General features: G+C 54.5%; 41 protein-coding genes and 1 tRNA gene (2 of these 42 cut by a window edge). 25 read left to right on the top strand and 17 right to left on the bottom strand.

Annotation, left to right across the window (positions count from 1 at the left end; translation table 11 throughout):
• From VFA09_16885 to VFA09_16865, 5 genes are all read left to right on the top strand, one after another.
• A protein-coding gene (locus VFA09_16885) for a zinc ribbon domain-containing protein (protein ID HZU68953.1) crosses the window boundary here: on the top strand, nt 1-832 show its 3' portion. It extends 170 nt beyond the left edge of the window; the window shows 832 of its 1,002 coding nt (coding positions 171-1,002); its start codon lies off the left edge, out of view; its stop codon occupies nt 830-832.
• Nucleotides 833-1,089: 257 nt separating this feature from the next.
• Nucleotides 1,090-2,370, top strand: coding sequence for a pitrilysin family protein (locus VFA09_16880; GenBank protein HZU68952.1), 1,281 nt, complete (start codon nt 1,090-1,092; stop codon nt 2,368-2,370).
• Between the two features lie 15 nt (nt 2,371-2,385).
• Nucleotides 2,386-5,121: a DUF6584 family protein gene (locus VFA09_16875; protein ID HZU68951.1), complete on the top strand. Its 2,736-nt coding sequence runs from the start codon at nt 2,386-2,388 to the stop codon at nt 5,119-5,121.
• Between the two features lie 18 nt (nt 5,122-5,139).
• Nucleotides 5,140-5,487 carry a roadblock/LC7 domain-containing protein gene (locus VFA09_16870; GenBank protein ID HZU68950.1) on the top strand — a complete coding sequence of 116 codons (348 nt, stop codon included), beginning with the start codon at nt 5,140-5,142 and terminating at the stop codon, nt 5,485-5,487.
• An 84-nt stretch (nt 5,488-5,571) separates the two neighbouring features.
• Nucleotides 5,572-6,579: a hypothetical protein gene (locus VFA09_16865; protein HZU68949.1), complete on the top strand. Its 1,008-nt coding sequence runs from the start codon at nt 5,572-5,574 to the stop codon at nt 6,577-6,579.
• A 67-nt stretch (nt 6,580-6,646) separates the two neighbouring features.
• Here the strand turns inward: VFA09_16865 and VFA09_16860 are convergent, their stop codons facing one another.
• Nucleotides 6,647-6,928: a hypothetical protein gene (locus VFA09_16860; protein HZU68948.1), complete on the bottom strand. Its 282-nt coding sequence runs from the start codon at nt 6,926-6,928 to the stop codon at nt 6,647-6,649.
• A gap of 247 nt (nt 6,929-7,175) precedes the next feature.
• Here VFA09_16860 and VFA09_16855 point away from each other — a divergent pair, with 247 nt between their 5' ends.
• Nucleotides 7,176-8,027, top strand: coding sequence for a type II CAAX endopeptidase family protein (locus tag VFA09_16855; protein HZU68947.1), 852 nt, complete (start codon nt 7,176-7,178; stop codon nt 8,025-8,027).
• A gap of 3 nt (nt 8,028-8,030) precedes the next feature.
• On the opposite strand, the gene VFA09_16850 is transcribed toward VFA09_16855, so the two are convergent.
• Nucleotides 8,031-9,374: a phenylacetate--CoA ligase gene (locus VFA09_16850; protein ID HZU68946.1), complete on the bottom strand. Its 1,344-nt coding sequence runs from the start codon at nt 9,372-9,374 to the stop codon at nt 8,031-8,033.
• Between the two features lie 116 nt (nt 9,375-9,490).
• On the opposite strand from VFA09_16850, the gene VFA09_16845 reads away from it, so the two are divergent.
• The 7 genes from VFA09_16845 (at nt 9,491) to VFA09_16815 (ending at nt 22,016) form a co-directional block, all read left to right on the top strand.
• The gene (locus tag VFA09_16845) at nt 9,491-10,144 is read left to right on the top strand and encodes an HAD family phosphatase (GenBank protein ID HZU68945.1); all 654 of its coding nucleotides are present in this window, start codon (nt 9,491-9,493) and stop codon (nt 10,142-10,144) included.
• Between the two features lie 254 nt (nt 10,145-10,398).
• Nucleotides 10,399-10,494 (top strand) — tRNA-Sec (locus VFA09_16840).
• A gap of 397 nt (nt 10,495-10,891) precedes the next feature.
• Nucleotides 10,892-14,404 carry a DUF3883 domain-containing protein gene (locus tag VFA09_16835; GenBank protein ID HZU68944.1) on the top strand — a complete coding sequence of 1,171 codons (3,513 nt, stop codon included), beginning with the start codon at nt 10,892-10,894 and terminating at the stop codon, nt 14,402-14,404.
• Nucleotides 14,401-17,238, top strand: a complete 2,838-nt coding sequence (locus tag VFA09_16830; protein ID HZU68943.1) for a DUF1156 domain-containing protein — start codon at nt 14,401-14,403, stop codon at nt 17,236-17,238. Before VFA09_16835 ends, VFA09_16830 begins: the two co-directional genes overlap by 4 nt.
• A gap of 78 nt (nt 17,239-17,316) precedes the next feature.
• Entirely contained in the window at nt 17,317-18,333 is a 1,017-nt protein-coding gene (locus tag VFA09_16825; protein HZU68942.1) for a hypothetical protein, read from the top strand.
• Between the two features lie 135 nt (nt 18,334-18,468).
• Nucleotides 18,469-18,600: a hypothetical protein gene (locus tag VFA09_16820; protein HZU68941.1), complete on the top strand. Its 132-nt coding sequence runs from the start codon at nt 18,469-18,471 to the stop codon at nt 18,598-18,600.
• A 50-nt stretch (nt 18,601-18,650) separates the two neighbouring features.
• Nucleotides 18,651-22,016, top strand: coding sequence for a Swt1 family HEPN domain-containing protein (locus VFA09_16815; protein ID HZU68940.1), 3,366 nt, complete (start codon nt 18,651-18,653; stop codon nt 22,014-22,016).
• 45 nt (nt 22,017-22,061) lie between these two features.
• Here VFA09_16815 and VFA09_16810 read toward each other — a convergent pair whose 3' ends face one another.
• The 12 genes from VFA09_16810 to VFA09_16755 all read right to left on the bottom strand — a co-directional run bounded on the left by VFA09_16810 (nt 22,062) and on the right by VFA09_16755 (nt 34,830).
• Nucleotides 22,062-22,547: a cupin domain-containing protein gene (locus tag VFA09_16810; GenBank protein ID HZU68939.1), complete on the bottom strand. Its 486-nt coding sequence runs from the start codon at nt 22,545-22,547 to the stop codon at nt 22,062-22,064.
• Nucleotides 22,548-22,558: 11 nt separating this feature from the next.
• Nucleotides 22,559-23,038, bottom strand: a complete 480-nt coding sequence (locus VFA09_16805; GenBank protein HZU68938.1) for a hypothetical protein — start codon at nt 23,036-23,038, stop codon at nt 22,559-22,561.
• 355 nt (nt 23,039-23,393) lie between these two features.
• Nucleotides 23,394-24,134 (bottom strand): YjbE family putative metal transport protein, encoded by a 741-nt coding sequence (locus tag VFA09_16800; protein ID HZU68937.1) that lies wholly within the window; start codon nt 24,132-24,134, stop codon nt 23,394-23,396.
• Between the two features lie 158 nt (nt 24,135-24,292).
• On the bottom strand, nt 24,293-25,822 hold the full coding sequence (locus tag VFA09_16795; GenBank protein HZU68936.1) for a HAMP domain-containing sensor histidine kinase: 1,530 nt from the start codon (nt 25,820-25,822) through the stop codon (nt 24,293-24,295).
• Nucleotides 25,823-25,957: 135 nt separating this feature from the next.
• Nucleotides 25,958-26,632: a response regulator transcription factor gene (locus tag VFA09_16790; GenBank protein ID HZU68935.1), complete on the bottom strand. Its 675-nt coding sequence runs from the start codon at nt 26,630-26,632 to the stop codon at nt 25,958-25,960.
• A gap of 340 nt (nt 26,633-26,972) precedes the next feature.
• Nucleotides 26,973-28,430 (bottom strand): methylenetetrahydrofolate reductase C-terminal domain-containing protein, encoded by a 1,458-nt coding sequence (locus tag VFA09_16785; protein ID HZU68934.1) that lies wholly within the window; start codon nt 28,428-28,430, stop codon nt 26,973-26,975.
• Entirely contained in the window at nt 28,427-29,428 is a 1,002-nt protein-coding gene (locus VFA09_16780) for a hypothetical protein (protein HZU68933.1), read from the bottom strand. The genes VFA09_16785 and VFA09_16780 overlap by 4 nt, the downstream gene beginning before the upstream one ends.
• A gap of 103 nt (nt 29,429-29,531) precedes the next feature.
• Nucleotides 29,532-31,097: a class I SAM-dependent methyltransferase gene (locus tag VFA09_16775; protein ID HZU68932.1), complete on the bottom strand. Its 1,566-nt coding sequence runs from the start codon at nt 31,095-31,097 to the stop codon at nt 29,532-29,534.
• A gap of 32 nt (nt 31,098-31,129) precedes the next feature.
• Nucleotides 31,130-32,014, bottom strand: a complete 885-nt coding sequence (locus tag VFA09_16770; protein ID HZU68931.1) for a hypothetical protein — start codon at nt 32,012-32,014, stop codon at nt 31,130-31,132.
• A 207-nt stretch (nt 32,015-32,221) separates the two neighbouring features.
• Nucleotides 32,222-33,016, bottom strand: coding sequence for a response regulator (locus tag VFA09_16765; GenBank protein ID HZU68930.1), 795 nt, complete (start codon nt 33,014-33,016; stop codon nt 32,222-32,224).
• A 38-nt stretch (nt 33,017-33,054) separates the two neighbouring features.
• Nucleotides 33,055-33,453 (bottom strand): response regulator, encoded by a 399-nt coding sequence (locus tag VFA09_16760; protein ID HZU68929.1) that lies wholly within the window; start codon nt 33,451-33,453, stop codon nt 33,055-33,057.
• A gap of 33 nt (nt 33,454-33,486) precedes the next feature.
• Nucleotides 33,487-34,830 (bottom strand): histidine kinase, encoded by a 1,344-nt coding sequence (locus VFA09_16755; protein HZU68928.1) that lies wholly within the window; start codon nt 34,828-34,830, stop codon nt 33,487-33,489.
• A gap of 329 nt (nt 34,831-35,159) precedes the next feature.
• On the opposite strand from VFA09_16755, the gene VFA09_16750 reads away from it, so the two are divergent.
• Together VFA09_16750 and VFA09_16745 are read left to right on the top strand one after the other, a co-directional pair.
• The gene (locus tag VFA09_16750; protein ID HZU68927.1) at nt 35,160-36,137 is read left to right on the top strand and encodes an EamA family transporter; all 978 of its coding nucleotides are present in this window, start codon (nt 35,160-35,162) and stop codon (nt 36,135-36,137) included.
• Nucleotides 36,134-36,904 (top strand): acyl-ACP thioesterase domain-containing protein, encoded by a 771-nt coding sequence (locus VFA09_16745; protein HZU68926.1) that lies wholly within the window; start codon nt 36,134-36,136, stop codon nt 36,902-36,904. The genes VFA09_16750 and VFA09_16745 overlap by 4 nt, the downstream gene beginning before the upstream one ends.
• A 41-nt stretch (nt 36,905-36,945) precedes the next feature.
• Here the strand turns inward: VFA09_16745 and VFA09_16740 are convergent, their stop codons facing one another.
• A complete protein-coding gene (locus tag VFA09_16740) occupies nt 36,946-38,094 on the bottom strand; it encodes an acyl-CoA dehydrogenase family protein (protein HZU68925.1) in 1,149 nt (382 codons plus the stop codon).
• 243 nt (nt 38,095-38,337) lie between these two features.
• On the opposite strand from VFA09_16740, the gene VFA09_16735 reads away from it, so the two are divergent.
• Nucleotides 38,338-39,222 carry an SDR family oxidoreductase gene (locus VFA09_16735; GenBank protein ID HZU68924.1) on the top strand — a complete coding sequence of 295 codons (885 nt, stop codon included), beginning with the start codon at nt 38,338-38,340 and terminating at the stop codon, nt 39,220-39,222.
• A 21-nt stretch (nt 39,223-39,243) separates the two neighbouring features.
• On the opposite strand, the gene VFA09_16730 is transcribed toward VFA09_16735, so the two are convergent.
• Nucleotides 39,244-40,227, bottom strand: a complete 984-nt coding sequence (locus VFA09_16730) for a COX15/CtaA family protein (protein HZU68923.1) — start codon at nt 40,225-40,227, stop codon at nt 39,244-39,246.
• 321 nt (nt 40,228-40,548) lie between these two features.
• On the opposite strand from VFA09_16730, the gene ppsA reads away from it, so the two are divergent.
• Together ppsA and VFA09_16720 are read left to right on the top strand one after the other, a co-directional pair.
• Nucleotides 40,549-43,170, top strand: coding sequence for a phosphoenolpyruvate synthase (gene ppsA / locus VFA09_16725; protein ID HZU68922.1), 2,622 nt, complete (start codon nt 40,549-40,551; stop codon nt 43,168-43,170).
• 51 nt (nt 43,171-43,221) lie between these two features.
• Nucleotides 43,222-45,390: an AMP-binding protein gene (locus VFA09_16720; protein ID HZU68921.1), complete on the top strand. Its 2,169-nt coding sequence runs from the start codon at nt 43,222-43,224 to the stop codon at nt 45,388-45,390.
• A 77-nt stretch (nt 45,391-45,467) separates the two neighbouring features.
• On the opposite strand, the gene VFA09_16715 is transcribed toward VFA09_16720, so the two are convergent.
• Nucleotides 45,468-45,929, bottom strand: a complete 462-nt coding sequence (locus tag VFA09_16715) for a hypothetical protein (GenBank protein ID HZU68920.1) — start codon at nt 45,927-45,929, stop codon at nt 45,468-45,470.
• Between the two features lie 312 nt (nt 45,930-46,241).
• On the opposite strand from VFA09_16715, the gene VFA09_16710 reads away from it, so the two are divergent.
• The 7 genes from VFA09_16710 to VFA09_16680 all read left to right on the top strand — a co-directional run.
• A complete protein-coding gene (locus VFA09_16710; protein ID HZU68919.1) occupies nt 46,242-47,618 on the top strand; it encodes an NAD(P)/FAD-dependent oxidoreductase in 1,377 nt (458 codons plus the stop codon).
• Between the two features lie 32 nt (nt 47,619-47,650).
• Nucleotides 47,651-53,248: a type I polyketide synthase gene (locus VFA09_16705; GenBank protein HZU68918.1), complete on the top strand. Its 5,598-nt coding sequence runs from the start codon at nt 47,651-47,653 to the stop codon at nt 53,246-53,248.
• A 113-nt stretch (nt 53,249-53,361) separates the two neighbouring features.
• Nucleotides 53,362-54,126, top strand: a complete 765-nt coding sequence (locus tag VFA09_16700; GenBank protein HZU68917.1) for an alpha/beta fold hydrolase — start codon at nt 53,362-53,364, stop codon at nt 54,124-54,126.
• A 371-nt stretch (nt 54,127-54,497) separates the two neighbouring features.
• Nucleotides 54,498-55,502, top strand: coding sequence for an ATP-binding cassette domain-containing protein (locus VFA09_16695; protein HZU68916.1), 1,005 nt, complete (start codon nt 54,498-54,500; stop codon nt 55,500-55,502).
• A complete protein-coding gene (locus VFA09_16690) occupies nt 55,499-56,320 on the top strand; it encodes an ABC transporter permease (protein HZU68915.1) in 822 nt (273 codons plus the stop codon). The genes VFA09_16695 and VFA09_16690 overlap by 4 nt, the downstream gene beginning before the upstream one ends.
• A 111-nt stretch (nt 56,321-56,431) precedes the next feature.
• Nucleotides 56,432-56,755 (top strand): hypothetical protein, encoded by a 324-nt coding sequence (locus VFA09_16685; GenBank protein HZU68914.1) that lies wholly within the window; start codon nt 56,432-56,434, stop codon nt 56,753-56,755.
• A 107-nt stretch (nt 56,756-56,862) separates the two neighbouring features.
• Nucleotides 56,863-57,671 carry the 5' portion of a phenylacetate--CoA ligase gene (locus tag VFA09_16680; protein ID HZU68913.1) on the top strand. Its footprint extends 529 nt past the window's final position, so the window shows 809 of its 1,338 coding nt (coding positions 1-809); its start codon is at nt 56,863-56,865; its stop codon lies off the right edge, out of view.

Genomic DNA, 57,671 nt, shown 5'->3' with positions numbered 1-57,671 from the left:
GCATTGCGGCTCATCATTGAGTCCACAGGTCGCGACTGCCACCGCACAATCTCAATCCCAACCCCTCACGCAGACCTGCGTCGCATGCGGTACAGAAGTTCCAACCAGTAATGCTTTCTGTACGAATTGTGGGCAGAGTATGCATGCTCCGGCTACACAGGTTGCGACGGCAGCGCCGGCGCCCGCCTTTTGCACGAACTGCGGGCGACAAAATAATCCTGGCGTGAAGTTCTGCGCGGGATGTGGCAGCCCTATAGCCACGGGCACTCCTGCTCCCCAAACCGCCTATGGGCAAACCGGGCAATATCCGCAGTCACAGCCCTATTCCCAACCATATGGCCAGCCACAGTACCAACCGTACCAGCAGCAGCCTTATCAACAGCAACCCTACCAACAACAGCCGTACCAGCAACAATATGGACAACCGCAATATAACCCCCAGTACCAGCAACAGTATGGTCAGGCAGGCTACCAGCAACAGCCCATGGTTGGGCAGCAACCGATGGTGCTGCGCTGCCCAACATGCATGGCAATGGCTCCGGTTGGAACTCCCAACTGCCCCGGTTGCCACACCAGCCTGGCAGGAATTGTCCCAACGCCCTCATACACACCAATGCAAGGGCAACAGGGGGGATTCGGCGGTATGTTGCAGGGAGATGGCGGGAAATACGCCATGGGCGCCCTCGGCGGTGCTGCCGCTATCATTGGCGGCGAAATGCTGATGCATGGAATAGAACGCGACTTCGAGCGGGATAGATACGAACGCCGCGACGAGGGAGATGGACTGCTTGGTGGGCTTGGCGATCTGGCCAACGACATCGGCCTGTTCTAATAAGAGCCATCAAGGGACAAAAAAACAGAGCGACCGCCAGGAGCAATACATACCCTGGCGGTCGCCTCATGGTCACCCTCAAATAAGGGAACCCTCGTAGCAAACATCCAAAATGGCTACTTTTGTCCCCATCTCCCATTGCGATACATCATGAAATCGTCTATACTACTGCGAGACATTTTTGATCACGCAATACAAAGGTTCATACATTGCGTCTCGCTCATTCTGGTTATTGACCAAGGAAGTATCTTGTATTGATGAACTACCAGCGAACAACGCTACCCAATGGACTTCGCCTACTGACCGCTTCAATGCCGGGTATGCGCTCTGCCAGTATCGCTTTCTTTTTTACCGTAGGCTCTCGCTATGAGTCAGATGAACAAGCAGGAATCTCGCACTTTATCGAGCATATGCTCTTCAAAGGCACGCAGCATTATCCTACCGCCCGGCTCATTTCAGAAGCGATTGAAGGCGTAGGGGGCGTTTTCAATGGCAGTACAGGGAAAGAATTGACAAACTATATCGCACGCGTACCCGGCGAACATGTAGAGCCGGTCATGCGCGTCCTGGCGGATATGGTGCGCAGGCCGCTCTTCGACCCGCTTGAAATCGAGAAAGAGCGCGCAGTCATTCTCGAAGAACTCAGTTCCACGCGAGACGAACCGCAGGAATGGGTGAACTTGCTGATCGATGAAACGATGTGGCCGGGCCTGCCGCTGGGACGCGATGACGCTGGATTTGAGAAAACGGTCGAAAAGATCACACGCAAACAAATGCTTGCTTACCTCGACGAATACTATCGACCCAACTCTCTCATCATCAGCGTGGCCGGAAATATCGAACACACGCACATTATTCAGCTGGTGGAAGAGCTTTTTGGAGACTGGCAAGCCCGCGATCATAGGCACTGGGCGGAGAGCCTGCCACCAGGGGATGCAATACCTGTTGCTATGATACAAAAAGAAACAGAGCAAGTTAATCTCTGCCTTGGAACATTAGGAATAGCCTATTCTTCTCGCGACTATTATCCTTTTCTGTTAATTAATGCTATTCTAGGGGATGGAATGAGTTCGCGGCTCTTCCAGAATATTCGTGAAGAGAAAGGACTCGCCTACGATATCGGTAGCTATTTTAACAGCTACTATGAGACCGGCAACTTTGTAGTAAGCGCGGGGGTAGACCCATCGCAAGTTGAGCCGGCTATTCAGGCCATTGTAGACGCACTGACAGAACTGTGTGAGACTCCGGTTCCTGTTGATGAACTTGAACGGATCAAGGCGTATGTACGCGGGAACATGGTATTAGGATTAGAGGGCACGCAACAGGTAGCCTCCTGGCTGGGAAGTCAGGAATGCCTGCGCGGCCGTGTTATAGATATCGATGAAACAGTAGAGTACATCGACGCCGTAACGCCACAAGATATTCAACGCATAGCGCAAAGCTGTTTTGCTCCCGAATGGCGGCGCCTGGCTCTTATCGGGCCAGACGATTTACCACGAGCAGAACGTCTTACCCAACTGCTGAAAGGTGGGGACTGAGAGGAGATCGATTTTATGGCACAAACAATGCTTCGCGAATACTTGCAGAAGACCGAAGATGCCATTAGCGCCGGACATATTGATGAAGCCATGAGCAGGTGCCAGTACCTTCTCACCTATTTTCCCGACGCACTCGAAGTGCAACGCCTCCTTGGTGAGGTGTACATGGCGCAAGGACATCTTGAGGACGCGCAACAGATCTTCGATTGGATTCTCACCAACGATCCAGAGAATGTCATTGTGTACTGTGATCGCGCCTTAATGAGCGAGCGGATGTCTGATGTTGAAACTGCTCTCGATTGCTACCAGCAGGCATACGAACTGAGCCGCGCTAACCCGCAAATTCGCCAGGAATTTAACCAGTTGAGTACCAAAAGCGGCCAGCCCGGGTTTATGTTCTCACGCGCAGGGCTGGCGCGGCTCTATATGCGTGGCGATCTTCTCGTTCAGGCCATCCAGGAATGGGAGGCAGTGCTTGCCAATTCGCCCAATCGCCTCGACGCTCGCACCGGCCTGCTCGAAGCATATTGGCGCGAGGGACTCTATGACCAGGTAGAACAGCTGGCTACGCAAATTCTGGATGAAATACCCGGCTGTGTCAAAGCCCTGCTGCTGCTTGCTCATGTCACCGCACCACAAAACTTCGAGCGTTCTAAAACACTGGTACAGCAGGCCAGGCAGCTTGATCCTGAGATGAACATGGCCTCCAACCTTTTTAGCGAGCTGGCCGCTAATCACTCCCGCGATCCATTCCTGATGTTGCTCAAACAAGAACCCATCGTCTTGCCGGAAGCGAATGGAGTCTCTGCTCCTGTCGTCGCCTCATCCGTGGCCAATACTAGTGAGGCTAATGGCTCTATCAGTCCTGTTCCAGCTTCCGATTCCTCTCGCAACTGGCACAATATGGAAAGCTGGAGCGAACTCGATACGCTGTCAATGCCTCAACAAGAAATGCCGGCGATTCAAGGATCGTCTTCTTTCGCCACCTGGTCGGGAAACAACATTCAAAATGCCGACCAGTGGAACCCGATGAACGCGGCCCATATGAATACAGCACAGCCGAATCAAACTGGCGAGGAAAGCTGGCAAGAGCCACAGGCATTCGATGAGGACTTTGATCCAGCAATTCTCGAACAGCAGCCATGGTACCAGGCAGAGCAAATGCAATCCTCGACGCCCCCAGAAGCTGCCAGTACGTGGGATAATCTCAGCCCTATCAACCGTGCCGAACCGGCTGCTACAGATACCTGGCAGTCTAACATCCAGGGAACCGATTTGCCAACGCCTCCTGTCTGGCTTGACATGCTTACAAGGGGTGATCGTACCCACTCTAGTGAGCCGGCGCCGTCATCTCCGCTTCAGTCTGATAACATTCAGGAGCAGGAAGAGTACGCATCTACGACCCGGCAAGAATCAGAACCAGACCTTGCCGCTCAAGCCCCATGGGAACAATACTCCGAGGCTCCAACGAAGCAGAAAGAAGAGCCTATTTTCTTCTCATCTGACGACAAGGATGACGATACCAGCTGGCCCGAATGGCTGAAATCGCTGGGGGCCGCAACTCTGGACGAACCACCAGCAGAGGAACCCATTGCTACTGTACCTGAATCGCGCGATATATCCTTGCCAGAGCCATGGAGTGCTACACCGGCCTCAGAGGCACAGCCTGAACCTGAGGAACCGGCTGCACCAGTTAGCCAGGCTCTTTCTGAAGAGGAAAAGCAGTACCTCGCTACTATGGAAAACCTGGAGCGTGACCTGCACAACCAGGGCTTTGTTCCATTGGAACCCGGCATGCTTTCCGCTATCGCGCCGGAGCCTGGGCAGGAGGAGCCTTCGCTCTCATCGGCACTGGCGCAACTTGCCAATTTCGCGCCGTCCTATCAATCAGATCAAGCGAATGCACCAATCACAGCCGGCGAACGTGAGGAGGTGGCACAACCGTTTGAGATCACTGAACCAACTTCTGAACGGCCTGCAGCCGGTGACCAGCCACAGCCCGTTGAGCCGTTATGGGCGGCAGAAGCCCGCGAGACAGTCCATGAGCAACTGGCCGATGCAATGATTTCACCGCCACCTCTGCAACAGCAGCCGGCGCTCCAGCCAACTGCCCAGGCTGAAACACCGCAAGAATCTCATCCGGCTGCCGAAACGGAAACTCTTTCTCAACCCATTTCAGGCGCGGCCCAGGAGCAGAAGCTTCAAGCAACGCCGGCGCCGGATGTGGAAGCAGCGCCAGGACAGGCTTTCGCACCTGCTGCCAGCGCCAATACCGCCTCAGCAGAAGAAAACGTACTCAGACCTGCCTATCGTGCCGATTCGCTGCTCGAAGATGAACTGGAGACAACGATGAAGCGACCGGCGATCCGCCTGCAGCCGATGCAGAAGTCGGGAGCGCGCGCCGATATCTCTCCTGCCCTTAAGGGGCGTAGCGGAGAGCGCGGAACCGGCAGCAAGATGCCAGAGGGTGAGTTGAGCAATAAAGAGCGCCTGTTGAAAGGCTATCAATATCAACTGGCAGGTGCGTATGACGATGCTATGCATGAATATCGCATCATCATACGCAACGCCCCTGAACTCATTGGCGAGGTGGTCAGCAACCTGCGCGCATTGCTCAAACTGGCCCCCAAATACTCAGCCGGATATCGTGTACTGGGCGATGCTTATATGCGACAGGGAGAGTATTTACAGGCCATGGAGGCTTATAACAAAGCGCTCACGATGGCGAAAAAGGCAAGAGGGCAGAGCTAACACAAAAGGAGGGCCAAAGTGGAAACAATTCTTCAACGGCTGACCGAACTGGACGAGATCACGGGCGCCATACTGGTCGGCAAGGATGGTTTGATCGTCAGCGGGGCGCTGCACAGTGATGATGAGGAAATGTTGGGCGCAATGTCGGCAGCCATCTTTGGTTCCATCTCCGATTATACGACACAGATAAACAATGGCAACCTACGGCATGTCATTATCGAGACGAGTACCGGCACAGTACAATTCGCGGAGGTGGGCGAACTTATTCTTGTCGTCACCACCTCGCCCAGTAGTAACCTTGGCCGCGTGCGCCTCGAAATAACAAGGGCCTGCCGCCAACTCTCAAGGGCGGTCGCGGCATATTAAAGCTCACCATTTTTCATAAGGATATTTATCTCTGATCATGTCCTTTTTCAACCAATTTTCATAATATGTTTTAGGAGACAACCAGTGCATTCAACTTCGGACTTAGCTCAGAAAATCACCGAGACGGCGTTCCATTGCGAAACAGTAGAAGAGCTCCAGCCGGCAAGAATCGGTGAGGGCTCATGGCGCAATGAATTATTACTATTCACAAAGCCTGAGATATTCTTGGTACCGGATAGGCATCAATCGGAAAAGATTGTTGATCTCGTACTCGATAAAATCAAATCCTTCGATGCACATATCGAGGGCATTACCGTCGTGGGCGGGCGCGTGCTTGATGAGATGGAGATCATGAACAGGCATTATGGTTTCATCAATGTTCTATCTCGATCTGCTTCTAACGTTCTCAACGCCGGCGATAAAAAGAGGATTGCGGATGCCCTGGATATGTCCATCGATGGATATGATATCCTGGGCGGGCATGAGTACTTGAAAGAATACCCACAGGAGACCGGCTCTAGCCTTGATAGCCTGTGGTTTGCCGGGAAATCGGCCAAGATCAGAAGTGGTTTTTACGTCCGGCCTGTCGAAAAAGAGGGCAGAAAAATCATCCTCGTCAATGGATTTCATCCCGAGCAACTCTCGCACTTTACCAACCCATCTCATAAAATCGTCCTGATGTTGCTGCATTCCAATAGCGATTGGTCAGCGCTGAAAAACGAAATGGTAGGCGCAACCTTCCCTGAGAAAGCAGCGTCAGGATCAATTCGCGGCATTCTCTATGCTCACGCCCAGGAGTATGGTTACGAGGAAGTAACCATAGCCAACAATTCGGTTCATCTCTCTGCCGGGCCATTTGAGGGGATGTTTGAGATTGTGAACTTCTTTGGCAAGATCAAGGGCTTAGACCTGCATACGCAACCACCTTTAACATTGCGGCGCATGCTCGAAGCGGGTATCGATTATGAACACGCGGTAAGCGCTTTAGATAATCCACAGGTTACCCGCTCCGGCAAATCTGTTGATCTCTTTACAGCAACAGAGGATATGAATACAGGTGATGCGGTAGCACTATACAAAAGTAGTCTTTGATGCCTCAACCGGTAGATTTTGTGCGGAGAAGAACGCCAGCGGTTTCGGCTGCTGGCCCTTTTTTGCTCTAACGAGCGGCAGACGGGGTTTCTTCGCTTGGAGATTGCTCTTCTGACTTTGCCTGGCGTTTATTTGCCAGGCGCCAGCACGATGTCTTGCTACGTAAACAGCGCTCTTGTTCCTCAAACGTAACGGGTGGGGTATTCTTCATGCAGAAAACCTGGTACATTGGCTCCCCCGCGGCCACATCGTTGCCTGGAAACCATCGCTCGCGGTAAAATGGACAACCATTTTTATGCTTGCGCCAGTTGCAGTTTTCGGCTGGATTTGTTTCTATCGTACCTGCCAACAATTCGTCCTTCCTGGTAGATAATCATTCCCTTGCGATAAGTGAGTGATGTACGTAGTATACCATATTCTTGCGATAGCCACGTCCTCTGTGACTACCTTCATACCTTCTCGAAGACTCTGTAGTTTCAACAACAGGGCATAGCAAACTATTCCCTTCTTTGTTACAATAGCCTTGATATGAAAGATGGCATCATAGGGCATGATGAACAGCGCCAGATCGTCTGCCATAACAATTGGAGAATGACTTGATTGAACCAGAGCGCGATAAAGAAAACTTGAGCAAATTGCCGGCATACGCACCATACATGCCGCCGGGACAACCACAGCCGGCCGACCCTCTTGAAAAAGACCAGGCGCCGTGGACAATACGACAAACGTTTACGGGCATTTTACTTACACTGGTCCCGTGGATTCTATTAGCCTTCTTGCTCAATAGTATAGGCGGAGGCAAAACATCCAGTACGGGAACTCTCACGCCGCAACAGGACCTGGTCGCAGCAATTATCACCCTGATTTTCTCGACCATTATCGAAGCGGCATTCCTGATAGCGCCTTTTTATTATGCCAATGCTGTATTCCGCGGGATTGCTCGCCATGCCAGATTATCATTAAAGGCGCTCGGCTTCCGCAAATTTTCCGTTGGTGCCACATTTTTCTGGATAGTAGTACTCATTATCGCCATTTTAGCCGTGAACAACATCTATCAATACCTGATTACGGCATTTCACCTGAACCTGCAAACCAACGACCAGGTTTTGCTCGCGGAGAGCAAAAAAGCGCCCTTGACCACGTACGCCACGTTGTTAGTCGCCGTCTTCGTTGCGCCGTTTTGTGAAGAAATCTTCTTCCGCGGCTTCGTCTTTCAAGGATTAAGGCGCGGCATGCCTGTGGGCTGGGCGATTGTCTTCAGCGCGCTCATCTTCGGGGTCGCGCACGCCGATCCAGGCTCGTTCGCGGTGCTGTTCATTATCGGGCTGGCCCTGGCCTTCTTGCGCTGGCGCACAAAGTCGATCTGGCCGGGGATGCTGCTGCACATGGTTAATAATGGCATCGGCGCGATTGTTATTGTTTTGTATATGCAAGGAATTATGCGCTAGCTGCTACTTTTTGCGCCTATCCTCAACGCGCGCGCTGGCGGTCTTGGACTCGCCGCCGCTGGCGCGTGGCAGGCTATCAGGAGCAACCAGCTCTACCTTTGGCGTATTCCCCGTAACGGCCTTGACCGACTCGGCCATCTCATGGCTCAAAGTACGGGCGCGTTCAGCATTATTCAGCAGAGCCGCATCCTTCACTTCGACTTTGAGATCGAACGTATCCAGGCCATTATGTTTATCGACGATGATGCGAAAATTCGCGCCCGTTTCGGGAAACTTCACCAGGGCAGCTTCAACCTGGCTGGGGAAGACGATCAGGCCGCGAATCGAGACCGCGTCGTCGCTGCGCCCCTTGATCGCACCGATTTTGGGATGCGTGCGCCCGCAGGCACAGCGATCTTCCCACCAGGTGCGCGAGAGGTCACGGCTGCGATAGCGAATCATGGCCGTTCCATCGGCTGCGAGCCACGTCCAGACCAGTTCGCCATCCTGCCCATCCGGCACCCATTCGCCTGTATCAGGATCGATGCACTCGACCAGAAACGCATCTGCCCAGGCATGCATGCCGTCGCGTACTTCACACTCGCAGGTCATGCCAGGGCCAAGAAATTCGGTCATGCCAAATTCATCGTAGGCGGTGATATTGAAGAGTTCTTCGAGCTTCAAACGCGTCTCCCACGGCCACGGTTCCGCGCCGAACAGACCAATTTTGAGCCTGGTTTCTCGAAAATCCACGCCTCGCTCCCGCGCCTTCCCGCCAAGATAGAGGCCAACCGACGGTGTCATGCACATGGCGGTGACGCCAAAGTCAACGATGAAGTCAATCATGCGGTCATGCTGGCGCGCATCCGAACCCATGGGAATCGCCATCACATCCATGGCCATAGCGCCGTAATGAAAACCAAAACCGCCAGTCGCCAGCCCATAGCCATAACAGTTCATCAAAATATCGCCAGGACGCAGGCCAGTCATCCACAACTCACGCGCGTTGAGATCCGCCCAGTAATCGATATCCTTTTTCGTTGCAAACACCGGCACGCTCTTTCCCGTCGTGCCGCTTGTAGCATGCACCTCTACCGCGCCGCCTTCGCCGCCCGGCTTGACGAAAGCCATCCCGTACGGATAAGCAGCGCGTACCGTCTTCTTTTCCAGGAACGGCAATTTCTGAATATCTTCCAACGACCGGATATCCGATGGTTTGACACCCACTTCGTCATACAGGTTACGATAAAACCGGTTCTGATTATATGCCCGCTCGACAATGGCCTGAAGACGCTCCAATTGCATCGCCTTCAGCTTATTTTTAGGCAGTGTTTCTATTTCCTCGTTATAGAACGTACGATAACTCATCCAGAATAGTCCTCCAAACTACTAAAATCCTTTCAGATTGTAACACTACCCCTGCCGGGCGTCTAGAGAAAGCGGTGTGTGCTATGATTAGAAAAAAGATTGGAGCGTTAACATACATGCCACATCCCATACGGGCTGTCATCTGGGACCTGGACGGCGTCATCATCGATAGCGCAGAGCAACACCGGCGCGCATGGTTACGCCTGGCACGCGAGGAGGGTATCCCTTTCACAGATGCCGATTTCTGGAGTACCTTCGGCAAACGCAATGACGATATCCTGGCCGAAAAATGGGGGCCGCTCGCTTCCGAGCAGGCACGCGCCCTGGCAGACCGCAAAGAAGCATACTACCGAGAATACATCCGTGAAACAGCAGCCCCTCTGCCCGGTGCGATGGAATTGATGCGCGAACTGCACGTGGCGGGTTTCCTGCAGGCGCTCGCATCATCGACGCCGGCGGAGAATATCCGGCTGATTAGCGAGCTACTGGGCTTGAATCAATATCTAACGGTTCTTGTGTCTGGAGAGACGGTTGCACGTGGCAAGCCCGCACCCGATATTTTCCTGGCGGCGGCCAGAGCTCTGAATATAGACCCGGTCTATTGCCTGGTGATTGAGGATGCCGTGGCGGGTGTCGAGGCGGCTCACGCCGCCGGTATGCGCTGCATCGCCGTCGCGGGCAATCGCGACCTGCCGGGTTTGCGCAAGGCCGAGTTGATGGTAAAAGACCTCACCGAGGTCAATGTAGCACGGATTCGGGAACTCGCCTGACACGGTAGAACAGTAATATGGTGATTCTATAGAAATGGGCAGGGATTCTTCGCTGCGCTCAGCATGACAGGCCCCGGAGACACCTGGCTGTCTCCGGGGCCTGTCATGCTGAGCGCAGCGAAGAATCCCTCGCACGGAGCCGCCCAGCCGCCCGATTTCCGTCACCTGGCCCACTTCTGAGGAATCATCAGAGCAGTAATGTCCTGCTTGACAAGCGAGGTGTGGAATGGCAAAATATTCCCACCAACCAGCATGGAGGTGTAGGGGCCCCGGTGGGTCTCACCGTCTTCAAAACGGCTGAGGGGTCGCTCGGCGCGGTCCCTGGTGGGTTCGACTCCCATACGCCTCTGCCCAGAAAGAGATGTTTATCAGTAGCCCACCGGGGCAGGGACCAGCCGCGGTCCCTGACGAAGATTAATAACCAGGCTCGGTATGAGCCTGCCATTCTTCGCTGCGCTCAGAATCCCTCTCACCATGCAGATTCTTCACCACGCAGATTCTTCGCTGCGCTCAGAATGACATGTTCGGGTGGGTACTCGTATCATCGACCTGTAAATCGCTGTCACCCCTCTCCGTTATCTCTTGCATTTCTTGCCAGAATACGCTACACTAAAGCCGTTCCATCTGGAACTGCATATTTCCACTTTAGCACTACATCATCAGAAGAGTATTGTACCAACTGCTGTATTGGTGAGCGGTTGAGGGTGGGAGCATCTCTTGCTGTACTGGAAATGAGGGTGGTCGCTGATGGCATCCCTGGAAGAACTGGTCCCCGGCGCGCAGGTCAGGGGATTGCTGCCTGCTGCTACCGTCAGCATTGTCAGCGCGAGGCAGCATGGCTCCGTTGGCGTGGAAGTGGTGTACCGGGATGCTGACGGGCGGCTGGGCAGCGAATTGCTGTACCAGGACGTTATTGCCGGCCTGGAGATTGTGCCCGCCAATTTGCCCTGGCGTTTCGATGCCGATGGCTCGCTCTTCCGTCTCGCCTCCGAAGCTTATCGCATTCGCCTGGCGTACCTTTTCGACCCGCTCATCGCCGTGCATACCTCGTTGATCGAGCCGCTACCACACCAGATCACCGCCGTCTACGAGACCATGCTGGCGAAGCAGCCGCTGCGCTACCTGCTGGCCGATGATCCCGGCGCGGGCAAAACGATTATGACCGGCCTGCTCATCAAAGAACTGCTCATTCGCGGCGACCTGCGGCGCTGCCTCATTGTCGCTCCCGGCAACCTCGTCGAGCAATGGCAGGACGAACTTGCCCGCCGCTTCCACCTGGCCTTCGCCATCCTGACCAATGACCGGCTGGAGGCCTCCGTCTCCGGCAACGCTTTCCAGGAGATGCCGCTATGCATCGCTCGCCTCGACAAACTCTCGCGCAGTGAGGCCGCGCAGGAGACGCTGCGGCAGAGCGAGTGGGATCTCGTCGTGGTCGATGAGGCGCATAAGATGTCGGCCACCTTTGCCGGCGGCGAGCCGAAGTATACAAAACGCTACCACCTGGGCGAACTGCTCGGCACGCTCACGCGCCACCTGCTGCTGCTCACTGCCACCCCACATAACGGCAAAGAAGAGGATTTTCAACTCTTCCTGCGCCTGCTCGATGCCGACCGCTTCGAGGGAAAGTTCCGCGAGGGCGTCCACGTTGTGGATGCCTCTGATCTCATGCGCCACCTTGTCAAAGAGCAGCTTTACACCTTCGAGGGCAGGCCGCTCTTTCCCGAACGCTACGCCTATAGCGTCACCTACCGCCTCTCGCCACAGGAAACCGCGCTCTATCAGGCCGTGACCTCTTACGTGCGCGCCGAGTTCAATCGCGCCGATGCCCTTGAGAAGGCCCGCAGGGGCACCATTGGCTTTGCCCTCACGACCCTGCAACGCCGCCTTGCCTCCTCACCGGAAGCGATCTATCAATCCCTACGGCGCAGGCGCGAACGGCTGGAACGCCGGTTACAGGAAACAAAGCAGGCCCAACTGCAGAACATACAGGCTCCGCTTGAACTGCTCGCCGACCTGCCATCCTTTGACGAAGACGATCTCGACGACCTGGAGGACGCGCCGGACGCCGAGCGCGAGGCGACGGAGGAGCAGGTCGTCGATCAGGCATCGGCGGCCCGCACCATCGCTGAACTGGAAGCCGAGATTGCCACCTTGACCACGCTGGAGGCGCTGGCCTTGCAGGTGCGACGCAGCGGGACGGACCGCAAATGGGAGGAACTGGCTAGTCTCCTTGAACAGCAAACGGAGATGTTCGACCCGGCAGGGCAGCGCCGCAAGCTGGTGATCTTCACCGAACACCGCGATACCCTCAATTACCTGGCAGGGCGCATCCGTACCCTGCTTGGCAGTGCCGAGGCGGTTGTTACCATTCACGGCAGTATGAGCCGCGCCGAACGTGCTGCCGCGCAGGAAGCCTTCACGCAGGATAAAGAGACGCTCATCCTGCTGGCGACCGATGCCGCCGGGGAGGGCATCAACCTGCAGCGCGCCCATCTCATGGTCAACTACGACCTGCCCTGGAACCCCAATCGCATCGAGCAGCGTTTCGGGCGCATTCACCGTATCGGGCAAACGGAGGTCTGCCACCTGTGGAATCTCGTGGCCGTTGATACGCGCGAAGGCGAAGTCTTCGATACGCTGCTGCACAAGCTGGCGGAAGAGCGCGAGGCCCTTGGCGGGCAGGTTTTCGATGTGCTGGGCAACGACAAACTGTTTGAAGATCGCTCCCTGCGCGAACTGATCGTGGAGGCCATTCGCTACGGGGAGCAGCCCGCCGTGCGCGCTCGCCTGTTCCACGTGGTTGACCGGGCGCTGGACCGCGACCATTTGCAGACCCTGCTGGAAGAGCGCGCCCTGACGCACGAAGTGATGGACGTGGTGCGCGTGCGGCAGATTCGTGAGGAGATGGAGCGCGCCCAGGCACGTCGGTTGCAGCCGCACTACATCGCCTCCTTCTTCCTGGAAGCCTTTCGACGCCTGGGCGGCAGCATCTACGAGCGCGAGCCGCAACGCTATGAGATCACCAACGTTCCGTCTGCCATTCGCCAGCGCCCGCCCCGTCATGATAGCCGGGCGGTCATCCTGCGCCGCTACGAGCGTATCGTCTTTGAGAAGGAGCGCGTCCATGTCGATGGCAAGCCTCCTGCTGTCTTGATTGCCCCCGGCCATCCCCTGCTGGATGCCACGCTCGACCTGGTGCTGGAGCAGCAGCGCGACCTGCTGAAACAGGGAGCCATACTCGTGGACCCGACCGATTCGAGCGAGCAGATGCGCGTGCTGTTCTATCTGGAAGAGACCATCCAGGATGCCAGCCACGACAGCGCGGGCAAGCGCCACGAAGTCTCGCGCCAGTTGCACTTTATCGAACTGGATGAAGCCGGTTCCCTGCGCAGCGCGGGTTACGCGCCTTTCCTCGACTATCGCCCGCTCACGGATGAAGAGCAGGCTATCGCTGCCGAACTGCGCGGCGCATCCTGGCTGGCCGGCGATCTGGAAGGGCAGGCACGCGGCTATGCCATCACCGAACTGGTGCCGCGCCACCTGGCCGAAGTGAAACAGCGGCGCGAGGCCCAGATCAACAAGACTATCGCCGCCGTCAACGAGCGGCTGACGACCGAGATCAGCTTCTGGGATAACCGCGCCGAGCAGTTGCGCATGCAGGAAGCGGCGGGCCGGCCCAATGCGCGCCTCAACTCGCGCAACGCCCGCAGCCGGGCGCAGGAACTGCTCGACCGGCTGGATCGCCGCGTCGCCGAACTGGAACAGGAGCGCAAGCTCTCCCCGCTGCCGCCGGTCGTCATCGGTTGCGCCCTGATCGTCCCACAGGCACTATTGGCGCGTCTGCTGGATATCGCCGCTCCGGCAAGCGACGAGCAGGCACACGAAACGGCCCGCGTCGAGCGACTGGCAATGGAGGCCGTCATGCAGGCTGAACGCGCGCTGGGTTATGTGCCACGCGATGTGAGCGCCGAGAAGTGCGGCTACGATATCGAATCGTCCATTCCCGGCACCGGCAAACTGCGCTTCATCGAGGTCAAAGGCCGCGTCAAAGATGCCACAACTGTCACCGTCACGCGCAACGAAATCCTGACCGCGCTCAACAAACCCGACGATTTCATCCTCGCCATTGTCCTGATCGATGGCGAGACGACCACTACCCACTACGTCAAGCGGCCATTCGGGCGCGAACCGGACTTTGGCGCAACCAGCGTCAATTATGAGCTAGCAAAACTACTATCCAGAGGAGTTCTTCCCGTATGAGTATGCAACCATCCTATCGCACCAAATTGATCGAGGTCGCCCTGCCGCTCAACGCTATCAACGTCGCCTCGGCCCGCGAGAAATCCATCCGGCACGGCCACCCCTCGACGCTGCATCTGTGGTGGTCACGCAAACCACTGGCAACATGCCGCGCTGTCCTCTTCGCCTCGCTCGTCGATGACCCCTCGGCCCATCCTGAGCAATTTCCAACCGAGCAGGAACAGCAAGCCGAACGCGAGCGACTCTTCAAGCTGATAGAACAGCTGGTCCTCTGGGAAAACTCCAATAACGAGGATGTCTTAGGCATGGCGCGGGCCGAGATTCTCAAATCGACCGGTGACAACCCGCCGCCGGTTCTCGATCCCTTCGCGGGCGGCGGCTCCATTCCGCTGGAAGCGCAACGACTGGGCCTGGAAGCGCATGCCAGCGACCTCAACCCCGTGGCGGTCCTCATCAACAAGGCGCTGATCGAGATTCCACCGAAGTTTGCCGGGCAGACGCCCGTGAACCCGCAGGCGCGCCAATCGCTGATGGGTGGCGACTGGCACGGCGCACGCGGCCTTGCCAGCGATATCCGCTACTACGGCAAGTGGATGCGCGACGAAGCAGCGCGGCGCATCGGCCACCTCTACCCGCACGTCACGCTGCCGCACGAATACGGCGGCGGCGAAGCAACCGTAATCGCCTGGTTGTGGGTGCGTACCGTACAATGTCCCAATCCCGCCTGCGGCGCACAGATGCCTTTAACCAGCAAATGGTGGCTCTCCAAAAAGAAGGGTAAAGAGGCATGGGTTGACCCACAGATCGACCGCGGCGTCACGCCTCCAGCCATCCACTTCGCTGTGAAGACAGGCAAGGGCAGGCCACAGGATGGCACAGTCAACCGGCGTGGCGCTATTTGCATCGCCTGTGGCACTCCTGTATCTTTCGACCACGTTCGCAGCGAGGGCAAAGCCGGTCGCATAGGCGCGCAACTCATGGCAATCGTTGCCGAAGGCCATGGTGGGCGAGCATATATCTCGCCAAACGAAGAGCAGGAAGCTACTGCTTCCCAGGCGAAACCTCAAGATGTACCTGATACAACTCTACCAGAACAGGCGCTGGGTTTCCGCGTACAGCTTTACGGCATGACAAAACATTGCGATTTATTCACCTCCCGCCAGCTTGTCGCGCTAACCACCTTCGGTGATCTTGTGCTGGAAGCCAGGGAGCGTGTGCTGGCTGATGCACGTGAAGCTGGCTGGACCGATGATGGCACCTCGCTCAATGACGGAGGTAGGGGCGCAACGGCGTATGCTGATGCGGTAGCGACGTATTTGGGGATTGCGCTGGATAAGGGAGCAGATTACTGGTCAACTATTTGTTCCTGGCATGCTGGACGAGACACAGTGCGTAATACGTTCGCTCGTCAAGCTATTCCGATGGTATGGGATTTCGCCGAGGCGAATCCGTTCAGTGACTCCAGTGGGAATTACATGGGAGCCGTCGATTGGGTAGCTCAGGTTATCGAAATATCGCCCGCTCAAACAAAAGGTGTAGCGCAACAGCGCGATGCTGCCACAGCTATCAATGGCGTAATGGATCCCATGATCTCGACTGATCCACCGTACTATGACAATATCGGGTACGCTGACCTGGCGGATTTCTTCTATGTCTGGTTGCGGCGCTCGCTTGGCACGCTCTACCCCGACCTGTTCAGGACGATGCTGGTACCCAAAGCGCAGGAACTGGTGGCGACGCCGTACCGCTTTAATGGCAATAAGGGCGAGGCGCAGCAGTTCTTTGAGACAGGGTTAGGGCAGGCTTTCGAGCGCATGAGAAAGGCTCAGAATCCGGAATACCCTCTGACGGTCTACTACGCCTTCAAACAGGCTGAGTCTGAGGCAGAGGGTGAGAGTGAAGATGAAGAAACTGGCAATAGTAATGGTATAAAGAACATCGCCTCGACCGGCTGGGAAACGATGCTGGAAGGGTTGATTCGCGCCGGTTTTGCCATTACCGGAACATGGCCGGTGCGCACGGAAATGCTCAATCGCAGCGTTGGTCTGGGAACAAATGCTCTTGCCTCGTCCATCGTTCTTGTCTGCCGCCCGCGCGAGGAACATGCGCCGGTGGCGTCGCGTCGCCAGTTCCTCACCGCGCTCAAGGCGGAACTGCCCGCCGCGCTGAAGAAGTTGCAACATGGCAGCATCGCGCCGGTGGACCTGGCGCAGGCGAGCATCGGCCCGGGAATGGCGATCTACTCGCGCTACAGCAGGGTGGTCGAGTCGGATGGAACGCGCATGGGCGTGCGCACGGCGCTGCAGTTGATCAATCGCGCGCTGGATGAGGCGCTGGCCGAGCAGGAGGGCGAGTACGATGGCGAGACGCGCTGGGCTGTCGCGTGGTTCGAGCAGTATGCGATGAACGAGGGCGAATACGGCATGGCCGAGACGCTTTCGAAGGCGAAGAATACGAGCGTGCAGGGCATGGTCGACGCCGGGCTGGTGCAGGCGCACGGCGGCAAGGTGCGACTGGTGCGCCGCGAGGACCTGCTGGAAAACTGGAATCCGCGCTCCTCGCACCTGACGGTATGGGAGGTGACACAGCGCATGATCGCGGCGCTCAATCAGAAAGGCGAGGTTGGCGCGGGCGATGTCCTGCGACTGGCGGGCGCGCGCGGCGAGATTGCCCGCGACCTGGCCTATCGCCTCTACACGCTCTGCGAGCGCAAGGGCTGGGCGCAGGAGGCGCTGGCCTACAACAGCCTGGTCACGTCATGGTCTGAGATTAGCCGCCTGGCGCATCGCGAGGCTGGAGATGCAGGGTTGTGGGAAGCGACGTATATGGGGTAGAAAGGTCTTTAAAAATCGTAAACGGCAAGGATAGATTGTACTGATTGTTGTTTAAGTAGCAAAGGAATCGATGAAACCATGTCGCTTACCTCACATCTCAATGACAGGGCCAGTTTCATGGGACAGTTCATCAAACAACAGTTTTCACAGACGGGTGCGCTGACAAAGGATGCCAATCGTCAGCTGAGGGATGCTCTTACGCTTCGGCCCGTTGTTCAAACTGGGGAGTCCTATCCCTATATCTATCTCGGTACAGCTATCGATTATCGTATACGCTATGCATTCGCCATCACACCGTATCAACGACTCGTCGCATGGGAGGGGGCTCTACAATTGGCGGTACAGCCCGCAAGCAGTGAGCAGGATATCCTTTTAGATGAGGATGAAGTGTTTAAAATTCTCTTGATCACCCCCATTTTCTTTGATATCACGCGGGGGGTCGCGCAAGGTCCCTATCCTTTCAAGCTCATCCGGCAGTTCTTTGAAGCTTTGGATGCCGTACTAAAGGTCATTCAGCCTGTTGGACGACGGCTGGAACTTCAAGCGGAACACCTACTGGATCGTTATTGCTTCGTGTTGAGTCTGTTTGAACAGGCCGCCCGTAGCAATACCTACCTGCAAGGCCCGCTTATGCAGCCCACAGTGAAGCGTAGCGTTGAGGAATTGCTGGCTATCCCACAGCAATCCTGGATCGACGATATGGGGATGTTATTCAACGCCTTTTATGACCGCTACCAGCATCTCCTGTCGCTGCCCCACGTACTGAATCCTACATTCGCAGGAAGCGGCGATGTTGGAGGAGCGGATGCTGACCTGGTTGTCGATGGCTGTCTTATTGATATCAAAACAAGCATAGCTCCGCAACTGAAGGCGGATTACCTCTATCAGTTAGCCGGTTATCTGCTGCTTGATTATGATGACCAGCTTCATATCAATGCAGTTGGTATCTATATGGCGCGCCAGGCAATACTGTTTCGCTGGGCGGTGCCGGAATTCCTGCACGTGCTTACAGGGGATAGCAGGGCAGACCTTCAGACACTACGTCTGCAATTCCGTGCGCTTTGCCAGAGCATGAGAGCAAGAGATTCGTTCTGATGATTACCCAGAAGTGGGCCAGGGGCTGAAACCGGGGCGGCTGGACAACTTCGGGCGAGGGATTCTTCGCTGCGCTCAGAATGACATGGACACGCGATTCTTACCATTCTTGAAGGTGAAAGTCCGTAATCGGTAGTGGACGCCGATGAATCGGCCATTACGGTTGATGGCGACACCGCAGACCTCAAGGCCAGGGGCCGATCAATCGGCGGTGGGCGCGATCAATCGGCCCCTACGACACAGCCGTGGCGCCGATTGATCGCTTAGTTGCCGGAATAATTTGTGAAAAACGATGATAGATAAGGGAGAGAGACATCATGGCACAGAGCAACTACGAGCGCGTGGGGCGCGCATTGAGCCTGTTGAAGCAGGGGTTGCAGCCTTTTGTGGAGCGCCAGATGCAGGCTACCTATGGCTCGCGCTGGCAGTACGAGGCGGTGCAGGCGCTGCGCGATCAGCATATCGGCGACGATGGCCTGCACCTGGATTCACAGGCGCTGCTGCTGATCATCTGGGATCAGTGGCAGCCGGTGTTCAGGAACGTGCTGGGACACGCGGAGCGCTCGCTGGTGAGCGAACTGCGCGAGACGCGCAACGAGTGGGCGCACCAGCGTCCTTTCAGCACCGACGACGCCTACCGCGCGCTCGATAGCATTCAGCGCCTGCTCAACGCCGTCTCCGCCGCGCAGGAGGCAGGTGAGGTGGAGCGGCAGAAACAGGAACTGTTGCGCCAGCGATTTGAAGAGCAGGCGCGCAACGAGACACGCAAGGTCTCCGCTACCTCCGTCGAGGGACGACCGGGCATGGGGCTGCGTCCCTGGCGCGAGGTGATTACGCCCCATCCCGATGTCGCTTCCGGTCGTTACGAGTCCGCCGAGTTTGCCGCCGACCTGGGACAGGTGGCTCGCGGCCTCGGCGCGCAGGAGTACCGCGACCCACGCGCCTTCTACCAGCGCACCTACCTGACCTATGGCCTGCGCCGCTTGCTGATCGATGCCCTGCAGCGCCTCGATGGTAGTGGTGGCAACCCGGTGGTCGACCTGCAAACCAACTTTGGTGGCGGCAAGACGCACTCGCTGCTGGCGCTGTACCATCTCTTCTCAGGCGTACCGGCCTCCGAACTGGCCGGTCTTGACGCAGTGCTGCGCGAAGCTGGAGTAGCAAAACCGCCGGAGGCGCAGCGTGCCGTGCTGGTAGGCTACGAACTCTCGCCGGGTATACCGCGTCCCAAACCAGATGGCTGCATAGTGAACACGCTGTGGGGCGAACTGGCCTGGCAACTGCTCGGCAAGGATGGCTTCGCGATGGTGGCCGAGGCGGATCGGCAGGGTGTCAGTCCCGGCTCGGACGTGCTACGCGAACTATTTGCGGCAGCGGCCCCTTGCCTCATTCTCATCGACGAATGGGTGGTCTATGCCCGCCAGCTGTATAATATCTCCGGCCTGCCCGGCGGCTCGTTCGACGCCAATCTCAGCTTCGCGCAGTCGCTGACCGAGGCGGCCAAAGCGGCCCCGCGCACACTGCTGGTGGCGACCATTCCTGCTTCCGATGCCGAAACAGGCGGCGAAGGCGGTCGCGAAGCCGCCGAACGACTCAAGCGTATCTTTGGGCGCGTCGAGTCGCCCTGGCGACCGGCCGATGCCGAGGAGGGCTTTGAGATCGTGCGCCGTCGCCTGTTCCAGAATATCGCCGACCCGGCCAGCTTTGTCGCGCGCGATGCCGTCGCTCGAGCCTTCGTCGAATTCTACCGCGGCCAGCCGCAAGAATTTCCCGCCGTCTGTGGTGAGGCCGATTACGAACGGCGCATTCGTCATGCCTATCCCATCCATCCCGAACTCTTTGACCGGCTCTATACCGACTGGTCAAGTATCGAGGGGTTCCAGCGGACACGCGGCGTGCTGCGCCTGATGGCCGCGGTTGTGCATGCGCTGTGGGAGGGCCAGGATAACAGCATCCTCATCATGCCCGCAACGGTGCCGGTGGCCGCGCCCAAAGTGCAATACGAACTGACCCGTTACCTGGAGAATAGCTGGGTGCCGGTGATTGAGAGCGAAGTCGATGGTACGAACGCGCTCCCAGCACGCCTGGACCGTGAGAATCCGAACCTGGGGCGCTATTCGGCCTGCCGCCGTGTGGCCCGCACCATCTACCTCGGCTCAGCTCCCACGCTGCGCAGCCAGAACCGGGGGTTGCCGGTGCGACAGATCAACCTGGGCTGCACACAGCCGGGAGAGAGCGTTGCCATTTTCGGCGATGCCCTGCGCCGTCTCGCCGATTCCTCGGCCTATCTGACGGTGGAGGGGCAACGCTACTGGTACAGCACGCAGCCCACGGTCGCCCGCCTGGCGCAGGATCGCGCCGCGCAGTACTCTGATGAAGAGGTACTCGATAAAATCGAAGAACGTGTGCGGGCCGAGCAGGCCAATCGCGGCGATTTTGCTCGCGTGCATCCCTGCCCGGCGTCCAGCAGCGATGTCGCCGACGACGACATGGCGGCACGACTGGTGATCCTCAAGCCGCGATTTTCCCACGCCCTGCACGATGCGCAGAGCAGCGGCATGGCACAGGCACGGGATATCCTCAACACACGGGGAGATGCGCTGCGTCACTACCGCAACACGCTGGTCTTCCTGGCGGCTGATCGCGCGCGATTGGAAGACTTGAAGCAGGGGATGCGACAATTCCTGGCGTGGGAGTCGATCCTGCGGGATAGCGAGTCGCTCAACCTGGACGCCTCGCAGCGCAACCAGGCCAGCACGCGCCTGAAGAGTGCGGAGGAAACGGTGAAGGCGCGCATCCCCGAAACCTACATCTGGTTGCTTGTCCCCGAGCAACTTGATACGCACCAGCCGGAGAGCATCGAGGAGTATCGCTTGCAGCCCCAGCCACAAAGTCCGCTGGCGAGCAACGCCAGTCGCAAGCTGCGCACGGAAGATCTCCTGCTCACGCAATACGCCGGAACCCTGCTGCGCGGCAAAATGGACGAGATTCCCCTCTGGCGCGGCGATCATGTCACCGTCAAAGAACTGGCCGAATTTTTCGCCCGCTACCTCTACCTGCCACGCCTGAAGAATACCGAGGTGCTGCTGGCGGCCATCCGCGAAGGCGTGCAATCGCTTACCTGGGAGCAGGAAACGTTTGCCTACGCCGACAGCTACGACGCCGAGCGCCAGCGCTATCTCGGTCTCAAGGCGGGCCAGCAGGTGCAGGTCGCGCTCAACAGCAATGCCGTCGTAGTGAAACCCGAAGCCGCCGCGAGGCAGTTCGTGGCTGACGCCCAGGTCACTCAACAGGCCGCCACGGCACTTACCTATACGGCACCCGGCGCAAGCAGCGCGAAATCGCCCGCGGTCAGCGAGCGCGGCGGCTCAACCCTTCTGGAGCCTGCCCGCCCAACAGCAACGCCATCCTCAACGGAGCAGACAACACTTCCGGCAGAACGAACACCGCAGGCGCAACGCTTTCACGGCTCAATCAAACTCAATCCACGCATGATGGCGGGAAATGCCGGGACGATCATGGACGAGGTCGTGCGCCACCTGACCGCCATCTATGGAGCAGACGTGCAGGTGACGCTGGAAATTCAGGCCACCATCCCTGCCGTCCCCGATGACATCAAACGCACCATCGAGGAGAACTGCCGCACGCTGCGCTTCGAGAGCTTTGATTTTGAAGAGGAATGAGAGATTCTTCCCCGTTCGCTGCACTCAGGGCTTCGGCCCTTGCGCTCAGAATGACATGCCCCCGGGACCGATCCCGGGGGTAAGGCCGTGTCGAAGCATCACTTCCGCCATCTTTGTCCGGTCGGGAGTTCCGCCGGCGGCATCGATCACAGCACCCATCTCGCGAAAGAACTCCGGCCCAATCACAGCCGGGCTCAGGACAGCTAGCGACTTCGCATCTACCGTGCCATGATTGGCGAAAGTATGAACCGCGCCACGTGGTATGCACAACACCTGTCCAGGCCCCACCTCGATGGATACATCATCGACCGTCCAGGTAGTAACCCCTTCGAGCCCATAAAGTGTTTCTTCATATGCATCGTGACTATGTGCCGGGGCAGGAAGCTTCTCTCCAGCAGGAACAGTCAACTCGAAGACTGCGACGCTGCCATTAGATTGAGCGCCGGTGACCAGGAAACGGATCTGTAGCTTGCCAACCTGGATCATCTCATCAGCAGGATTCAGCCGAACCTCTGTACTATATTGAGCCATTGATACCTCCTCTAGCAAATTGCATTGACATCCTCAAGCGTCCGTGGCCGTATCCTGTGCTCAGCATCATCACCGGTCAAGAGAATCTGGACGAAGACGCTGCTGTGAACCGTGCAGCCCATACCACCTCTCTCCGTCACCTGCGCCGCCACAACATGCGTCCGCACCTCTCCCGCTCTTGCTCCGTCTATACCAAACTCCACATCAGCGCACTTTCTGTTGGAATTGAGAATAGTTCCTTCTTCCACCATCCAGATGATTTGCAAGGGTTCCAGCAAATCTTCCGTCTCGATGTAATATCGCCCTTTGATTGCCCTAACAGCACTTTCTGACTCCCTCGCTTGCAGCCGGGTATCGCCTTTAATCAACACCTTTGGAGTTCTCACGACTTTCCCGGGGTCTTCGGGAATCGAGATTTCCCCTTTAGATGGACGATATCCGGTAACTGCTGCATTGTTTTGTCTCACTTCGCGCAGAGCTATCTCTTGCATATCTACCTCTTCTATGCACGTGGTTGTACGTCTTACAAATTCTCATCGTTACGACAACAAAGGCATTCATCGTTTGTTGTCATTCTCTACCTCTATTGCGTGGCTTACTCTGGAACAAGCTCCAGCCATCGCACATCCAGAGCATAACAGGTCTGGATGAATTAACGCTGTGGTAATGCTGAACCGAAGCTGAGAGTAGAGTAGTGACGAAACGGCAGAAGAGCGAGTATTCTTAATTTCATCTCAGGCAATCTACAGGGTCAATTCATGTAGCTAGAATATGCTTGTGGTGGAAGGATGGAGAGTGTTCAACCCCAGACTTGCACCCCCCGCTCTCCACCTTCTGTTCTTTTCTTCACCGCACGTTTTTAGGGGCGATATTTTGCCTCTCACGCAGCCTTAAGAGGATATCAGCCACAATCACAATTACAAATGCAATTGCTGGAATAGCGATCTGCGTCCATGGAAGATGTTCAAACACTGGCCCCAAACGAATATCATCCAGGATCATATTTGCCGCAGTCCATGCCAGCGCGAGTGCCGCGACATCCAGCAGCCAGGGTAACCGGCTGATTAGTTCGGCCACCAGGGCACTACCCACCAGTAGCAGTATGATACTGATGAGCAAGCCTCCGGCTAGCAACAGCAGGTTGCCAGAAGCCAGAGCGCCAATGGCAAGCACATTATCCAGGCTCATCGTTACATCAGCAATCAGAATGGTCAAGAATGCCGCCCAGAACCCTTTTTCCTCAGTAGGATACGCAGTTGGGGCAGAGCAATTTTGAGCTACTCCTCGTGCCTGTTCAGCAGATTTCACCCGTTGCGGCTCGCCTCGTCCCATCAGCAGGCGTACAGCAATGAAAAGTAGCAGAACTCCACCTAGCGCCTGAAGCAAAGGGAGCCGTAACAAGAACGTAGCGAGAATGGCAAAACCAATACGCAAGATGATGGCCCCACCTCCGCCAAGCACAATGGCATACCAGCGCTGCCGCCGGGGTAATCCGGCGGCGGCAGCACCAATCACCAGGGCATTATCTCCGCTAAGTACCAGGTCAATCAGAATGATGCCACCCAGCGTGCCTAACAATTCGAGCAACTTGCTCCTCCTTTTTTACACGTACCTTGCTTCTAATCACATTTTCTACTCTTATACTGGCATTAAGCTCGCCAGGTTTCATCTGCATTGTTTGTTGCTGGTTTTCCTGGCCAACTTACACCGGTGAGGTGGTATGGAGAAGATAGTGAGCAGGAAGTTCAGGCGAGTGGCAGCCACATGCTGAAGGTACTTCCCTGGCCCGGACTACTCTCAGCAGTGATCCGTCCTCCCAATCGATCCACAATGGTTTGCGCAATGGAAAGACCTAACCCTGTTCCATGACGCGAACGAGCGCGATCAGCGCGGTAGAAACGCTCGAAGATATGCGGCAGGTCAGCAGGCTCAATGCCAATACCTGTATCCTGCACCCGCAGGACGGCTTGATTCTCCACCCGCTCCAGCGAGACGATCACACGGCCAGGACCCTCCCCATCGTTTCCATGAGTATATTTCAGCGCGTTGTCGAGCAGGATGAGCATCACACGGCGCAGGCTTTCCTCATCGCCACGCACGCGCACCGGCTCTATATGGCCGATTTCCAGCTTCAGCTTTGACCCATCAACGGTTAAGCGCCCGCGCAGTTGGCGCACGAGTTGAAGGAGGGCATGATCGAGTTCGACAAGGGATTGCGGCTCTCTCTTTTCTCCGGCCAGCGCCTTCCTCTCTTCTCTTTCCTCTGTGATATCCATGCTGGCATCAGCGCGGGCCAGCAGCAGCAATTCCTCCACCAGTTCCTTGAGCCGTAATGTTTCCCCATGCGCATCGGCGAGCATAGCGCGGCGTTCATCTGGGGGAATCTCTTCAAAATGGCGTTGCAAGAATGCCAGGTTGCCTTGAATCGTCGTCAGGGGGGCACGTAGTTCGTGTGAGGCATCGGTAACGAACCGTCGCTGTGTTTGCGTTGCGCTCTCTAACGATGCCAGCATATCATTGAGGGTATCGACGACCAGGGCCATCTCATCGTGACTCCCAGGCTCGGGCACGCGCTGGCTCAGATTGCCCAGGCGCGTCCCACGGGCAGTGGAAGCTGCAATGGCACGAGCAGTGGTTACGATTTCGGCAAGTGGCCGCAATACGCGAGTGGATAACACCCAGGTGCCACAGAGTGTGAAGACAAGCGTTCCTAAACCGATCACCAGCAGCAAAACGCGTATGAGCATGAGCGTGGCATTGACATCGCTCAGCGATTTAGCCACCACCAACACGCCAATAACCGGCCCTGTCCCATCTCCCCCATTCGTATTTGCTCCATTCCCCGGTACCCGAATGGGAAATGCTCCTACTCGTACCTGTTCTCCATTCACACTTGTCGTATACAGTGGGGATTGTTGGCCAGAAAGCACCGACCGGAACAGATCAGCGCTGATGGGAATCATCGACGCTGTCCCACTATTCGCGGGATAGAGCGCCTGTCCCTGGGCATTCAGAATTTCAATCACAACCCCCGGCTCGCTATAGCTACTCACAGTCGGCAGGGAGAGTTGCGCGGGCCAGTAAGGAGATGCCGGACTCAGTTCGCGCCGCAGGTCGGCAGTGACAATCCGGGCCTCCGCATTGATAGCGCTTTCCACCCCTTGATTGAGGGCATCAGTGGTTAGAACCATGATGAGAACCGCGAAAAAGCCGAGGGCAAGAGTAAGCAGCGCTCCATACCCCACTAGCAGGCGCAGGCGAAGGGAACGAGGCAAGCGAGACCTGCTTCCAGTTCTCATAGTCGTTGGAGCCATCCTCATTCACCTCTCAACGCTGTTCATAATCCTATCAGCCTGACAATGACACTTCCCTACTTATACCTCCTGCTCTGCTCAAGCAAGGAGACGGGCTTACTCTTTGAAGACATAGCCAACGCCGCGCACAGTATGGATCAGACGGGGCTCGCCCTCCGCTTCCAGTTTGGCGCGCAGATAGCCCACGTACACTTCCATCACATTGGACGACCCTTCGAAGTCCAATCCCCAGACACGGTCCAGGATGATTTCGCGCGTGAGAACCTGGCGCGGTCGCCGCAGAAAAAGGGCCAGCAACTCATACTCGGTGGGGGATAATTCAATCTCACGCGTGCCGCGATGAGCGATGCGCGTCCCCGTATCTAACTCGACATCTGCATAACGTAAGACCTCATGCTGCTCCTCCTGGCTGCGCCGCAGTAAGGCCTTGACACGTGCCACCAATTCTTCAGGCGCAAATGGCTTCACCAGGTAGTCGTCGGCCCCTGTTTCCAGACCTTTCACGCGATCGGCGACCGCGTCACGCGCGGTCAGCATTAGAATGGGCACCCGGTCGCCTGCTGCTCGCAGGCGCCGCGCGACCTCCAGGCCATCCAGTCCCGGCAGCATGAGATCCAGGACAATGAGGTCGGGAGGGCGTTCCAGTGCGCGATCCAGGGCCTCATTGCCGCTGGCCGCGACGACCACACTATATCCTTCATACGCCAGCACGCGCCGCAATAGATCGGTGATGCGCGGGTCGTCATCCACAACAAGAATATGGGCTTTCATCGCCTGTTCTCCACTTCATGAGAAACTGACTTCTTCCCAGAAGCGAGTCTTTGCAATTCCTTCGCTCGTTATTCTCAACCCTACACAAATCAGTTTCTTTATGGAGAGTATAGCATGGCCTGGTGAAGCAAGACTGAGACAAACATGTGGTGAAGCTGAGAATAGGGTACTCATACCGCGCGTCTATTTTCCAGATCTAAGCGGGCAGTCGCTTCAAAATTTCTTGCTCGCGTTTGTTCAGCAGATTTGCTGGAGACTTTCAACCTGATTTTTCTTATAGTTCGTGAGAAGGCTGAATGGAAGGGGCCGAGATGCTTCGTGGCCCACTTATAGATAATTATCAGGAAACATTATTGACATACGCATCGAACGGCTCAATCACCTCTGGAATGGCCTCCTCCCAGGCAATTGTCATCACGTGAATGCCGGCGACGCCTTCGATCTCGGCCAGCGATTGAATGAGTTCCCGCGCCATTTGCTTGCCCTCTGCCTTCGGGTCAGACGCGTTTGCCAGGCGGTCGACTATTGCCTGGGAAACACGCATTCCCGGCACATGCTCCCGCAAGAAATTGGCCCGCTCCGCCGATTGTAACAAGAGGATGCCAACCAGGATTCTGGTTGCTTGATGCAGGCCAGGCGAGCGCACCCTGGCCATCCATTGTTTGAAGTAGTCGATGTCAAAGACGGCCTGCGTCTGAATAAAATCGGCGCCTGCCGCCACCTTTTTTTGCAGGCGCAAGACCTGCAGGTCGAGCGGTTCGCCCTCCGGGTTGGCTGCCGCTCCCAGGAAAAGACTCGGCGGGTCATCTATCTTCTGGCCGGATAGCAATTCACCATTGTCGCGCATACGACGAGCCAGCGCCAGTAGCGAAGTGCTATCCAGGTCAAACACACCCATCGCCCCCGGGTCGTCGCCGTAACGCTGGTGATCTCCCGTCAAAAGCAGTACATTGTTGATGTCCAGCGCCGCCGCACTGATAAGCTCGCTTTGCAACGCAATACGGTTACGATCACGGCAGCTCATCTGTAAAATCGGCTCTATTCCCATCTCTTGCAGGATCACGCATCCAACCAGGCTGGACAACCGCGCGATACCCAGCGCGTTATCGGTGACATTCACCGCCGCGACTTTCCCACGCAGCAACTCGGCCTTCTTACGTATAAGATCAGCATTGGCGGAACGCGGCGGCCCTAACTCGGCTGTTATCACGAACCGCCCCGCGTTCAGCGCATGTTCCAACTTCGTACCGGCCTTCAACGCGGGCTTTGGACGGTCTAAGACTTCAGACCATTTGGGTGTGAACCATTTTCCGTTGAGGACATTGCCATAGGCCGAGGTACCCTGCAATGACCAATCGACCGGCCATTGCAGCTTCTCCATGCGACCGGTCAGGCCCAGATGCTGCGAACGCTGGTAGATTTCAACCCAGATACAGGGCCGCTCAGGATAGACTTCACAGCGGCCATCAAGGGACGGACCCCCGCACGGCCCATTGCGCATTCCCTTTGGGCAGCGCATGGGGCAGATCAGGGCTGTTTGCTGCAAAATACACTGGCCGCACATATGACAGCCGAAAAGCGCTTCCTTTGTCAGCTTCTCGCACTGGAGCAATGCCCGTCCCACTACATTCCCCACCTGTCCAACCTCGCTAACCGCCTCTTTTCCAACCGCGCTTGCCAGTACTCTTAACGGTCGTCCCTTTCCTGACGGAGTTGGTGCAGGCTTAACTGGAACAGGACTTTGTGAAGCTGCTATCTGCTCATCCTCTATGTGTTTGCTGCTCTGCTCTGGACTCATGATAACTCCTGGCGAACAATCTCTGCTCCCTCGACCATTGCCCTCAACTTCTTAAAGGCAATCTCGCGGGGAAGATGATGCAGCCCGCAATCGGGATTGACGTAGAGCTTTTCGGGCCGCACATGCTTGAGCGCGCGCCGTATCCGCTCTGCTACCTGTTGCGGCGTTTCAACAAGCGAACTCTTGACATCGATAACTCCCACGCCCAGTTCTAGCTCCGAGGGATATTTACTGAACAATTCCAGGTCCTCGTCGCCCTTGCGCGCAAACTCCAGCGCCAGCTGGTGAATATGGGCCTCGAAGATTCCTGGAAAGAGGAAGCGATAATTGCCATCCCAATACGGCTTGCCATAACGATTCCCATAGCAAACATGCAGGATAATATGCGATTCCACACCCTCGGTCGCGATATTGAGCGCTCGCACCACCCATGCGAGGTCTTCTGGATAACCGGTCAGGTACGATTCGTCCAGCTGGATATAATCGGCCCCCGCTTTCGCCAGCGCCTTCAGCTCCCCGTTCATGATGCGGGCAAGTTCCAACGCAACCTCTTCCTCGTGCTGGTAATATTCGTTCTTGATGCGCTTGGCGAGCGTCAGCGGGCCGGTAATGGTGAATTTAACAGCTCTATCGGTATTCTGCTTCAGAAATTCTAGATCGGGCAGCAGCCCTAACGACGCGGTAGGAATCTTGTGGCGGATGACGCTGTCATAGAAATCATAGTAATAGGCCTTCGTGCGATGATCGATTTCGACGCCCGGAATACGATAGGCAAAGTAATCAATATCATTATCGCGGCGCAATTCGCCATCGGTCAGAATATCGACGCCCGCGCGTTCCTGATCCTTAATCGTGGCCTGGATGACGATATTGTGCATATCGTTGAGCTGGTCGCCGCTGATCCGGCGTTGTAAATAGTCGGTCTTGGCTCGTTCTAGCCAGTCCGGTACGGAATAGCTGCCGATCACGCTCGTCGGCAAGAGTTTATCTATCGCCATAAAACTCCCCCTTTCGCGTTCCCTACGCTTACCACCCGGCCTTCTTTCATGCCGTTGTTTATCCTGAGCCATCATCGGTTTGCTTGCCTTTCATCTGCTGACATCAGTCCCTCACACTCGTTGTCAGGATCGTAATATTCGAGTTCTGACGATAAACGAACGGTTGGAAATGCACATCATACCCACAGCGTTTGCCGACCAGCCGTAGCAGAGGGCCATTCACCCAGTTGACCACCGAGCCGTCGTACTTGCCCGGCCCGCGAAACCCGGTATAGTATTGTTCCAGGTCGGTCACGAAAATATCCTGCACCTGGAAAACCCCGCGTGGATGCAGCAACGGTACGGTATTCATGAAACTTTTCAGCGCCATCTCGTTCAGGTGCATGCGTATATTGCCACCCACATCCTCAAGCAGGGTCTGCACATCCATACCATCAAAGCCATCAAACAGCTTGAGCTGGGTGAGATCAGGCAGCAGCACGCAACGCTCTTCTAGCTTGAGCGCGTACCAGACATCGCTCCAGAAGCGAACACCCTCGTCAATATCGTCGAAGTATTCCGGGCCAATCCTGAGAAACCGGATGATAGTGGTCACCAGGTCGCGCCCGCCCAGGTGATACTTTTCGCCGATTTTCTCAGCCTCAACAAGGGGCAGGTAGGCCCTCACCTCGACCTGGTAATACTGGTTATCCCACCTGACCAGTTCGCTACTGGGCAGGTTATCGTAGACATTGGAGATGTGAATAAACATGATCTTGTAGCGCAAAAACGAGAGGCTTTTCAGCGGGTCGGTCGCATCCATCACCAGGAAGCTCACCTTATCGAGATATGGCCCGACGGCCTCACGCGCGGCATCGAGGACGCACAGGGAGAAATCGCTCATCAGGTAATGCAGGCGATCATAGTAAGAGGGCTTATCGCGTGTATAGCGCTGAAATTCGTCAAGCCAGGTGCGGGCATGGGTGCCATTGCCCACTCCTATCTCAAGCACGAAGATCTGTTCAGGCAGCTGGTCTCTTGAGCGCAGATCGTCGAGCACCCGGCATAGTTGTTTCACAGACTCCGCCACAAAATCGGGATTGCAGGCATCGGTCACGCCACCCGGCAGGGATACCTCGTAACCCTTGTTGAAACTGGCTTCCCATTTGTCCAGAGCATTCCAGAAAAGGCTGTTGAACGACCAGATAATGCTATTGCGGGCCGGTTGAAATGGTTCGAGGTAGAGCTTTTCTTTACCTGGGGCGCTGGCAACCGCCTGTTGTTCTACCGCGCCAGGAGCCACTACCGCTATAGCCGAATCGCCGCGAACACCGGGCTCATGGAAAGAGGATTCGAGCAATTTCCGGGAGGGAGACATGGTAGGCGCCCAGCTATCGAGCAACTGGCGCAACTGGTCAGCGAACGTTTCTGCCTCGACCTGGCGAAGATCAATCAACACTTCACGGTGATGAACGGTCTGGCAATCAGGGTCGAAAGCCACGCGCTCTGTAACCGGTGGCCTGAAATTCTTCTTGTACTGAATCCAATCGAAAGAAACATGAGCATTGCGTAGAAGCTGCTGGTAAGCGGGATTTTGATGATAGTCAGCCGCTACCTTGCCAAGCGCGCTCAAAACGGCCGCTACCTGCTCATCGTTCTTTCGTTTCATTGGCTTTAATTCGATAAGCATAGACGACACATCCTTTTTGTATCAACATGGCTCTATGGCTTCAACGCTCGCCGTAGATCGACCACCCGCATGACCTGTTCCAGCACCGCCAGGTCGCCTTGCCTGGCAACCACAATATTGAAACCATGTATCTCTTTGAAATTTTTCAGCGCCTCAATGGCAGTGACTATCCATTGCGTGCTCATATCTCCTTTTTCAAGAGCCTCTTCAGTCCCTGCCGGAGACAATGGAAGACTTACCAGAAGCGGCCTTGTGGATAAAAAATCGGCATGATTAGTCTCGAAAGACATAAGCGCGGCAATGAAACGTTGTACGTCATCTACCGGCGGCGTAACAACGAATTGGGCGCTACTCAATGCCGCACTTTCGATGGGCAGTTCCAGCGGAAGAAAAGCTCCGATATAGAAGAGCGGGCGTTTCTTGATGCTGGCTCCCGATATGAAGCGGCCCTCATCGCGCATCCGTACAGCAGTGGCAAGCAAGGCCGGCCCATCCAGGTCGGTGACGAGACGGGCATCAGCATTCTGGCCGAGGGATTCTCGCGCCAGTGGTTGCATATCGACGAGCAGCGTATGAATATCTAAAGCGCCGAGACCCAGGAGGTCGCTTTGCAACGCGAGACGATTGCGATCACGCCCGCTGATCCGCACAATCGCTTCTATCCCTGCGCGTTTCAGCAGCACCGCCGTTGCCAGGCTGCTGACCGCTATCGCGCCATCCGGCGCATCAACAGTCAGCACCGCGTCAAATGCAGGAGCACGAGCTACTATCTTCTTCATGATGTTACCGGTTTCGGCGGTCAGGAGTGGAGGAAGTTGCAGGGTGAGAGCGAAACCACCGCTCTCCCAAAGCCGTTGTAGACGCGAAGTTTGGCCGGTAAGCGGATAATCTGATTGGTCTTGCACAGGTTGTAGCATGAAAATCGCAATTCCTTTTCTGCTCTCCTCACAGCGAAAGTCATCGCCATTTACGAATTAGCTTAATCGAATTGGACGCCATCATCTATCCGAAAAATTATCTTTTTCTACGGAATTTTATGATGATAGGCATTGTATAGTTGTGGTAACCGGGTCTATACGGGCTAAAAAGAGGAGGATTGCATAATTCTTCGCCATAACTATGCGTTAGTGTTCATCATGAGTGCGCCGATAGCTGCCAGGAGTTGTCCCTTCAACCGCCTTGAAAACCTCGGTCAGGTAGTTGGGTCCCTGGTAGCCAACAGCGTGGGCGATCTCCGCAATGGAAAGTGTGGTCGTACTGAGCAAATGTTTTGCCTGTTGCAAGCGGATATGCGTTACATACTCACTGAAGGTACAACCGATTTCCTGCTTGAAGATACGGCTGAAATAGGTAGGAGCCATATGTGCATGAGCTGCTGCCTGCTTCAGGGTAAGTCCGCGAGCATAGTTCTCGCTGATATATGCCTGAGCATGTTTCAAGGCTACATCGTGCGGGCGATACTGTTCAAGGCCAGTGGAGTCTTTCTCAAGGATGTCTGAGGAAACGGCAATCGCTGCCTTCTTCGCATCTCCGGCGTCCAGGTCCGCGCATAATCTCTTCAGTAACGCCGTGAGTTGTTCGGGTCGCACAGGCTTGAGCAGGTAATCGACCGCGCCGGCCCGCAGCGCCTCCTGCGCGTAATCGAACTTATCGTAGGCGGAGACAATCGCCACTTTTGTAGTGGGGTAAAGCTGGTGAACATACCTGGTAGCAGTCAAGCCGTCAACACCCGGCATAACAACATCCATCAAAATGATGTCGGGCTGGAGCTTGCCAACAGCTTCCACCACCTGTCGCCCGGTCGCCGCCTCAAATACCACCTCTACCGGACAACCGCTCTTTTCGCAGGCAAGGCAGAGCGCGCGCCGCGCAATCTCTTCATCTTCAGCTATCAAAATGCGATACAGACGCGTTCCCATCGAACCGAACCTGTCCATAGCGAGCGCAAAGCTCGCCCTTACACTGTATTTTCCAGGACAACAATCGCCCTTTTCAAGACACTCAAGAGCCGCGCCGGCTGTACCGGCCTGGTCAAATAGGCGAAAGCGCCAAAGCGAACGCAGCGTTCCATCAAGGATTCTTCATTATAATCGGCCAGAACGATGATTCTGAGAGCAGGCTGCTGGCTCAACAGCAAATGGAGCGTCGTCATCAGATCACTTCCCGGCAGACGGCTGTCGAGGATGAGCAGTTCAGGCCGGGCAAGATGCAGGCGCACCAGTAGCTCCGTCGTGGTAGCAGCGACATCTACCAGCTTGACTCCTGGCAGTTGTCGCTCCACCAGCAGCTGGATTGTTCTCCTTTCAATCTCTTCATCATCGCCCACCATCAATTTGTAGACGTTTCGTGTCACCATTACTTTAGCCATCGCTGGATGAAAAATCTGGTCCTACGTATCAGGCGCTCCATTTAAAGGCAAGAGCACCCGCACCGTAGTGCCACTGCCTAATTCGCTCTCAATGACCAGTTGACATTGTTCGCCATAGTAATAGCGGAGCCGGTCGCGCACATGAGTTAGCCCCAACCCGGTCGTATGGGCGCTCCAATGATCGGAGACCCGCTCTGCTTCCCCGGCCAGCAATTTATGGACATGTTCGCCACTCATGCCGGCACCATTATCCTGAACGCTGATGACGACAAATTCGCGCGCTCTTTGCACGCTCAAAAGCAACTGGCCGGGACGTTCGCTTGGCTCCAGGCCATGAACGAAAGCGTTCTCAATAATTGGCTGGATACTGAGCGGGGGTACGCGCATATCCAGCGCCATTTCATCGATCTCCAGGTTGAACTGCAAGCGGTCGCGGTAGCGTGTCTTCTGGATCAACAAGTACTGGCGCGCGTGCTCCACTTCATCGCGCAGCGTCACCAGTCTATTGGCATCCGAAGAACTCCGCAGCGAATAGCGCATTAAATCGGCCAGCGCGTAGGCCATCGCTTCCGTTTCAGTCGCCCCTTCCAGAAAGGCCAGTTTAGCGATCACATTAATGGTGTTGAAAAGAAAGTGCGGGTTGACCTGACTTTCCAGCGCCTTGAGTTTCGCCTCTTTGAGAGCTTCTGCCAGTATCGCTTGCTGCTGCTCGCTGTTTAAATCCTCTTTTTGGAGGAGTTGCTCGTGAAGGCTGTGCATTCTATGCAGCGCCTCAAAGCGCACAAGATCGAAGGCGCTCTTGCGTGCCGCTTCACCCCAGGCAGCGATAGGCTTGACCAGGGCAACGCACTGCATATCACCCTTGCCGGCACATTCCGTCTCCAGGCAAAGGAGGCGCTGGCCGGCGGCAAAGCTACAATAGCCGCTCGCGTAGCCTGCCAGCATCCAGCATACAGGCGACCGGGACATAGCAGAATGCCGCAGGTGCATTTCGCTCTCATACGAGCCGGTCCAGGTAAACTCCGCCAGAAAAGTGCCCCTGGAGTGATCGAACGCGAGCTGCTTCACCTTTGTATTGGCCAGGCCGGACGAAGACATCATGACCGCGCAGGCCGCGATCCATTCTTGCTCATCATTCCAGTGGTAGCGGTCGCGCAGCCGGCGAGCAGCATTATGGCCCATGGCATATCCAAGCCTGTTGAGCGTTCCGCGCGCTTCGTCCTCACTTAGAAAACCGGCCAGCTCAAGATGCAGGGCATCAAAAACGGCCGGATCGATCAACAATGCCCGGCGACCATGAGCCATCACTTTCCCCTCATCCACGCGTTGCTCTAACTGGAATTTGAGAAGATCATCTGCCTTCACAGGATCACTACCTTTTCCGAATGCTCAAACACAACTTAACGCATTATACACACATTACTTTGATCATTGGAATTACTATCTGGTAGGTAACAGGTATGCCAGATGAACATGAATATAGTCGAAGACAATATAAGCGCAAGATTGTGCTATACTGACAGGGAACCGCTATTCAGTTGTGCATGGTTCTCACGAAATAAATTGCTCCGCCTGATAGAACTTTCCAGAGAGCGCGTAACGAGATGTAAGATCGCGGTTGTTCTATCCATCTCCACCTCGTTGAGGAAATGGAGAGCAGGCATGACTTATCTCTAGTATTCGCAGGAGGGATCATGAGCCGTAAGGGCTGGCTACTGTTCATCGCGATGTCGGTGATCTGGGGCATACCCTATTTATTCATCAAAATTGCGCTACAAGAACTTGATCCGAGTGTCGTAGTATTTGCCCGCGTCGGCATTGCCGCCATTGTATTGCTTCCACTGGCGGCGCGGCGTGGAGGATTGCGCCAGTTCCGAAAGAAATGGTACGTGGTAGCCGCACTGGCCTGCATACAGATCGCGGCACCTTTTCTGCTGATCAGCGCAGGCGAGCAGCATATCGCGTCATCACTCACCAGCCTGCTTATCGCCGCCGATCCATTGCTTGTCGCGCTGTTTGCGCTCCGTTTAGATCATAGCGAACGGGTTACGGGTCTGCGATTGGTGGGACTATTTATAGGTATAGCCGGGGTCATAACTCTACTAGGTTTTGATGTCGGTGGAGATAAACAAAGGCTTCTAGGGGCCATACTGGTGCTACTGGCCACCGCTTGTTATGCTCTGAGCGTCCTGCTGGTTAAGCGACCAACCATTGCTGCCTTACCACGACTTGGAGTAGTAGCCGTCATGTGTACTACCTCAACAATTGTAGTGTCGCCACTTGCACTGACCCACCTTCCTGGCAAAATACCAGATACAGAAGTGATCGCAAGTCTGCTCGTACTCGGCGTGATCTGTACCGCGCTGGCTTACATGATCTATTTCGCGCTCATCGCGGAAGTTGGAGCCAGCCGGGCCACCGTCATCACTTATGTCAACCCGGCTGTTGCTGTTCTCCTGGGTGTAATATTGCTTGGCGAACCGCTCAACGCGGCTATCATTGTTGGATTCCTGCTGATCATCGCCGGGTCCTGGCTCTCCACCAGCAATGTACTGGCCTCACCGTTGAAATATCTCTTTCGAACGCGCCGGCAACAACAACAGAATTCCGAGATTATGGTCGGCAGCATAGAAAAACAGGCAGTCAATCCAAATACAAAGGAACACGCATGAACCGGCTGTTTTGTCTCACACATACCGTTCGCTACGATGAATGTAACTGCGATGGCCTGCTCACGCCCGCCGCCTTCTTGCGCTATATGCAGGAGATCGCCGCGCGTGACGCCGGGGATGCCCGGCTCGAAGGAAGCGGCTACTGGGTCATCAAAAGGACGGTCATGTCCTTCGCCAGGCCCATACCATATCACACACGCCTCGAATTAAGAACCTTCGGCATTGGCTTCTCGCGCATTACAGCGCAGAGGGGATATGAGGCAAGGCTGGCCGGCAACCCGGAAGAGGAACCACTGGCAAGCGCCCATACGCTCTGGGTCTATGTTGATACTCACGGTCGCCCCACGCGACTGCCTGATCGAACGGCACAGATCTGGCTGCCCGGCGGAGTTTCAGCGCCAAAACCAGAACCGGCATTTCCGGCATTTCCCGACCATCCCCCTGTCACGACCTCTGCCGTTGTACATTTCTCAGAGATCGACCTTATGCAGCACCTCAATAATGCTTCGGCAGTGGAAATGTTGGACAACGCGGGCTGGGAAGTATTGGGATCGAGCGGTATCACTCCCGCCGGTGCCAGTTTCCAGATTCGTCATTACGATATCGAGTATAGCGACAGCCCGCGCTTTGGGGAACAACTGGAAATACAGAACTGGTTTGAGCCACACCCCGCAGCAGGACAGGAATTTAGCCGGTTCCAGCGCATCACGCGCGAGGGCAAGACTATGGCACGGGCCTATTCGCGCTGGCTGTGGCAAGCACCATAATAATAGAGATCTGGATGGTCACTTGAAAGAGAACGCCTTTCTCAAAGGCCTAGAGAGCGACCGATAATCTCCTTCATAATCTCGTTGGTTCCGGCATAGATGCTCGTCACGCGGGCATCCAGGTAAGCGCGGGCAATTGGATATTCCAGCATGTAACCATAACCGCCGTGCAATTGGACGCATTGATCGAGCACACGCTTTTGCAGGTCGGTCGTCCACCATTTCGCCATTGAAGCCGTTTCCGCAGTCAGCTCTCCTGCATTCAGCTCCTCGATGCAGCGATCGACGAAGACGCGTCCGATTTCGATCTCTGTTTTCATCTCGGCCAGCTTAAAACGCGAGTTCTGGAAGCTGCCTATTGGTTTGCCGAATGCGGTGCGCTGTTTGCAATAATCCAGCGTGATCTCCAGTGCAGTTTCACATGCTGCCACTGCCGCGACCGCAACGCTCAGGCGCTCCTGAGCAAGATTGCGCATCAAGTAATAAAATCCTTTTCCTTCCTCGCCAAGCACGTTGTCCACCGATACATGTAGGTCTTCAAACGAGAGTTCCGCCGTATCCTGCGCTTTCAGGCCCATTTTTTCCAGGTTGCGCCCGCGATTGAAGCCCTCCATACCGCGTTCTACCACGATCAGGCTGATCCCTTTATGGCCCAGTTCTGGCTGTGTTTTCGCCACCACGATCACAATGTCACTCAAGATGCCGTTGGTGATAAAGGTTTTTTGACCATTGAGGATATATGTATCCCTATGCCGGATAGCAGTTGTGCGCACTGCGGCAAGGTCACTGCCCGTATCCGGCTCGGTCATGGCAATGGCTGTGATCAACTCGCCGGTACACATACCTGGCAGCCAGCGCCGTTTTTGCTGCTCTGTCGCAAGAGAGAGAAAGTATGGCAGAACAACATCGTTATGCAGGCCAAATCCCGCGCCCGCACTGGCTACGCCAGCCCGCGTCGTTTCTTCCGTCATAATCGCGTTAAAGGCAAAATCGTTGATGCCGGCGCCGCCATATTCTTCCGGTACATTGAGGCCAAGAAAACCCTGTTCTCCAGCCTTTAGCCAGAGTTCGCGGGAAACGATGCCATCCTTTTCCCACTGGCCGATATACGGCACCATTTCTTTCTCTACAAAATGACGGAACGTGTCGCGAAACATGGCATGTTCTTCGGTAAATATTGTTCTTTTCATGGAGTTCTCCCAACAGGTGTGCGACGAATTGATTGGCCAACAATCAGAACTTCATCAGATTATATCCCTGCCTGCCGAAATTCGCCAGAACCGGGCAGTTGCGAGAGAGGTAAATAGGTGCAGGCTAGAAATTCAAGGTAGCATCACATGATAGAATATCAACTGAGATAACAAGCCCTCTCTGGTATAAAGTTGGGGAAATTACAGGCTACCGCCTATTTTCGAATGCAACAAGGAAAAACTATGATAGAAAATGTTCGGGATCGTATGAAAGGTAAGATCTGCCTGATAACCGGGGCAACTTCCGGTATTGGCAAGGCAACCGCAATGGGTCTGGCACGGCAGGGAGCAACCGTCGTTATTGTCGCTCGCAACCAGGCCAGGGGAGAAGATACTGTCCAAGAAATTCGTACTACTACCCATAATCCCAGGATTGAGCTATTACTTGCCGACCTCTCATCACAAGGTTCTATTCGCCAACTCGTCGCGACCTTCATGGAACAGTATCCCGGCCTTCACGTTTTGATTAATAACGCGGGAGTTTTTATGCTGAAGCGGCAAGAGACGGTAGATGGTCTGGAAATGACTTTCGCGGTCAATCACCTGGCGCCTTTCCTGCTCAACAATTTACTGCTTGACAGGCTCAACGCCAGCGCGCCAGCGCGTATTGTCAATGTCTGCTCCGATGCACATACTTCTGGCCGCATTGACCTGGATAATTTGCAGTTGGTTAGAGGATACAATGCCTGGCGCGCCTACGCTCAATCCAAGCTAGCCATGCTCCTTTGCTCCTATGAACAGGCGCGCCAGCTGGAAGGTTCAGGCGTCACTCTCAATTGCGCCCATCCCGGTTTTGTTTTCACCAACATGGGTATGAATAATGTCGGTCCCCGTGTACAGGCCGCGGCGAAATCCATCCTCTCGCGTCTCGGTTCCAGTCCCGAAAAAGGGGCACGTACATCCATCTACCTGGCAAGCTCATCTGATGTTGAGGGAATTAACGGCAAATACTTCGCAAAATGCATCCCTATTCGATCTTCACCGCGTTCCTATGATGTTACGTTACAGCGAGGCATGTGGGAAGCAAGCGCGCGCCTGGTACACCTGTCGAATGCTGTGGAAGCTTGAGATACGGGAAGGAACGCATCATCAGGAAACGGTCTTTAATTCCAATGATTGCTTGCTCTCAATCTGCTGAACTGCCTTCTTGCGCTTCCAGGGCCATCCAACCTGCAACCAGAGGAAGCAGAGCACTGAGAAGAAGCTGGCAATCAATGTTGTATGGACGAGCGCGGCCAGCAGTTGACCACCCGTGAAGACGTTGAACATGCCGCTTATCGCCTGCAAGGTAATCAGGCCAAACGCCCACAATGCTCCTTGCACGAGGTCTCGCCGGTCGCGGTAAGAGCGCAAAATGGTGATCAGCAGGCCGAGGACCAGCACCCACAGCAGCGCGGCTACATAACGATGAAGTACCTGGATACCGGCCAACGAGGTGAAGCTGGGAAAATATACTGAACCACATCCCGGAATTTGATAGCCGCAGCTCGTTACCGCGCCTGTATGCTCAACTAACGCGCCTGTATAGACGACAATATAGGTGTATACGGCCAATCCGAAGATGGGCAGTTGCAACCGCGAAACTTCTGGAGCAATCCCCGTCGATATGCCCCGTTGTTCTCTACCCACCTGGAAAAGACGGATGACCAGCAAGATCACACTGGCGAAGGCTATCAAGGAGAGTCCGAAATGGACGGATAATATCCAGTTGAGCGCGAGCGTCCCCTCGTAGACAACGGTTACCGCTCCCAACGCTCCTTGCAAGATCACGAAGAGCAGGCTCAGAAATGCAAAGAGCTTGACGCGAAAATCCTTGCGATACATGAACCATGCCCATACCGTCAAAACAAGCACCAGAAAGCCGTCCAGGCTCGACATGACGCGATGGCTGTATTCGATCACTCCCTGAATAGTAATCACGCCAGGAATAATCTGCCCATCGCAAAACGGCCAGGTGTTGCCGCAACCATGACCGGAGCCGGAGGTCGAGACGAGTACACCCAGAATGATCATGATGTACGCGCCGATAGCGGTGATGATGGCAAATATTCTTATCAAACGTTGTGCGATCATTATCTTGTTTCCCACTACTCTAAATATGCTTAAAGCGATGAAACAGGGTCGCTGAAAGTAAATCAGGTCTGCTCAGATCATAACTGAAGATGAAAAAGTTTTCTTCGAGCTTTCTTATTCCCATCTTCATTATAACATCTCCTGTCTACTCACACACTGCCTTTTTGGACGTTTTTTTTTGGCGTTCCTTCGCCTATACTCTAGTGGAAGCGACATCAGGTTGGCACACCTGCCGTGAGCGCTTCTCGTTTGAGCAAGGAGACCTTTTTTAGCCCGAAGAATCTCACCATCAAAGAAAGAATTGCCAGGGGAGGTAGACATATGAGTTCCTATGTGCTTGGTTTTCAAACTATTGACAAAACAAAACTCATGGTTGTGGGAGGTAAAGGCGCGAACCTGGGGGAACTATCCAGGATTGAAGGAATACGTGTACCGGATGGCTTTTGTATTTCTACTGAAGCCTTTAAAAAAATCATTACTGAAACGCCGTCGATTCACGAATTACTTGAGCAGTTATCGCTTCTGAGGGTGGAAGACCGGGATAAAATCAGTGAACTGAGCGGTGAGCTTCGCAGGATCATCGAAAGGGTAGCCATCCCTGAAGACATTCATGAAGAGGTCAGCCGCTTCCTCTCCAGGCTTGGAGAAAAAAATGCCTATGCAGTACGATCCAGCGCAACTGCGGAGGATTTACCAGCGGCCTCATTTGCAGGCCAGCAGGATACGTATTTGAACGTTATCGGAAAAGAGGCAATCCTGAAGCATATCAGCAAGTGCTGGGCATCGCTCTTTACCGAGAGGGCGATAGCATATCGCCTTCGAAACGGCTTCGACCATCGTAAAGTCCTTCTGGCTGTGGTTGTCCAGAAGATGATCTTCTCGCAGGTGGCAGGAATTTTGTTTACTGCCGATCCCGTCACTTCTAATAGGAAGGTGTCATCCATTGATGCCAGCTTCGGGCTGGGTGAGGCGCTGGTCTCCGGCCTGGTGAATGCCGATAGCTATAAAGTGCGTAACGGCAAGATTATCGAGAAGAAGATATTCACCAAGAAGCTGGCGGTGTCTGCCTTGCAAGATGGCGGTACGAAAGAACACGAGATTGAGCCTGAACAGCAGGACAGACAGGCGCTGACCGATGAGCAGATTTTGCAGCTTGAGCGCATAGGCAGAAAGATCGAAGCACATTTCGGCCATCCCCAGGATATCGAATGGTGCCTGGTTGATGATGCATTTTCTATTGTGCAGAGCCGGCCAATCACTACGTTATACCCCATCCCGGAAGCGAATGATCAAGAAAATCACGTCTATATCTCTGTTGGGCATCAACAGATGATGACCGACCCGATGAAACCATTGGGATTGTCTTTCTTCCAGTTAACAGCTGGCCGGCCCATGTATTCAGCAGGTGGACGGTTGTTTGTTGATATCACGCAGGAGCTGGCTTCGCCTGCCAGAAGACACATGATAGTGAATGTTCTGGGGCAATCCGATCCGCTCTTAAGAGACGCACTTACGACCATCATAGAGCGAGGTGATTTCATCGAATCGTTACCAGATGATCAGCAAGAACCGGGTCCTGGTAAAAGCAATCAAGGTAGGTCGTCCAGGGATTTTCAAACACTCAACGAATACGATCCGGCAATTGTTACTGATTTAATGAAGAGCAGTCAAGCACAGATAGAAGAGTTAAAACAAAATATCCAAACGAAATCGGGCCTGGATCTAATGGATTTTATCCTGGAAGATATCCAGCAATTAAAGAAGAACCTGGCGAATCCACAAAGTTTCGGTGTGTTTATGACGGCGATGAATGCTTCATCATGGATCAACAAAAAAATGAAGGAGTGGCTAGGTGAAAAAAACGTAGCAGACACGCTTTCTCAATCTGTACCGAACAATATCACTTCAGAAATGGGTCTGGAGCTATTGGATGTCGCAGATGTGATTCGCCCTTATCCAGAAGTGATTGAACATTTACGACAAGTGAAAGATAGTGATAGCTTTTTGGATGAGCTGGTGAAGTTCAAAGGCGGAAAAGAAGCCAGAGACGCTCTCTATGACTTTCTCAACAAATACGGAATGCGATGCGCAGGTGAGATAGATATTACGAGGCCTCGTTGGAGCGAAAAACCAGGTATCCTTGTTCCCATCCTCCTCAATAACATCAAAAACTTTGAACCTGGCGCCGGCAAGCGGAGATTTGAGCAAGGGCGACAGGAAGCTCTGGAAAAAGAACAGGAGCTTTTAGATCGGTTGAAAGGCCTACCGGATGGTGAAGAGAAGGCCAGAGAAACAAAACGAATGATCGGTTTGATCAGAAATTTCATCGGTTATCGTGAATATCCAAAATACGCCATGGTCCATCGCTACTTCGTTTACAAGCAAGCTTTGCTGAAAGAAGCTGAACGACTCGTACAGGCCAATGTTCTTCATGAAAAAGAAGATAGCTACTATCTCACGTTTGAAGAACTTCGCGAAGCCGTATCGACCAAGAAACTGGATTACCAGATCATCAGCAAACGAAAAAAAGAGGAGTACAAATTGTATGAAAAACTCACTCCCCCACGGGTAATCACGTCTGATGGTGAAATCATTACAGGAAAGTACAAACGAGAACATCTCCCAGCAGACGCTCTTGCCGGTCTACCTGTTTCTTCAGGAGTGATAGAGGGACGAGCACGGGTCATCTTGCACATGGAAGATGCTGACCTGGAAGAGGGAGACATATTAGTCACCCCCTTTACTGACCCTAGCTGGACGCCATTGTTTGTCTCCATCAAAGGCCTGGTTACTGAAGTTGGTGGACTGATGACCCATGGAGCAGTGATCGCACGTGAATATGGCTTACCGGCAGTTGTCGGAGTAGAACATGCTACTAAACTGATAAAAGATGGGCAACGAATTCGCGTGAATGGAACAGAAGGCTACGTAGAAATCTTATAATGGGGAAGATGTTGTTTTCCTCCTGGGGAGCTACATAAAAGAGGAGAATCTATGATGCTATTTCACTCGCTTACAAAAACTGCCAGGGCCTATCCAGACAAAACCGGGCTTGTATTGGGAAGCTCAGGCATTACCTATGCGGAGCTTCTTGGGCGAGTAGCGCGTTTCATGGACCGTTTGCGCGCAATGAATGTGGGTGAGGGAGACTGTATCGCGCTTGTACTGCCCAATTCCATCGAATTTGTGGTGAGCTTTTATGCGCTGGCAGGCCTGAGAGTGATCGCACTTCCTCTAAACCCCTCCTCGAAAGTCGAAGAGTTAAAATACTATCTCACGGACAACGAAGTCAAGGGTATCATAACGAATACTGAGCGTTCAGAATTATGCAGGCAGAGCATCAGCGCAATAGAAAAAGACATTGCGCTGATTATCGCCGGTGAGTCTAATGAGACCATCACTTTGCCTCAAGACACTTCCACAATGAACCTCGATGCTATCTATGCACCTTTTGATGGGCCGGTAATTTACCAGTACTCGTCTGGTTCTACCGGACGGGCCAAAAAAGTGTGTAGGACGCAGAGAAACCTGGCATATGAAACCGAAGCATATATTGATGCGACACATATGACATCCCTGGATACTGTGCTTTGCGTTGTGCCGCTATTTCATGCCCATGGCCTCGGCAAATGCATGTTGGCACCGGTAGCGACCGGAGCAACACTGGTAATGTTAGAGCCTGTCACCCGGGATAGTGTGACGGTTGAAGTTCCTTTTCTCTTTCGCACGCAACGAGTGTTTGAGCTTATCAAACGCGAAAAGGTCACGATACTACCGGCGACGCCCTATATCTCCGGTGCGCTCGCGGAAACCCCAGAAGATGTACAGGTCGATGTCTCTACTTTACGGCTCTGCCTGAGCGGTGGAAATTTTTTGCCCGAAGAGGTCTTTACACGCTTTAAACAACGATTCGGTATTCCGCTGCGGTCGATTTACGGCAGCACGGAAACGGGATCGGTGGCCCTGAATATGGAGCCTGATGAGGCAGTACGCTTCGATTCGGTAGGTAGACCCAGCGGGAATATAGAAGTGCGGATAACAAATGGAACGCTGGAAGAACTGCCCGCGGGGAGCATTGGGGAGATCGCGGTAAAGAGCGAAGCTATGGCCGGCGGCTATCTCAACATGCCTGAACTGAATCGCGAAGTGTTTAGAGATGGCTTTTATTTTACCGGCGACCTGGGCAAAAAGGACGAGCAGGGACGGCTCTACATTACCGGACGTAAGAAGATCTTTATTGAGAGCGGCGGAGAAAAGGTCGATCCGCTGGAGATAGAGCAGGTGCTTCAGACTCATCCGGCCATAAAAGAGGCAGCGGTAGTTGGCATAGCCGGACCCTATGGAGGGCAGGCGATAAAGGCGGTAATCGTTCTCAACAATACTGAGGGGGCAGCGAAAAATCTGGCATCTATGGAACTGGAGATTTTGCTGCATTGTAAGGAGAGATTGAGCGATTACAAGATACCGCGCGTTGTTGAGTTCCGGGAAGCGCTGCCTAAAAGCTCACTTGGAAAGATACTGCGCAAAGATTTGATCGAAGGATCGGGCCTGCCAGGCAGACCTGGTTCTTCCTCAGCAGGAGATAACAGGATACGCGCCAGCATTCTAGAAGACGGTGAAGGATCAGCAGAGAAGTTTTTAGAAGTTCGGATTCGCGAACAACTGGCCAGTATGTTAAAGGTCGATATCGCGGAGATAGATGCACAGCGACCGCTGGGTGAGTTCGGTCTGGGTTCGCTCATGGCAGTGGAATTGCGCAACTGGTTGGAGGGGAGCCTGGAACTGACACTTCCCGTAACAATTCTATGGAGCTATCCTACTGCCCGCGACCTCGCTTCCCATTTAGTTGCCATGCTGCGGCGTTCAATCAACCTTCAACCCTCGGGGCCTGTTGATGGGACAGGTGAGCAGGCTTCAGGTACAAAGGATGATGCGGCATCGCGGGCATTGGCCGAAATTGAACGACTTTCAGAAGCTGAGGTGCAGCAACAGATTGATGCACTCACGCGCGAGGACTGGAAAGATGACCGGGGAGGCAATGTGAGGAATAGCGATTTATCTTCATATGCCTCTCAGATCGAGCAAATGTCTGATGTTGAAATCCGGCAATTACTTACGCGAGAAACACCGGAAAGTGAAGCCCGGCGTGAGGTGGAAAAATAGCCAGAACTACCCTGGTAGTCTGGCAAGGATATCATGGCACGAAACTAACAGAGCAGTAGTAACGCAACTGCTCTTCTTTATAAGTTCCATCCACCGCCGGTTGTGTTCCCGCGATTGCCAAGCATCTGTTTGGCAGCATAGGAGACAAGACCTGCGACCGCCGATTGCGCCGCCGGATTTGCCATCACTTGTTGAAGCATGCCAGGCATATATGGCTGTGCATACCCCATCAGGCGCCCGGCTTCTTGTGGCGACATATTATAGGGATTGGTGTTCTGGATGCCAGCCTGCTGGGGATTCACCCCACGCTGCATCAGTCCTGAAAGGACTCCCTGTAGCAAACCACCTCGCTGTTCCGCGGGTGCCTGTTGGAAGTACTGTTCATGAACCTGTTGTACAAGTTGCGGCGGGGCATTCTGTACGAACCGTTGGTAGTTCTGCTGCACTTCCTGGTTGGGTAACTGGTTGTATGTCCCCTGCTCCCAGGCATTGGCATACTGCTGGTACATCTGTTGATTATTCGCGTCAAACGGCCACATCACGTTTTTCCTTTCTGCTATTTCTCCTGAAGAGGACACGGTTGGATACATTTCTGGGTTTCAATGGCTGCGGCGCGTTAGCTCAACTATAACAGGATGCTCCTTCAAGATACTCTCTACTCGGATAGCCTGCACTGCCAGATTTTCATTCGGAAAAATACGTAGTCCAATACGTTATTTACACGATAAACAAAAACGCATTCCCAGGTACACTTAGAACAGCGAAGATGAGAACTCGCACATTGCTTGTTTCGTCATCATGTTGTCTGTAAACATACTGCTAAAATTTATACCGACGAAAGGATATCGACTGTGGCCAGTAAACACACTGCTACTCGAAACGCTGGATGCTACGATGTCATTATTATTGGTGGTGGCCCGGCAGGAGCAACTACTGCCATCACTCTTGCTCAGAAGAAGTTCTCTGTTCTTTTGTTGGAACGCACAGTTTTCCCACGTTTTCATATCGGCGAGTCATTGCTGCCTTATATGACCCGCTTGCTGGAGCAAATGGGCCTGCTGGAGAAAATAAAGCAGCAACAGTATGTTCCTAAGTGGGGAGCGGAATTTTGTGGAGGGGATGGCGATTTCCGGCGCATCGACTTCACCGATCAGGGTCCAGAGTACATTCACTATGCCTTTCAAGTCGAACGCGCTCATTTCGACAATGTTCTGTTAGAGAGCGCGAAAGAGGCCGGAGTAGATGTCCTTGAGCACGCGCAGGTGATTCGTCCTTTGCTTGAAGGAGAACGAATCGTTGGAGTGGAGTATGAATACCAGGGGCAGATATACAGAGAAGAGGCCGCGTATGTAGTCGACGCAAGTGGCAGGACTGGAACGATTGCCAATTTCTTCAAATTGCGCAAACCGATTACACGCCAGAAGATGATTGGAATTTTCCGGCACTTTGGTGATTTCAATGAGAAAAATAACCCCGGCTACCCCGGCGATATTCAGGTTGGCAACCATAGTCAGGGATGGGTCTGGGCCATTCCGGTCAAAGATGATGTTATCAGCATAGGTACAGTAACACGCGCCGAATTTCTCAAGGGTTCTTCTCCAGAAGAGGTTTTCGAGCGGCACATCCATCGCATTCCACGCATTCAACAACGCCTGGCAGGGACTACACCGCTGGGGAACATCAGAACGGAATCGGACTACTGCTATTACGTCGAAACAGCGGCAGGGCCAGGTTACTTCCTGGTCGGAGACGCCGGGTGCTATGTTGATCCCATCTTCTCGGGCGGCGTATTCCTGGCGATGACGACCGGGCGCAGGGCAGGCCAGACGATCGCGCTGATCCTATCCGGAGAGATCTCAGCTGAACAGGCCGCGAAACAATACGAAAACTTCTATAAGACTGGCTATGATTGTTACTTTCGTGTCATGTACTCCTTCTATGAATCCAATTTCAATTTTGAGGAGCAAATTGCCCGTATGACCTCGAATCAGGCACAGTTATCGGAAGAGCCTGTGCCGCCAAGAGCAGGCATTCCTTTCAACCGCTCCAAATATGGAGTTAAATTTTCCAGAAAATGGCTCGCTCGCCTGCTGTGTGGCGACTTCTGGAGCGAAGAGAATCCCTTGACAGCCTTCTTGCTCTCAGTCCCGGAGTGGAATACCTTTGCTCCTTTCGAACGAGCAACCGGATGCCCAATATACCCAGAGCTGGCAACAGTGGAGGTATAGGAGCCAGATGTAGAAAGTGCAGGATCGAACCCATGAATGATTCTCAACAACATTCTAATAATCTATCTCCCGAGCGACGCGCTTTACTCACAATCCGGCGGCTTCAGCTTGAATTAGAGGCTCTGAAGAGGGAGAGAACGGAGCCAATCGCGATTATCGGTATGAGCTGCCGCTTTCCGGGGGGAGCAAACAGTCCAGAAGCGTTCTGGAAGTTGCTGGTTGAGGGACGGGACGCCATTACGGAAGTGCCGCCTGACCGCTATGATATCAACGAATTTTACGACCCGGATATAGACGCGCCTGGGAAGACAGTATCACGCTGGGGTGGTTTTCTCGACGCGATAGACCAGTTCGATCCGATGTTTTTTGGCATTTCGCCCCGTGAGGCGAATTACCTCGACCCGCAGCAAAGGCTCCTGTTGGAAGTAACCTGGGAGGCCCTCGAACGAGCGGGCATACCACCCGAACAGCTTCATGGGAGCCAGTCGGGAGTCTTCATCGGGCTTTTTAATCGCGACTACTTTGATATGCAGCTAGAGCAGATGGTCTATGATAATGCGGCCAGCGCCAATCCCTACACAGGCATAGGCAACGGGCCAAGTTTCGCCGCCGGCAGACTTTCATACCTGCTCGGTTTGCAGGGACCGAGCATGGTAATTGATACAGTTTGCTCATCATCGCTGGTCGCGATACACCTGGCATGTCAAAGTTTGCGTAACAACGAATGTAATCTGGCATTTGCCGGAGCCACAAATCTGATCTTTTATCCACTTTCCACCATCGTCACCTCGAAAATGCGGGCGCTCTCGCCAGAAGGACACTGTAAAACGTTCGATGCCAGCGCGGATGGGTTTGTGCGTGGAGAGGGATGCGCAGTTGTCATACTGAAACGGCTCTCGCAGGCGCTGGCCGATGGTGATCCTGTTCTTGCATTGATTCGCGGTTCGGCGGTCAACCAGGATGGTCGTTCCAATGGCCTGACCGCGCCAAATGGGTTGGCCCAGCAGGCCGTTATTCGACAGGCCTTACGCAATGCTGGATTGGCCCCCGAACAAATCTCGTATATCGAGGCACATGGGACCGGCACGGTACTTGGGGACCCGATTGAAGTTGAAGCTTTAAAGGCAGTCCTGGGACAGCCACGACCGAGCGGCGCGGAATGTATGCTGGGATCGGTAAAGACAAATATTGGTCATCTCGAGTCTTGCGCAGGCATGGCCGGATTGATCAAGACCGTTCTCAGCATGCAGCATGGCCTGATTCCGCCGGTGCTCCACCTGAAAACGCTCAATCCACACATCTCGCTGAAGGACACACCTCTTGTCATCCCCACCAGCTTACGAGCATGGCCCGAAGGCATTGAACGCAAATACGCCGGTGTCGGCGGAGCAGGGTTGAGTGGAACCAATGCCCATATAGTGCTGGAAGAGGCTTCAGACAACGGTACATTACATTCTACACAGGAGCATGTTTCTTTCCTGCTGCCCATATCGGCTCGCGATCCAGAGGCATTAAGACAGCTTGCACGCGTGTATCAGCGCGAGTTAGCAATTCCTGGCGGAACGCTCGCAGGGGCATCTTTGCGCAATATATGCTATACCGCCAGCATGCGACGCACGCACTATCCTTATCGCCTTGCGCTGGTAGGTCAAAGCCACGAAGAACTTGCCTCTCAATTGGCAACCTTCACCGGCGAAGAGCAAGGGGCGAGAATGGCGAACGAAGCAGCAGGCGAGGCGAGACCGGGTCCGGTCTTTATGTTCGCCGGCCAGGGGACGCAATGGGCAGGCATGGGCCAGCAATTGTTCGAGCAGGAGCCAGTCTTCCGGGCGGTAATTGAAGCATGTGATGCCTTGCTAAGTGAGCATGTGCAGTGGTCGCTGATTGAGGAATTGCAGGCTGATGAGCAGCACTCGCGACTGAATGAGACCGTGATCGCCCAGCCCGCCGTATTCGCGATACAGGTAGCACTGGCAGCATTATGGCGCTCGTGGGGCATCGAACCTGGAGCGGTAGTCGGGCACAGCGTGGGAGAAATAGCTGCCGCCCACGTAGCGGGCGTCCTCAATTTACAGGATGCCATACGGGTCGTTGCTCATCGAGGACGCCTGATGCAGCAGGCACATGGATCAGGGAGGATGGCCGCGATAGAGTTCTCTGAGGCGGAGGCGAGATCATTGCTGGCTGGTTACGACGGTCACCTCTCAATAGGCGCGGTGAACAGCCCAATGAGCATTACCCTCTCAGGAGAGGCAGAGGCCCTTGAAGAAGCCCTGAGTCTGGTAGAGCAAGAGGGCATTTTCTTCCGTAGATTGCGGGTAGAGTATGCCTTCCATAGCTCACAAATGGAACGGTTTCGCGAACCGTTAGTGCGGGAACTACAGGGATTGCAGCCGGGTAAGTCCTCTATTCCAATTGTTTCGACGGTGACGGGGAAGCAATGTTCGGGAGAGGAGTATGATGCCGGGTACTGGGGTCAGAACATGTGCCAGGAGGTGCGTTTTGGTCCGGCGATTGAGGAACTGGTTGAGATGGGATATCATACGTTTCTGGAAATCAGCCCACAACCAGCTCTGGCTCGACCAACGAAACAGTGCCTGGAACACCACGAAAAGCAAGGATTGGTATTGCCTTCACTGAGACAAGGCCTGCCTGAGCGCCCGGTGCTGTTGACATCCCTGGGAGCCCTCTATACTCATGGATACACGATCAATTGGAGCCAGCTCTATCCGGCAGCAAGCGGACCTTATACAGTCGTGACATTGCCGACCTACCAATGGCAGCGCAAGCGCTACTGGTTTACTGATAAGAAACCAGGACTTCGCCGCTATAACAGTTCTTCCAGCATTTTAACACGCCATCCCTTGCTCGGACACAGGCTACGTTCCGCGATGAGAGAGACAGTGTTCGAGAACTCGCTGCCTGCCAGGACAATCTTCTGGTCCAATGATCACCAGGTCTATGACACAGTGGTAATTCCTGCCTCGGCATATGTAGAGATGATCATGGCAGGTGCAAGAGAAACATTGAAGGAAGCGTCTATCCAGCTTGATGACCTGTTCATCCACCAAGCCCTGGCTCTCCCCGGTGGCAGTAGCCGCCAGATACAGTTGATTCTGAAGCCATCGAAGGATGATGCCAGCGCAGAGGTACAGATTTTTAGTTGTCCAGAGAACGAGGAGGAGGACAGGTGGACATTGCATGCAAGTGGTCAGGTACGCGTGGGAAACAGCCAGGATAAGCTATCAACAGAAGCACTCCCGGTTGCTGGTATCCAGGCACGCTGTTCTCAAATCCTGGAGAGCGAGCAGCACTACCAGCATATGCGCGAGGTTGGTCTCCAATACGGACCGAGTTTCCAGGGCGTGCAACAAATCTGGCGACGCGATGGAGAAGCTCTGGCTTCTATTGTGCTACCCATGCAGTTGGAGCGAGAAATCGAGCAATATTACATCCATCCCGCCCTGCTAGATGCCTGTTTCCAGGCAGTCGAGGCAAGCCTTTTAAAGACAGGCGATGAAAGCGAAAAGCCCGTCTACCTACCTTTAAGCATCGATAGCATTCACTTTTATGAGCGACCAGGAACGCGTGTATGGTGCCATGTAAACGTGCGGGATGCTAGCAACCAGAAAAGCTCCATGCTGGTAGTGGATATGCGGATCGCGGATGAAAACGGGCAGGCAATAGCCAGCATCCAGGGTCTCCACCTGCGACGGGCTTCCCGTGAGGCACTTATTCCCAAGGTACAGCAACAGGCACGCGACTGGTACTATGAATTGCGCTGGGAGCAGCAGGCACGAGCGGTCCCGGCAAGCAATCTCGCCTCACAATCTTCCGTGAAGCATGGAAGCTGGTTAATCTTCGCCGATAGGAGCGGAAAGGCCGGCAAACTGGCCGAAAGGCTGCAAGCGCAGGGAGAACAGTGCGTGCTGGTTTTTGCAGGCCAGAGCAATGAAAAAGAAGAGCCTGGACACTATTACGTTGACCCTTCAAATCCTGCCGATTTTCAGCAGATCCTTGAGCAACATTTCGCGGGTGAGCATACCTGCCGGGGAATTCTTCACCTGTGGAGCCTGGACACGAGCGAAATAGAACAGGTAACAACGGACAGCTTGGAGACAGACGAGCAGTTGGCCTGCGGTAGTATCCTGTACCTGATCCAGGCGGTTGCGCAGAAGAAATGGCCGTATTCCCCACAACTATATATCATTACGCAAGGCAGCCAACCGGTAACAGGGAGGGAGAACCATCTTGCGATCACGCAGGCACCCGTGTGGGGTTTGTCGCGTGTGATTGCTATGGAACAACCAGATTTTCATTGCAAGCGTATAGACCTTGATTCTGTTGGCGATGCTGCCTGGGAAATAGAGGAATTACTCCAGGAGATTCAGCATCCCGACGACGAAGATCAGGTCGCTTTCCGCGCGCAAGAACGCTTTGTAGCCCGCCTGGTCAGGAGCAGGCAGGCCATTTCAGGCAATCAACGACGAAAAACCGGGGCCAGTTTACGAACGGATAGCACCTATCTGATTACCGGTGGCCTTGGTGGCCTGGGGCTTGCCGCGGCCCGCTGGATGGTTGAGCAGGGCGGAGTAAAATACCTGGTACTGACTGGCAGGAGTGGTGCTTCGGCTGGTACGCAACCGGTTCTTGACGAGCTTGAGCGAGCAGGCGCAAAAGTGCTGGTGATACGAGCCGATGTGTCTAAGGAAGAGGCGGTGGCTCAGATGATGGAAACCATACGGAAGACTATGCCGCCGCTACGCGGAATCATTCATGCAGCCGGTGTACTCGATGATGGCGTTCTTTTGCAACAGCATTGGAAGCGTTTCAGTAAGGTCATGGCGCCCAAGATGCACGGGAGCTGGAACCTGCACACGCACACACTCGATATGTCACTCGACTTCTTTGTCCTGTTTTCGTCAGGCGCTTCGCTGATGGGATCGGCAGGACAGGGAAACTACGCGGCTGCCAATGCATTTATGGATGCGCTGGCCCATTATCGCAGTGCGCAGGGATTGGCGGCAACGAGTATTAACTGGGGCGCCTGGGCCGATGCAGGTATGGCCCTCTCATCGACAGCGATAGAACGAAGATTGGCCAGAGATGGCATGCAACCAATTAGCCTTGAGCAGGGGATGGTGGTATTGGAGCAACTGCTGCAAGCGCGCCCTGTACAGATAGGGGTACTGCCAATCGATTGGACACGATTTGGGAAGCACTTCGCTGATAACGAGAGGCCACCTTTCCTCAAGGTGTTATTAGATAAAGTGCAAGCGCGTGCGCAAAATCCTGGTAACCCTGGGCAGGCCCCGCATGAAGACTTGATGCGAAAGTTGGAGACGGCGCCGGCAAGCGACCGGTTGAACTTGTTGCAGCAACATGTTTACTTACAGGTCAGGCAGGTACTGGGGCTGGATTCTTCCTTCAATCTTGAGCCAGAACAGAACCTGTTCGAAGTAGGTATGGACTCCCTAATGGCAGTGGAGTTGCGCAACCGCTTGCATTCGATGCTGGATAGAGCCGTTCCGGCGAACATGGTCTTCGATCACCCAAATATAGCCGCGCTTACCAGCTACCTCGCTTCGATAATACCCCGGATGGAAGTGGTAACATCGGCTGAAAGTTAGCTTGCGCTATTGCTATTGGGAAGCAGGTGTGAGAAGATAACGAAGATGATCAGTGATAGGCAACGACATCTAATAGATTAGACCAAATGAAGGTGAGATTGGGGGCATTATGTATGAGAGTAATAGCGGCGTCCAATAGCTGGTTTTTACAACCGAAGATATATGCGCAGCCGCGCCTGCGCCTGTTTTGTTTTCCCTATGCCGGAGGAGCGGCCTCCGCTTACTTTCAATGGTCAAATCACGTTCCCGACGGCGTAGAGGTCTGGCCGGTACAGCTTCCCGGTCGCCAGAATCGATTGATGGAGCCTCCAATCTCGCGGATTCCCGCGCTTGTAGATGCAATGCTCCCGGCGTTTCAAGAACATCTGGATATTCCTTTTGCCTTCTTCGGCCATTGTATGGGAGCGCACCTCAGTTTTGAGCTTGTGCGTCGACTTCGCAGGCTGCATGCTCCCTTGCCTGAGCATCTTTTTGTTTCAGCACGTCGGGCGCCTCACCTGCCCGATTTGAATACCCACTGCTACCACCTGAGCGAGCCTGTCTTCTTGAAAGCGGTCAGCAATCTGAATGGCCTGCCGAAAGAGTTTCTGGAAAACAAAGAGCTTGTGCAGTTGATGATGCCAACGTTAAGGGCAGATTTTGAAGCCGCTGAGACATATCGCTATACTGACGAGGAGCCATTAGCCTGTCCTATCAGCATTTTTGGAGGAATTGAAGATTATTCTGTTACGACAGATGAGTTGATGGCATGGCACAATCAAACGACCGGCCCATTTCGCTATTATCTCTTCCCCGGGGATCATTTTTTCATCCACAGCCATCAAGCCGATGTTTTAAAGGTCGTTTCACAGACAATCACGCAGCTTCTTGACCATTAATGGCTATACATAACAGGCAGATCTGCTGACTTCTTGCAACAAACTGTGCCTTTGAACGTACCTATGTTGGTAGGTTTGAGCGTCTTTACTTTAAGGTTTGTCGATATACTTTTTCGACCCTTACGTTTAGCAATGGCTTGTAACCCTCCACGTTCCTTCCTTTGGGTGGAATTTTGTGGCCTGCTGGCAGAAATGGTTCATTTCCATTTTTGCCCATTTTGAATAGAATAGATCAGTAGTTCTCTTATACTCACAAGGAAAGAATGCTGCACAACAAATTTATAGGCTGCCGCCTTTTTTCATCGGATTGCCCCTGGCTCTGAGGCAATCCGATTGAATTCTTAGGCGGCTATATGAAGAGGAAGTAAACGATGCCAAATACCCCGGCCATCCTGGCCGAGAATCTCAAAAAAAGTTATGGCAAGACACAGGCGCTGGTGGGACTTGACCTTGCCGCCGAGGAGGGGACCGTACTTGGCGTACTTGGTCCCAACGGCGCAGGCAAAACCACCGCCGTCCGTATCCTGACAACATTATTGCGCCCGGACTCTGGACGAGCGATAGTGGCAGGGCTGGATGTGGTCAAACAGGCTGAAGCGCTGCGGGCACGTATTGGGCTGGCAGGGCAGTATGCCGCCGTCGATGAATACCTGACGGGATTTGAAAACCTGAAGATGTTCGGGCGGCTCTATCACCTGTCGGGCGCAATGGCAAAGCGGCGCGCAAACGAACTGATCGAACGCTTCGACCTGGTTGACGCCGCAGGGCGTATCGTTAAAACCTATTCTGGAGGCATGCGCCGCCGTCTCGACCTGGCAGCCAGCCTCATTATGATGCCGCCGGTACTCTTCCTGGATGAACCGACGACCGGTCTTGATCCGCGCGGACGACTCGCGATGTGGGATATTATCAGTTCTCTCGTCGAGGATGGCACAACCGTGTTGCTTACCACGCAATACCTGGAAGAGGCCGACCAGCTCGCCGATCAGATAGCCGTCGTCGATCATGGACGCGTGATAGCAAAAGGCACAGCCGATGAACTGAAAAACCAGGTCGGTGGCGAACGTCTCGAATTGAGAGTAGCCCCTGGTGGCGACCTGAATGCCGCCATACGAGCAGTGAGACCCTATAGTTCCAGCGAGCTTCAGATTGACGCGGACAGCCGCAGTATCGTTGTACCGGTTAAGCAGGGAACGCAGCTTATCGCCGGGATCGTGCGCGACCTGGATATCGCAGAGATCCGGTTAGATGACTTATCACTGCGCAAACCTACCCTTGATGATGTCTTCCTCGCACTGACCGGAAGCACTGCTTCTGGCGAGGATGTACCTGTAGCAACAGCTGATATCCAGCCGCTGGAAAGGAGTACACGATGAGCCTCACCGGTCTCCGTATCACGCAATCACTGAAACCACAGGCGCGTCCCAGGATTTACTGGACACTTTCCGACGCATTCGTTCTCGCTAAGCGCCACCTGGTCCAGATTCCACGCATCCCGGAAGAACTGGTCTTCGCCACGATCCAGCCGATCATGTTCGTGCTGCTTTTCCGCTACGTGTTTGGGGGCGCCATCGCGGTCACAGGCACCACATATGTCAACTACCTGATGGCCGGCATCTTCACCCAGACGGTCATATTCGGCTCAACGACGACCGGCATTGGTCTGGCGAATGACCTGCAGAAAGGACTGGTCGATAGATTCCGTTCTCTACCAATGGCGAAATCCGCTGTCCTCACGGGCCGCACCATCTCAGATATGGTGCGCAACACGTTCATCGTCATCGTGATGTGGACGGTGGGCCTGCTGGTTGGCTTTCGGCCGCAGGGCAGCGTTCTTTCCTGGTTCGCGGCAGCCGGAATCCTCATACTCACCAGCTTTGCCTTCTCGTGGATTTCGGCGTTGATCGCCCTGCTGGTGAGCAGTGTGGAGGCGGCGCAATCCGCCGGTTTCATCTGGCTTTTCCCGCTCACCTTCGCCAGCAGCGCTTTCGTTCCGACCTCGAGTATGCCGAATTGGCTGCGTGCCTTCGCCGAACACCAGCCGGTTTCGCTGATCGTCAATGCCGTGCGCGGCCTGCTCCTCAACAACCCCGATGCCTCGACCATCTGGCAGGCGCTGGCATGGTGTGTTGGCATTCTCATTGTCTTCACTCCGCTCGCAGTCTGGGCCTACGGACGACGAACGGCACGATAAAAAGTAGGGGCGGCACTTGCGCCGCCCCTACTGTCTTTGTCTAACCGGCCTGGTGCGTGCTAGAAGTAGTTAGCCCGCATATTTATGTATTTTTGGAAAGGATGACACAACATGGGATTTGAACAGTACCACGAACCAGCCAATGAACTCTCGCAAGAAGTCCGCACCTTTGCGCGCATGATCGTCTCACTCACTGAAGAGGCCGAAGCAATCAACTGGTATGAGCAGCGTATTTCCCTGGAAAAAGATGCCCAGGCGCGAGCCATTATGGAGAACTCCCAGCAGGAGGAATTTAAGCATTTCGGTATGGATCTGGAGTTTTTGCTCCGGCAAAAGCCGAAGTGGAGAGTGGCCTTGCAGGATATTCTCTTTAAAGAGGGTGATATCGTGAAACATGGAGAGGAAGCTGAGGAGGACGAGGATAAAAAAGGCTGACCATATACTTGACGCCTATCCCATCTCATAGTTACAATGAACAAAACAGGCCACTCCTGACCCTATCGTTCGTTTGTGGCTTCACTGCATGAGGGAGGGTGCCAGAGATGGTGTACAATCAGGTTGAAACCTGGCCTCGCGAGAAGCTCCGGCAGTTGCAGGACGAGCGGCTGCGCCAGATGATTCGTTATGTCAATGAACGCATGCCTTTCTACCGGGAAATGTTCAACAATTCCGGCATCCAGCCGGGCGATATTCGCTCGGTCGATGACTTGCCCAGGCTGCCTTTTACGCGCAAGCAGGATTTGAAAGATCACTATCCCTTCGGTCTCCTGGCAGTGCCGCGCGAGCAGATCATACGGATTCATGCCAGCAGCGGCACCACCGGGAAAGCAACCGTGGTGTGCTATACCAGGAATGATATCGAGGTGTTCTCCGAAGTGATGGCACGCTCATTTGTCGCCGCCGGGGCGAGCCCCGGCATGTTGCTGCACAACGCCTATGGCTACGGACTCTTTACCGGCGGGCTTGGCACCCATTATGGTGGAGAAAAACTGGGATTGGCTGTAGTTCCCGTCTCAGGTGGCATGACCCAACGCCAGGTGACATTGATCCTCGATTTCAAGCCGGAAATTATTTGTTGCACCCCCTCATACGCGCAAACATTGGGTGAAGCATTCAAGCAACTTGGTGTTGCCCCGGATGAAATCAGCCTCAAGTATGGACTGCTCGGCGCGGAGCCATGGACGGAAACCATCCGTGCCGATATCGATGCCAGCCTTGGTATTCGCTCGACAAATCTCTATGGCCTTAGCGAGATTCTAGGGCCAGGAGTATCGCAGGAATGTATCGAGGCTCGCGCCGGCAGCCATATCTGGGAAGACCATTTCTATCCAGAGGTCGTAGACCCCGATAC

It is taken from the genome of Ktedonobacteraceae bacterium (genome assembly GCA_035653615.1).
Lineage (GTDB): Bacteria > Chloroflexota > Ktedonobacteria > Ktedonobacterales > Ktedonobacteraceae > DASRBN01.
This window is presented reverse-complemented; position numbering and strand designations above follow the sequence as displayed.

Excerpts from the sequence above, each read along its gene's own strand:
- VFA09_16830 (HZU68943.1), top strand. The coding sequence starts at position 14,401 with ATGAGTATGCAACCATCCTATCGCACCAAATTGATCGAGGTCGCCCTG.
- VFA09_16805 (HZU68938.1), bottom strand. The coding sequence starts at position 23,038 with ATGCAAGAGATAGCTCTGCGCGAAGTGAGACAAAACAATGCAGCAGTT.
- VFA09_16750 (HZU68927.1), top strand. The coding sequence starts at position 35,160 with ATGAGCCGTAAGGGCTGGCTACTGTTCATCGCGATGTCGGTGATCTGG.
- VFA09_16695 (HZU68916.1), top strand. The coding sequence starts at position 54,498 with ATGCCAAATACCCCGGCCATCCTGGCCGAGAATCTCAAAAAAAGTTAT.
- VFA09_16845 (HZU68945.1), top strand. The coding sequence starts at position 9,491 with ATGCCACATCCCATACGGGCTGTCATCTGGGACCTGGACGGCGTCATC.
- VFA09_16785 (HZU68934.1), bottom strand. The coding sequence starts at position 28,430 with ATGAGTCCAGAGCAGAGCAGCAAACACATAGAGGATGAGCAGATAGCA.
- VFA09_16765 (HZU68930.1), bottom strand. The coding sequence starts at position 33,016 with ATGGGAACGCGTCTGTATCGCATTTTGATAGCTGAAGATGAAGAGATT.
- VFA09_16815 (HZU68940.1), top strand. The coding sequence starts at position 18,651 with ATGGCACAGAGCAACTACGAGCGCGTGGGGCGCGCATTGAGCCTGTTG.
- VFA09_16730 (HZU68923.1), bottom strand. The coding sequence starts at position 40,227 with ATGATCGCACAACGTTTGATAAGAATATTTGCCATCATCACCGCTATC.
- VFA09_16760 (HZU68929.1), bottom strand. The coding sequence starts at position 33,453 with ATGGTGACACGAAACGTCTACAAATTGATGGTGGGCGATGATGAAGAG.
- VFA09_16780 (HZU68933.1), bottom strand. The coding sequence starts at position 29,428 with ATGGCGATAGATAAACTCTTGCCGACGAGCGTGATCGGCAGCTATTCC.
- VFA09_16775 (HZU68932.1), bottom strand. The coding sequence starts at position 31,097 with ATGCTTATCGAATTAAAGCCAATGAAACGAAAGAACGATGAGCAGGTA.
- VFA09_16735 (HZU68924.1), top strand. The coding sequence starts at position 38,338 with ATGATAGAAAATGTTCGGGATCGTATGAAAGGTAAGATCTGCCTGATA.
- VFA09_16835 (HZU68944.1), top strand. The coding sequence starts at position 10,892 with ATGGCATCCCTGGAAGAACTGGTCCCCGGCGCGCAGGTCAGGGGATTG.
- VFA09_16705 (HZU68918.1), top strand. The coding sequence starts at position 47,651 with ATGAATGATTCTCAACAACATTCTAATAATCTATCTCCCGAGCGACGC.
- VFA09_16880 (HZU68952.1), top strand. The coding sequence starts at position 1,090 with ATGAACTACCAGCGAACAACGCTACCCAATGGACTTCGCCTACTGACC.
- VFA09_16715 (HZU68920.1), bottom strand. The coding sequence starts at position 45,929 with ATGTGGCCGTTTGACGCGAATAATCAACAGATGTACCAGCAGTATGCC.
- VFA09_16690 (HZU68915.1), top strand. The coding sequence starts at position 55,499 with ATGAGCCTCACCGGTCTCCGTATCACGCAATCACTGAAACCACAGGCG.
- VFA09_16850 (HZU68946.1), bottom strand. The coding sequence starts at position 9,374 with ATGAGTTATCGTACGTTCTATAACGAGGAAATAGAAACACTGCCTAAA.
- VFA09_16810 (HZU68939.1), bottom strand. The coding sequence starts at position 22,547 with ATGGCTCAATATAGTACAGAGGTTCGGCTGAATCCTGCTGATGAGATG.
- VFA09_16685 (HZU68914.1), top strand. The coding sequence starts at position 56,432 with ATGGGATTTGAACAGTACCACGAACCAGCCAATGAACTCTCGCAAGAA.
- VFA09_16825 (HZU68942.1), top strand. The coding sequence starts at position 17,317 with ATGTCGCTTACCTCACATCTCAATGACAGGGCCAGTTTCATGGGACAG.
- VFA09_16700 (HZU68917.1), top strand. The coding sequence starts at position 53,362 with ATGAGAGTAATAGCGGCGTCCAATAGCTGGTTTTTACAACCGAAGATA.
- VFA09_16740 (HZU68925.1), bottom strand. The coding sequence starts at position 38,094 with ATGAAAAGAACAATATTTACCGAAGAACATGCCATGTTTCGCGACACG.
- VFA09_16790 (HZU68935.1), bottom strand. The coding sequence starts at position 26,632 with ATGAAAGCCCATATTCTTGTTGTGGATGACGACCCGCGCATCACCGAT.
- VFA09_16745 (HZU68926.1), top strand. The coding sequence starts at position 36,134 with ATGAACCGGCTGTTTTGTCTCACACATACCGTTCGCTACGATGAATGT.
- VFA09_16875 (HZU68951.1), top strand. The coding sequence starts at position 2,386 with ATGGCACAAACAATGCTTCGCGAATACTTGCAGAAGACCGAAGATGCC.
- VFA09_16720 (HZU68921.1), top strand. The coding sequence starts at position 43,222 with ATGATGCTATTTCACTCGCTTACAAAAACTGCCAGGGCCTATCCAGAC.
- VFA09_16770 (HZU68931.1), bottom strand. The coding sequence starts at position 32,014 with ATGCTACAACCTGTGCAAGACCAATCAGATTATCCGCTTACCGGCCAA.
- ppsA (HZU68922.1), top strand. The coding sequence starts at position 40,549 with ATGAGTTCCTATGTGCTTGGTTTTCAAACTATTGACAAAACAAAACTC.